Source organism: Streptomyces sp. NPDC102462 (assembly GCF_044765425.1).
Lineage (GTDB): Bacteria > Actinomycetota > Actinomycetes > Streptomycetales > Streptomycetaceae > Streptomyces.
Genome location: NZ_JBIWKB010000047.1, coordinates 1 through 57671, shown reverse-complemented (window position 1 = coordinate 57671; position 57671 = coordinate 1). Strand labels below are relative to the sequence as shown.

Annotated in this window: 41 protein-coding genes and 2 pseudogenes (1 of these 43 running past the window's edge); 28 read left to right on the top strand and 15 right to left on the bottom strand. The window is 69.9% G+C overall.

From position 1 onward, the window contains the following. From ACIRFL_RS31780 to ACIRFL_RS31765, 4 genes are all read left to right on the top strand, one after another. Positions 1–701: the end of a GNAT family N-acetyltransferase gene (locus ACIRFL_RS31780; RefSeq protein WP_404035154.1), read on the top strand. It extends 2191 nt beyond the left edge of the window; 701 of the gene's 2892 nt are visible here — the last part of the coding sequence; its start codon lies off the left edge, out of view; the stop codon is at positions 699–701. A gap of 281 nt (positions 702–982) precedes the next feature. Then, positions 983–1579: a DUF5998 family protein gene (locus tag ACIRFL_RS31775; RefSeq protein ID WP_404035151.1), complete on the top strand. Its 597-nt coding sequence runs from the start codon at positions 983–985 to the stop codon at positions 1577–1579. Next, a complete protein-coding gene (locus tag ACIRFL_RS31770; protein WP_404035148.1) occupies positions 1579–2775 on the top strand; it encodes an alkaline phosphatase family protein in 1197 nt (398 codons plus the stop codon). The genes ACIRFL_RS31775 and ACIRFL_RS31770 overlap by 1 nt, the downstream gene beginning before the upstream one ends. Positions 2776–2876: 101 nt before the next feature. Beyond that, positions 2877–3527 carry a thymidine kinase gene (locus tag ACIRFL_RS31765; RefSeq protein ID WP_404035145.1) on the top strand — a complete coding sequence of 217 codons (651 nt, stop codon included), beginning with the start codon at positions 2877–2879 and terminating at the stop codon, positions 3525–3527. A 231-nt stretch (positions 3528–3758) separates the two neighbouring features. Here ACIRFL_RS31765 and ACIRFL_RS31760 read toward each other — a convergent pair whose 3' ends face one another. Beyond that, entirely contained in the window at positions 3759–4559 is an 801-nt protein-coding gene (locus ACIRFL_RS31760) for a VOC family protein (RefSeq protein ID WP_404035142.1), read from the bottom strand. A 317-nt stretch (positions 4560–4876) separates the two neighbouring features. Between ACIRFL_RS31760 and ACIRFL_RS31755 the strand changes: the two genes are divergently transcribed. Further along, complete coding sequence (locus ACIRFL_RS31755; RefSeq protein WP_404035139.1) at positions 4877–5728, top strand: sulfurtransferase; 852 nt, start codon at positions 4877–4879, stop codon at positions 5726–5728. A gap of 75 nt (positions 5729–5803) precedes the next feature. Here the strand turns inward: ACIRFL_RS31755 and sepH are convergent, their stop codons facing one another. After that, positions 5804–6835: a septation protein SepH gene (gene sepH / locus ACIRFL_RS31750; RefSeq protein ID WP_404035136.1), complete on the bottom strand. Its 1032-nt coding sequence runs from the start codon at positions 6833–6835 to the stop codon at positions 5804–5806. A 472-nt stretch (positions 6836–7307) separates the two neighbouring features. Here sepH and ACIRFL_RS31745 point away from each other — a divergent pair, with 472 nt between their 5' ends. After that, on the top strand, positions 7308–8096 hold the full coding sequence (locus ACIRFL_RS31745) for a hypothetical protein (RefSeq protein ID WP_404035134.1): 789 nt from the start codon (positions 7308–7310) through the stop codon (positions 8094–8096). On the opposite strand, the gene ACIRFL_RS31740 is transcribed toward ACIRFL_RS31745, so the two are convergent. Both ACIRFL_RS31740 and ACIRFL_RS31735 read right to left on the bottom strand, forming a co-directional pair. Beyond that, complete coding sequence (locus ACIRFL_RS31740) at positions 8020–9339, bottom strand: D-arabinono-1,4-lactone oxidase (RefSeq protein ID WP_404035131.1); 1320 nt, start codon at positions 9337–9339, stop codon at positions 8020–8022. The genes ACIRFL_RS31745 and ACIRFL_RS31740 overlap by 77 nt on opposite strands. Further along, positions 9299–10537, bottom strand: coding sequence for an MFS transporter (locus ACIRFL_RS31735; protein WP_404035129.1), 1239 nt, complete (start codon positions 10535–10537; stop codon positions 9299–9301). The genes ACIRFL_RS31740 and ACIRFL_RS31735 overlap by 41 nt, the downstream gene beginning before the upstream one ends. Before the next feature lie 207 nt (positions 10538–10744). Between ACIRFL_RS31735 and ACIRFL_RS31730 the strand changes: the two genes are divergently transcribed. Together ACIRFL_RS31730 and ACIRFL_RS31725 are read left to right on the top strand one after the other, a co-directional pair. Next, a complete protein-coding gene (locus ACIRFL_RS31730) occupies positions 10745–11872 on the top strand; it encodes a ferrochelatase (protein WP_404035126.1) in 1128 nt (375 codons plus the stop codon). Continuing rightward, entirely contained in the window at positions 11869–12705 is an 837-nt protein-coding gene (locus ACIRFL_RS31725) for an inositol monophosphatase family protein (protein WP_404035123.1), read from the top strand. The genes ACIRFL_RS31730 and ACIRFL_RS31725 overlap by 4 nt, the downstream gene beginning before the upstream one ends. 173 nt (positions 12706–12878) lie before the next feature. On the opposite strand, the gene ACIRFL_RS31720 is transcribed toward ACIRFL_RS31725, so the two are convergent. Next, entirely contained in the window at positions 12879–13052 is a 174-nt protein-coding gene (locus tag ACIRFL_RS31720; protein ID WP_404035121.1) for a hypothetical protein, read from the bottom strand. Positions 13053–13466: 414 nt separating this feature from the next. Here ACIRFL_RS31720 and ACIRFL_RS31715 point away from each other — a divergent pair, with 414 nt between their 5' ends. The 4 genes from ACIRFL_RS31715 (at position 13467) to ACIRFL_RS31700 (ending at position 17100) form a co-directional block, all read left to right on the top strand. Beyond that, positions 13467–14120 (top strand): response regulator transcription factor, encoded by a 654-nt coding sequence (locus ACIRFL_RS31715; RefSeq protein ID WP_007387794.1) that lies wholly within the window; start codon positions 13467–13469, stop codon positions 14118–14120. 6 nt (positions 14121–14126) lie between these two features. Continuing rightward, positions 14127–15359, top strand: a complete 1233-nt coding sequence (locus ACIRFL_RS31710; protein ID WP_404035118.1) for a sensor histidine kinase — start codon at positions 14127–14129, stop codon at positions 15357–15359. 471 nt (positions 15360–15830) lie between these two features. After that, positions 15831–16127, top strand: a complete 297-nt coding sequence (locus ACIRFL_RS31705) for a DUF4193 domain-containing protein (protein ID WP_351348258.1) — start codon at positions 15831–15833, stop codon at positions 16125–16127. Positions 16128–16140: 13 nt separating this feature from the next. Next, a complete protein-coding gene (locus tag ACIRFL_RS31700) occupies positions 16141–17100 on the top strand; it encodes a hypothetical protein (RefSeq protein ID WP_404035114.1) in 960 nt (319 codons plus the stop codon). A 37-nt stretch (positions 17101–17137) separates the two neighbouring features. On the opposite strand, the gene ACIRFL_RS31695 is transcribed toward ACIRFL_RS31700, so the two are convergent. Continuing rightward, positions 17138–17605, bottom strand: coding sequence for a DUF3093 domain-containing protein (locus tag ACIRFL_RS31695; protein WP_404035112.1), 468 nt, complete (start codon positions 17603–17605; stop codon positions 17138–17140). A 656-nt stretch (positions 17606–18261) separates the two neighbouring features. Here ACIRFL_RS31695 and ACIRFL_RS31690 point away from each other — a divergent pair. The 9 genes from ACIRFL_RS31690 to ACIRFL_RS31650 all read left to right on the top strand — a co-directional run bounded on the left by ACIRFL_RS31690 (position 18262) and on the right by ACIRFL_RS31650 (position 26997). Next, positions 18262–18846: a PaaI family thioesterase gene (locus tag ACIRFL_RS31690; protein WP_404035109.1), complete on the top strand. Its 585-nt coding sequence runs from the start codon at positions 18262–18264 to the stop codon at positions 18844–18846. After that, positions 18843–19439, top strand: a complete 597-nt coding sequence (dut, locus tag ACIRFL_RS31685; protein WP_404035106.1) for a dUTP diphosphatase — start codon at positions 18843–18845, stop codon at positions 19437–19439. The genes ACIRFL_RS31690 and dut overlap by 4 nt, the downstream gene beginning before the upstream one ends. Before the next feature lies 1 nt (position 19440). After that, positions 19441–20205, top strand: a complete 765-nt coding sequence (locus ACIRFL_RS31680) for a DUF3710 domain-containing protein (RefSeq protein WP_404035103.1) — start codon at positions 19441–19443, stop codon at positions 20203–20205. Between the two features lie 200 nt (positions 20206–20405). Continuing rightward, complete coding sequence (locus tag ACIRFL_RS31675) at positions 20406–21584, top strand: alginate lyase family protein (RefSeq protein ID WP_404035100.1); 1179 nt, start codon at positions 20406–20408, stop codon at positions 21582–21584. 67 nt (positions 21585–21651) lie between these two features. Next, positions 21652–22347 (top strand): ABC transporter ATP-binding protein, encoded by a 696-nt coding sequence (locus ACIRFL_RS31670; RefSeq protein WP_404035097.1) that lies wholly within the window; start codon positions 21652–21654, stop codon positions 22345–22347. Positions 22348–22503: 156 nt separating this feature from the next. Next, positions 22504–25059: an ATP-binding protein gene (locus ACIRFL_RS31665; RefSeq protein ID WP_404035094.1), complete on the top strand. Its 2556-nt coding sequence runs from the start codon at positions 22504–22506 to the stop codon at positions 25057–25059. Further along, a complete protein-coding gene (locus ACIRFL_RS31660) occupies positions 25056–25742 on the top strand; it encodes a response regulator (protein ID WP_404035091.1) in 687 nt (228 codons plus the stop codon). Before ACIRFL_RS31665 ends, ACIRFL_RS31660 begins: the two co-directional genes overlap by 4 nt. 91 nt (positions 25743–25833) lie before the next feature. Beyond that, positions 25834–26232 (top strand): OB-fold nucleic acid binding domain-containing protein, encoded by a 399-nt coding sequence (locus ACIRFL_RS31655; protein WP_388713571.1) that lies wholly within the window; start codon positions 25834–25836, stop codon positions 26230–26232. 3 nt (positions 26233–26235) lie between these two features. Continuing rightward, positions 26236–26997, top strand: a complete 762-nt coding sequence (locus ACIRFL_RS31650) for a DUF3159 domain-containing protein (protein ID WP_404035088.1) — start codon at positions 26236–26238, stop codon at positions 26995–26997. Between the two features lie 332 nt (positions 26998–27329). On the opposite strand, the gene ACIRFL_RS31645 is transcribed toward ACIRFL_RS31650, so the two are convergent. Both ACIRFL_RS31645 and ACIRFL_RS31640 read right to left on the bottom strand, forming a co-directional pair. Further along, positions 27330–28001 (bottom strand): potassium channel family protein, encoded by a 672-nt coding sequence (locus ACIRFL_RS31645; protein ID WP_404035086.1) that lies wholly within the window; start codon positions 27999–28001, stop codon positions 27330–27332. After that, the gene (locus tag ACIRFL_RS31640) at positions 28001–28672 is read right to left on the bottom strand and encodes a potassium channel family protein (protein ID WP_388713562.1); all 672 of its coding nucleotides are present in this window, start codon (positions 28670–28672) and stop codon (positions 28001–28003) included. The genes ACIRFL_RS31645 and ACIRFL_RS31640 overlap by 1 nt, the downstream gene beginning before the upstream one ends. Before the next feature lie 386 nt (positions 28673–29058). On the opposite strand from ACIRFL_RS31640, the gene ACIRFL_RS31635 reads away from it, so the two are divergent. Together ACIRFL_RS31635 and ACIRFL_RS31630 are read left to right on the top strand one after the other, a co-directional pair. Beyond that, positions 29059–31107, top strand: coding sequence for an APC family permease (locus tag ACIRFL_RS31635; protein WP_404035084.1), 2049 nt, complete (start codon positions 29059–29061; stop codon positions 31105–31107). Between the two features lie 215 nt (positions 31108–31322). Then, on the top strand, positions 31323–32663 hold the full coding sequence (locus ACIRFL_RS31630) for a class I SAM-dependent RNA methyltransferase (protein WP_404035082.1): 1341 nt from the start codon (positions 31323–31325) through the stop codon (positions 32661–32663). Positions 32664–33327: 664 nt separating this feature from the next. Here ACIRFL_RS31630 and ACIRFL_RS31625 read toward each other — a convergent pair. Next, the gene (locus tag ACIRFL_RS31625; RefSeq protein WP_404035080.1) at positions 33328–36705 is read right to left on the bottom strand and encodes a type ISP restriction/modification enzyme; all 3378 of its coding nucleotides are present in this window, start codon (positions 36703–36705) and stop codon (positions 33328–33330) included. A 261-nt stretch (positions 36706–36966) separates the two neighbouring features. Between ACIRFL_RS31625 and ACIRFL_RS31620 the strand changes: the two are divergent. Further along, a pseudogene (locus tag ACIRFL_RS31620) lies at positions 36967–37164 on the top strand (VapC toxin family PIN domain ribonuclease); the annotation flags it as partial. 3 nt (positions 37165–37167) lie between these two features. On the opposite strand, the gene ACIRFL_RS31615 reads toward ACIRFL_RS31620, so the two are convergent. Further along, complete coding sequence (locus tag ACIRFL_RS31615; RefSeq protein WP_404035078.1) at positions 37168–38250, bottom strand: hypothetical protein; 1083 nt, start codon at positions 38248–38250, stop codon at positions 37168–37170. 621 nt (positions 38251–38871) lie between these two features. Next, complete coding sequence (locus tag ACIRFL_RS31610) at positions 38872–39456, bottom strand: hypothetical protein (RefSeq protein WP_404035076.1); 585 nt, start codon at positions 39454–39456, stop codon at positions 38872–38874. Between the two features lie 557 nt (positions 39457–40013). Between ACIRFL_RS31610 and ACIRFL_RS31605 the strand changes: the two genes are divergently transcribed. Next, a complete protein-coding gene (locus tag ACIRFL_RS31605; RefSeq protein WP_404035074.1) occupies positions 40014–42143 on the top strand; it encodes a hypothetical protein in 2130 nt (709 codons plus the stop codon). Positions 42144–42253: 110 nt separating this feature from the next. Here ACIRFL_RS31605 and ACIRFL_RS31600 read toward each other — a convergent pair whose 3' ends face one another. Continuing rightward, positions 42254–45442 carry a hypothetical protein gene (locus tag ACIRFL_RS31600; RefSeq protein ID WP_404035072.1) on the bottom strand — a complete coding sequence of 1063 codons (3189 nt, stop codon included), beginning with the start codon at positions 45440–45442 and terminating at the stop codon, positions 42254–42256. 446 nt (positions 45443–45888) lie between these two features. On the opposite strand from ACIRFL_RS31600, the gene ACIRFL_RS31595 reads away from it, so the two are divergent. Next, on the top strand, positions 45889–47349 hold the full coding sequence (locus ACIRFL_RS31595) for a hypothetical protein (RefSeq protein ID WP_404035070.1): 1461 nt from the start codon (positions 45889–45891) through the stop codon (positions 47347–47349). 408 nt (positions 47350–47757) lie between these two features. On the opposite strand, the gene ACIRFL_RS31590 is transcribed toward ACIRFL_RS31595, so the two are convergent. Both ACIRFL_RS31590 and ACIRFL_RS31585 read right to left on the bottom strand, forming a co-directional pair. Then, positions 47758–50973 (bottom strand): protein NO VEIN domain-containing protein, encoded by a 3216-nt coding sequence (locus ACIRFL_RS31590; RefSeq protein WP_404035068.1) that lies wholly within the window; start codon positions 50971–50973, stop codon positions 47758–47760. A gap of 504 nt (positions 50974–51477) precedes the next feature. Further along, positions 51478–53163 carry a sacsin N-terminal ATP-binding-like domain-containing protein gene (locus ACIRFL_RS31585; protein ID WP_404035066.1) on the bottom strand — a complete coding sequence of 562 codons (1686 nt, stop codon included), beginning with the start codon at positions 53161–53163 and terminating at the stop codon, positions 51478–51480. A gap of 308 nt (positions 53164–53471) precedes the next feature. Here ACIRFL_RS31585 and ACIRFL_RS31580 point away from each other — a divergent pair, with 308 nt between their 5' ends. Both ACIRFL_RS31580 and ACIRFL_RS31575 read left to right on the top strand, forming a co-directional pair. After that, a complete protein-coding gene (locus tag ACIRFL_RS31580) occupies positions 53472–55451 on the top strand; it encodes an ATP-dependent nuclease (protein ID WP_404035064.1) in 1980 nt (659 codons plus the stop codon). 5 nt (positions 55452–55456) lie between these two features. Then, the gene (locus ACIRFL_RS31575) at positions 55457–57217 is read left to right on the top strand and encodes a UvrD-helicase domain-containing protein (RefSeq protein WP_404035062.1); all 1761 of its coding nucleotides are present in this window, start codon (positions 55457–55459) and stop codon (positions 57215–57217) included. A gap of 274 nt (positions 57218–57491) precedes the next feature. On the opposite strand, the pseudogene ACIRFL_RS31570 reads toward ACIRFL_RS31575, so the two are convergent. Beyond that, positions 57492–57671 (bottom strand): annotated as a pseudogene (locus ACIRFL_RS31570) (DDE endonuclease); the annotation flags it as partial.

The window sequence follows — 57671 nt, the reverse complement described above, 5'->3', positions numbered from 1 at the left end:
TCACGCGCGGACAGGGCCGCACGCTCGGCAAGGAGCAGTCCTGCGAACTGCTCGGGCGGTACGGCATCCATGTGCGCCGCGCGCTTGCCGCCCCCACCCCCGACGCCGCCGCCGAGGCCGCCCGCTCCCTTGGCTACCCGGTCGCCCTCAAGGCGACCGCGCCGCATCTGCGGCACCGCGCCGATCTGGGCGGGGTACGCCTCGACCTGGCCGACGAGGAGCAACTGCGCCGCGCCTACGCCGAGTTGACCGAGCTGTTCGGAAAGCCCGCCGAACTGCGCCCGGTGGTACAGCCGATGGCACCCCGGGGCGTCGACACCGTCGTACGGGCCGTGATCGACCCGGCGGCCGGGGCCGTGCTCTCCTTCGGACTGGCCGGGGCCGCCTCGCAGTTGCTCGGTGACACGGCGCACCGGCTGATCCCGGTGACCGACCGGGACGCGACCTCGCTGGTGCGCGCCATCCGGACCGCACCGCTGCTGTTCGGCTGGCGCGGCTCCGCACCGGCCGACACGCCTGCGCTGGAGGAACTGCTGCTGCGCGTCTCCCGGCTGGTCGACGACCACCCCGAGGTGGTGGCGGTCACCCTGGAGCCGGTGGTCGTCGCCCCGCACGGGCTGAGCGTCCTCGACGCCACGGTGCGGCTCGCGCCCCCACCGGCCCGCGACGACCTCGGCCCCCGGACACTCCCCGCATACTGATCCCGCCCACACCCATCCCGACCAGGCCCGACCCCGTCCGGCCCGTGTCCGGACCCGCCTTGCCGACCCGGCCCACCCGCGCCCGGTCCCGCCCCGCCGGTTCGGCTCACGCGCGCCCGGAGCCGCCCTGGTGGACCGGCTTTCCCGTGCCCGGAGCCGCCCCGCAAGCTCGGCTTTTCCGTGTTCGGGACCGTTCTGGCGGGGCGGGCCTTTCGTGGCCGGGGCCGGCCGCCGGGGCGGTGCCGGCGACCGGGGCGGAGCCTGTGCGCCCACGGACTAGGATGGACGCCATGGCCAAGACCAGTACGACGACCCAGGGGCTGCGTGCGGCGATCGAGCGCAGCGGCTACTACCCGGCCCTCGTGGCCGAGGCGGTGGAGGCCGCCGTGGGCGGCGAGCCCATGCGGTCGTACCTGGTCCACCAGGAGACGACGTTCGACCAGAACGAGGTCCGCCGGCATGTGACCGTGCTCGTCCTCACCGGCACCCGCTTCATCGTCAGCCACACCGACGAGCAGGCCGACGACAGCACCTCCCCGACGCCGTACGCCACCACCTCCACGGAGTCCGTGAAGCTCGGCCGGATCTCGTCCGTGGTGGTCAGCCGCGTCGTCGCCAACCCGGAGCAGTACACGCCGGGCACGCCGCCCCGCGAGGTGGTGCTGACCATCGGCTGGGGCGCCGTCTCCCGGATCGACCTGGAGCCCGCCGCCTGCGGCGACCCGAACTGCGAGGCCGACCACGGCTATACGGGCAGCTCGACGGCGGACGACCTCAGCCTGCGCGTCAGCGAGGCCGGGGACGGCCCGGAGACGGTGCGCCAGGCGCTCGCCTTCGCCCAGGCCATCTCCGAGGCGACCGCGGACGTCGCGCGCTGATGGTGCAGACTGCCTGGGACCCGCACCCGGAACCGCTCGCCCTCGGCACCGCGCCGCCGCCCCAGTACGGCAGCGGCTCGCTCGCCGACCTGCTGCCCACCCTGGCCGCCGGGATGGCCGTGCCGGGCATGACCGCGGCGATCCCGGAGCTGACCGCCGCCGACCGCAACTGTGTCTTCCTGATCGACGGGCTCGGCTGGGAGCAGCTGGCCGCCCATCCCGCCGAGGCGCCCTTCCTGACCTCGCTGCTCGGCAGCTCACGCGGCGGCACCGGCCGCCCGATCACCAGCGGCTACCCGGCGACCACCGCGACCTCCCTCGCCTCCGTCGGCACCGGGCTGCCGCCGGGCGCGCACGGCCTGCCCGGCTACACCGTGCGCAACCCGGCCACCGGCGAGCTGATGAACCAGCTGCGCTGGCAGCCGTGGACCCCGCCGGCCGACTGGCAGCCGTACCCCACCGTCTTCCAGCTCGCCCACGACGCGGGCGTGCACGCGGCCCAGGTCTCCTCCCCGGCCTTCGAGAGCACCCCGCTCACCAAGGTCGCGCTCAGCGGCGGCACGTTCCACGGGCGGCTCAGCGGCGAGGACCGCGTGGACCTCGCGGCCGAGCAACTGGCCGCCGCCGACCGGGCCCTGGTGTACACGTACTACGCCGAACTGGACGGTGCGGGGCACCGCTACGGCGTCGCCTCCGACACCTGGCGCGGCCAGCTCATGTACGTCGACCGGCTCGCCCAGCGCCTCGCCGAGCAACTGCCGCCGCGCAGCGCGCTCTACGTCACCGCCGACCACGGCATGATCGACGTGCCCTTCGACGAAGAGCACCGCATCGACTTCGACGAGGACTGGGAGCTGCGGGCCGGCGTCGCCCTGCTGGGCGGCGAGGGACGCGCGCGGCACGTCTACGCGCTGCCGGGCGCCGAGAACGACGTCCTGACGTGCTGGCGCGAGGTGCTGGGGGAGCGGTTCTGGGTGGCCTCGCGGGACGAGGCGATCGCCGCGGGCTGGTTCGGGCCGCCCGGCGCGTGCGACGACCGGGTGTACGCGCGCCTGGGTGACGTGATGGCGGCGGCGCACGACGACGTGCTGATCATCGCCTCCGAGCGGGAGCCGAAGGAGTCGGCCATGGTCGGCAACCACGGTTCGATGACCCCTGCCGAGCAACTGGTCCCGCTGCTCGAAGTACGCTCCTGACGATCCGACCGCCCCCTGGCCCCACGCCGTCGCCCCCCGCTCGATTCAGCACCGTTCAGCCCCGCCCCGTGCCGCCCTCGTCGAAAGGTCCTCGACTTCCCATGCCCGAGCTGGTGTTCTTCTCCGGGACCATGGATTGCGGCAAGAGCACCTTGGCGCTCCAGATGGGCCACAATCGTTCGGCTCGGGGGCTCAAGGGTGTCATCTTCACGCGCGACGACCGGGCCGGTGAGGGGAAGCTGTCCTCGCGGCTGGGCCTGGTGACGGAGGCCGTCGAGGCGGCCGAGGGCATGGACATGTACGCCTACCTGGTCGACCAGTTGTCCCGGGGCGGCAAGGCCGATTACGTGATCGTGGACGAGGCGCAGTTCCTCGCGCCGGAGCAGATCGATCAGCTGGCCCGGGTCGTGGACGACCTCGGGCTCGACGTCTTCGCCTTCGGGATCACCACGGACTTCCGCACCAAGCTGTTCCCGGGTTCGCAGCGGCTGATCGAGCTGGCCGACCGGATCGAGACGCTTCAGGTCGAGGCGCTGTGCTGGTGCGGAGCCAGGGCGACGCACAACGCGCGCACGGTGGGCGGCGAGATGGTGGTCGAGGGCGCGCAGGTGGTCATCGGCGATGTGAACCGCCCCGAGGCGGAGATCGGGTACGAGGTCCTGTGCCGCCGTCATCACCTCCGCCGCATGACCGCGGCGACCGCCCGCGCCGGTGCGCTCTCTCCCGATGTCCTGCCCGTGACCTCGGCCTGACCGGGCGCGCCTGATGACCGAGGCGCTGTGCCGCGGTCACCGTCGGTGGCGGGCGACGAGCGCGACGGCGCGAGCGGCAGCCCTGACGCCGGGCGTGCTGCCGCGCCCACGGGCCTGACTCCGCCGGACGACGGGGGCGGGTGCGCTCCGGACGGCGGACCTCTCGGCAACGCACCGCAGCCGAGGGGCGCGTGCGCCGCGCATCAAGGGCGGCGCACCGCCTCCGGGAGGTCAGCGCGCGCTCTGGATCACCCAGAACCTGGCCCCTTCGGGGTCCGCCACGGCGGCCACCCGCCCGTGGTCGCTGTCGTGGGCCGGCGTGCGCACCTGGCCGCCGAGTTCGACGATCCGGCGCAACGTCGCGTCCGTGTCGGCCACTTCGAAGTACGTACGCCAGTGCGGGCCGCGGTCCCGTGGCAGCCCGTGCCCCATGCCGTGCACACCGGCCACCGGACGGCCGTCGACGTGCAGGGTGACGTAGTCGAGGCCGGAGGAGACGACCGGCTCCTGCCCGTAACCGAACACCGTCGTGTAGAACTTGACGACGCTCGCGGTCTCGAAGGTGACGAGTTCGCTCCAGGCAGGGGTGCCGGGCACTCCGGTGACGGCCGCACCGGGGTGGGCGCCGCCCTGCCAGATCCCGAACACGGCCCCCGACGGGTCGGAGGCGATCGCCATCCGCCCGGCGTCGGCGGCGTCCAGCGGGCCGACCCCCACCGTGCCGCCGCACAGCCGTACCGTTTCGGCAGTGCGGTCCGCGTCGTCGGAGGCGAGATAGGGGGTCCAGGCGACGGACAGCGGCCGGTCCGGCGGCAGCCGGCCGATCCCGGCCACCTCCCGCCCGTCGAGCAGGGCCCGCACATAGGGACCGAGCTGCTGCGGCCCGGGCCGGAACTCCCAGCCGAACAGCGCCCCGTAGAACTCCTCCGTCGCCGTCAGCGCGCGCACCATGAGACTCACCCAGCAGGGTGTGCCGGGCGTGCGCCGGCGCGTGCCGCCGTCGGGACCGGCCGATCCCCGTGACTCGGTCATCGTCACCCTCTCCCCGGCCCCTCGCGGTGGCCGTGTCGCTTCCGCTCCGCGGAACCGGTGCGCCGCGGCGGCGCGCACGCTCCGTGCCGCCGCTCGCACCCGTGGGGCGGCACGGAGCGTGCGCGCCGCGGGCCGGCGGCACGGCGCCGCGAGCTTGCCGGGTCCGCCGTGCCCCCTCCCGTTTCCCGGCGATCGCCGGTCGTCCCACCGCCGCACAGCAGGTGCCCCGTCCCGTACGTCACGTGACCGAGCCCGTCCGGCGGAGCAGAGTAGTCGGACCTGGACGACGCGGCCACCCCTGGCGTATGGATGGGGCCATGGAAGCCATCATCACCGCATCCCGACTCGCGCACGATCTGACCCGGGACGCCCCGCCCGTGCTGCTCGACGTCCGCTGGCAGTTGAGCGTGCCCGCGGCGAGCGGCGCACCGGCCTTCGACGGCCGGGCCGAGTACGCGGCCGGGCACATCCCGGGCGCGGTCTTCGTCGACCTCGACCGGGAACTGGCCGCGGCCCCCGGGGAGCGCGGCCGGCATCCGCTGCCCGACCTGGCCGAGTTCGGCGCCGCGATGCGCCGGGCGGGCGTGTCGGCGAACCGGCCGGTCGTCGTGTACGACGGCGGCCATGGCTGGGCGGCGGCCCGCGCGTGGTGGCTGCTGCGCTGGACGGGTCACCCGGACGTGAGAGTCCTGGACGGCGGGCTTGCCGCTTGGGAGGGCCCGCTGTCGACCGAGATCCCCGAGCCGGCCGAGGGCGACTTCCGGCCGGTGCCGCGGGAGACGGGACTGCTCGACGCGGCGGCGGCCGCCGCGCTGGCCCGCTCCGGGGTGCTGCTCGACGCCCGCGCGGGGGAGCGGTACCGGGGCGACGTGGAGCCGATCGACCCCGTCGGCGGGCACATCCCGGGTGCCGTGTCGGCGCCGACGAACGAGAACGTGGGCCTGGACGGGCGGTTCCTGTCCGCGGACGAGCTGAGGGCCCGGTTCGCCTCCCTCGGCGCCCTGGACGGCACGCAGGTCGGCGTGTACTGCGGCTCCGGTGTCTCGGCGGCCCACCAGGTGCTGGCCCTCGCGGTCGCGGGCATCCCGGCGGCGCTGTACGTGGGTTCGTGGTCCGAGTGGTCCGCTGATCCGTCCCGGCCCGTCGCCGTGGGGCCCGACCCGCAGTGACGCCCTGAAGAAGCCCGACAGCCCAGGGAGGGGGCCCGGAAGTCCGGGTCCCCTCCTCATGGGTCGTACGGCCTGTCAGTCCTGCTTCTTGCGGCGCGTGCCGAAGACGATCTCGTCCCAGCTGGGGACCGCCGCCCGGCGGCCCGGGCGGACCCCGTCGGCCTCGGCCTGGCGGTCGGTGGCCCCGATGAGACGGTCGCGGTGGCTGCCTACCGAACGCGGCATGAGCACGTCCGCGTAGGCGGAACCGGCCGAGGCCGCCGGGGCGGGAGGCTCCTCCGCGGCGGGATCGGCGACGGGCTCCTCCGCGGGCTCCGCGGGGCGTTCCGGCACCACCATGTCGCCACGGAAGCTCGGCACCGCCTCCAGCAGGCTGGTCAGCGAGTCGCGCTCGCCCGTGCTCTCCTCGGCGGGCTCGGACGCCTGCGCCGGCAGGCTCGGCCGCTCCCGGTCGAGGGAGCGGTCCAGCGGGCGGTCGCGGGGCAGGCGGGCGATGCGCGGCACGAACGGAAAGCTCGGCTCCGGTACGGCGAGATCGTCGGACTCGCCGATCAGCGAGCGCGCCTCGTCGTCGACGGCCTGGACGAGCCGCCGTGGCGGGTCGTACGTCCAGCTCGCCGAGTGCGGCTCGCCCGCCACCCGGTAGACCAGCAGAACCTCCCAGGTGCCGTCGTCGCGGCGCCACGAGTCCCACTGCACGGTGTCCTTCTCGGCGCCGCGCAGCAGCAGTCGCTCCTGGACTGCCTCGCCGAGCAGCGGGCCGGAGTTCTCGCCGGGGCGGCGGACCGGGGTCTTGCGGGCCCGCTCCGCCATGAAGGCGCGCTCCGCGAGTACGGGACCCTCGAACCGGCGTACGCGGTCGACGGGGATGCCGGCGAGCTGCGCGACCTCCTCCGCGGTCGCGCCTGCCCGTATACGCGCCTGGATGTCGCGGGGGCGGAGATGGCTCTCCACCTCGATCTCGATCTGGCCGAGGCGCGGACGGTCGCCGCGCACGGCGGCGCGCAGCCGTTCGTCGATCGGAAGCGTGTACTCCGTGGAGTCGGCAGCCTTGAGCACCAGCCGTGTGCCGTCATTGGAGACGGCCACGACACGCAGTTCGGGCATGGGAACCTCCCGGGTGGTGCCTGCCGACGTCACCTGCGTCGCTGCTTCCGCTAGTCGAGTGTGGCCTGCCCGGGTGCAGCCTGCCACAACCTTGCCGAGTTGCCCGGCGTGTCGGGCACAGGCCCTGGATCGCCGTTATGGCACGGTTACCTATTCGCAACGCTAAGTGACCAACTCCGTCACCCTGTGCAACTAGCCCCCCTCCCGGCGGTCCAACAGGGCCCCGGACACCCTGGCGGGAGGCCGGACCCAGGGCTCGCAACAGTACTCCATTTGGACCACGTGCGTGGATTGGCGCGCCGTCCAACTTCTGGCGAGGAGGGGTAACCGGTTACCCGCAACCCGGATTTCACGGGCCTGACCGTGGCGAACTTCACGCAATCCACAGAAACGGAACTATCGGTTTCTCCGGTACGTCACCTTCTCGTGCGGTCGGTCGATCACGTACGCGAAAGGCAGGAAGAGTCCGGTGATGCGCGAAAGGCCCGATACCGGCGGTGAGCCGAGCGGGCGGGACGAGGGCGGGGAACCCCGGCGCAGGCGCCTCGACCTGAGCGTCCCCCAGGTCGCGGGCAGCGCCGTGGCCGCCGTCGTGGCCGCCAAACTCGCCTCCTACTTCGGCGTCTACGGCACCATCCTCGGGGCCGGCGTCGTCAGCGTCGTGGCCACCTGCGGCGGCAGCCTCTTCCAGCACTTCTTCTCACGGACCGGGGAACAGATCCGCGGCGCGGCGGTCGCCGCCAGGCCCGCGGAGCAAGCCCCGCCCGCGCCCGGCGTGTTCACCGAGGGCACGGTCTACCGCGCGCGGATCCGCGGCCGGCGGCGCCCGGTGCTCGCCGCCGCCCTCGTGTTCGGACTCGCGCTGGCCGGCATCACGACGTACGAACTGGTCTCCGGCCAGACCTTCGGCGGCGGCACGGGCACGACGGTCAGCGACGCGGTCCGCGGCTCGACCTCGTCGAAGTCCCGTGGCGATGTCTCACCCTCGTCGCCTGCGGCGCCCGACTCGTCCGCCTCGCCGTCGTCGTCCTCGGCCGGCCACTCGGCGGGCACCGGGGGTTCGCCGGGGAGCGACGGCGCCACGGCCGGCGGCCCGACGCCCGCACCCAGCGGCTCCCCGCAGCGGCAGCAGGACGGCCGGACGGACCCGGCGCCGACGGCCACCCCCGCGCCCAGCGGCTCCGCTACGGCCCCAGCACCCTCCGCAAGTAGTCGTTCTGGAACCGCCGTTCCGGATCCAGCCGGTCCCGCAACGCCGTGAACTCACCGAAGCGCGGGTAGGCCCCGGCGAGGTGGGCGGCTTCCCGGGTGTGCACCTTGCCCCAGTGCGGACGGCCCTCGTGCGCGGTGAAGATCCGCTCAGCGGCGGTGAAGTACGCCTGGTACGGCGTGCCCCGGAACATGTGGACGGCGATGTACGCGCTGTCCCGGCCCGAGGCGGTGGACAGGGTGATGTCGTCGGCCGGCGCCGTGCGCACCTCGACCGGGAAGCTGACCCGAAGGCCCGAGCGGTCGACCATCGACTTCAGTTCGCGCAACGTGTCCACCAGGGCCACGCGCGGAACGGCGTACTCCATCTCCACGAAGCGCACCCGGCGCGGGGATGTGAAGACCTTGTAGGGGATGTCCGTGTAGACGCGCGCGGACAGCGCCCTGCTGGAGAGCCGGGCGATGGCCGGGACGGTCGCGGGCGCCGCCCGGCCGACCCACTGGGCCACCTGGAACACCCCGTTGGAGAGGAACTCGTCCTCGAACCAGCCCGCCACCTGCCCCACCGGCCGCTCCGGGCCCGCGCTGCGGTTGTTGCGCTTGGTGTTGGTGTTGCCGGTGTGCGGAAACCAGTAGAACTCGAAGTGCTCGTTCTCCGCCCAGAGTTGATCGAACTCGGCGAGCACCCGGTCGAGCGGCATCGGCTCCTCGCGGGCCGTCAACAGGAAGACCGGCTCCACGGCGAAGGTGATCGCGGTGACGACACCGAGGGCGCCCAGACCGATCCGGGCGGCCGCGAAGACCTCCGGGTTCTCCTTCTGCGAGCAGGAGAGCACCGATCCGTCCGCCGTGACCAGCTCAAGTCCCCTGATCTGGGCGGCTATGGAGGCCGAATCCCGGCCGGTGCCGTGGGTGCCGGTGCCGGTGGCCCCGGCGACGGTCTGCTCCATGATGTCGCCCATGTTGGTGAGCGACAGCCCCTCGCGCGCCAGAGCCATGTTGAGCCTCTTGAGCGGGGTGCCCGCCTCAACGGTGACGGTCATGGCTTCCCGGTCGATCCCGCGGATGCCGGTCAACAGTTGAGGGCGGATCAACACTCCGTCGGTGGCGGCAACCGCGGTGAAGGAGTGCCCGGTACCGACCGCCTTGACCCGCAGGCCGTCCTCGGCGGCCTGCCGCACCGCCGACGCCAGCTCGTCCACCGAGGCCGGCATCACCTCGCGCGCGGGACGCGCGACGACATTGCCTCCCCAGTTACGCCACGTGCCGTTCTTTCCGCTGGCTGTGCTGCTCAACGACGCCTCCCCGACCCGTGACCGGCCTGCAGAGCCGGCGGTACCCGAGGAAACCGACCACGACCGCGACGGCCCCGGACACGGCCGGAACCCCGTACCCGGCGCGCGCACCGGCCGTGTCGATCACCCAGCCGGCCACGGACGAGCCGAGCGCGACCCCGACCGCGAGGCCGGTGCTCACCCAGGTCATGCCCTCGGTGAGCTTCGCGCGAGGTACGTGCTCTTCGATGAGGGACATCGTCGTGATCATCGTCGGCGCGATGGACAGGCCCGCAACGAACAGCGCCACGGCCAGAAGCGGCAGGTTTCCGACCAGTAGGAGGGGGATCATACTCACGGCCATCGCGCACACGCCCAGCAGCCACCGGCGTTCCGCGGCCCCGGAGAAGCGCAGCAGGCCGAACACCACCCCGGCCGCGCAGGAGCCCGCCGCGTACAGCGCCAGGACCACGCTTGCGGCGCCCTTGTGGCCGCGCTCGTCGGCGAAGGCGACCGTGACCACGTCGACCGCCCCGAAGATCGCTCCCGTGGCGACGAACGTGGCCACCAGCACCTGGAGGCCGGGAGCGCGCAGTGCGCTGCCGCCGCCGTGGTGCTCGCGCGGGTGCGGCGTCGGCTCGGTGGCGCGCTGGGCGGTCAGCCAGAAGACGCCCACGGCCAGGAAGCAGGCGGCCAGCAGCGGCCCCGCCTCGGGGAACCAGGCGGTGGACAGGCCGATGGAGATGATCGGCCCGAAGATGAAGCAGACCTCGTCGATCACCGACTCGAACGAGTAGGCCGTGTGCAGCTGCGGGGTGCCCCGGTACAGGGCCGCCCACCGGGACCGGATCATCGCGCCCAGGCTGGGCACCGAGCCGATCCCGGCGGCGCACACGAACAGCACCCAGTCCGGCCACGAGAAGTACGCGGCGCACAGCAGCCCGGCGGACGCGGCGAGCGCGACCAGGGTCGCGGGGCGCAGCACCCTGCGCTGCCCGTACTGGTCGACCAGCCGGGAGATCTGCGGACCGAGCGCCGCGGCCGACAGCGCGATGGTGGCCGACAGCGCGCCCGCGAGTCCGTACCGCCCGGTCAGCTGGGAGACCATCGTGACCACGCCGATGCCCATCATCGACAGCGGCATCCGGCCGAGGAAGCCCGCGGCGGAGAACGCCTTGGTGCCGGGGGCGGCGAACAGGGCGCGGTAGGGGCTGGGCACAGGGGTCTCCGGAGTACGGTGCGGCAGGCGGCTCGGCCGACGGCGGGTACGGGACACGCGTCGGCTCGGTAAGGCGTGAAGAGAGCTGATACAGCTTACGAGTTAGGTCACCCTAATGCACCTGGAAATTCGCGGGAAATCCGCCCGGAACCGCACGCGTCACCCCGCCGTTTCCCGGCCGTCAGTGCCGGGTGGCAGGATCGGTACATGCCCGACGCGCTCGATGCCAGCCCCTACGACGCCCTGCTCCTGCTCTCCTTCGGCGGCCCCGAAGGCCCGGACGACGTGGTCCCGTTCCTGGAGAACGTGACACGGGGCCGCGGTATCCCCAAGGAACGCCTCAAGGAAGTCGGCCGACACTACTTCCTGTTCGGCGGGGTCAGCCCCATCAACGACCAGAACCGCGCCCTGCTCGCCGCCCTGCGCAAGGACTTCGCCGAGCACGGCCTCGACCTGCCGGTCTACTGGGGCAACCGCAACTGGTCGCCGTACCTGACGGACACCCTGCGCGAGCTGGTCGCCGACGGCCACCGCCGCGTCCTGGTCCTGGCCACCAGCGCCTACGCCTCCTACTCGGGTTGCAGGCAGTACCGCGAGAACCTGGCCGACGCGCTGGCTGCCCTCCGGGCGGACGGCCTCGACCTGCCGAGGATCGACAAGCTGCGGCACTACTTCAACCACCCCGGCTTCGTCGAGCCCATGATCGACGGCGTGCTGGACGCCCTCGCCGACCTCCCCGAGGACGTCCGCGACGGCGCCCACATCGCCTTCACCACCCACTCCATCCCGACCTCCGCCGCGGACACCTCGGGCCCCGAGGAGGCGCACGGCGAGGGCGGCGCCTACGTCGAGCAGCACCTGGACGTGGCCCAGCTGATCGCCGACGCCGTCCGGGAACGCACCGGCGTCGACCACCCGTGGCGGCTCGTCTACCAGTCCCGCTCCGGTGCCCCGCACATCCCGTGGCTCGAGCCCGACATCTGCGACCACCTGGAGGAGCGGCACGCCGCCGGGGTGCCCGCCGTCGTCATGGCCCCCATCGGCTTCGTCTCCGACCACATGGAGGTCCTCTACGACCTCGACACGGAGGCGAAGGCCAAGGCGGAGGAGCTGGGCCTGCCGGTGCGCCGGTCGGCCACGGTCGGCGCCGACCCGCGGTTCGCCGCCGCGATCCGCGAGCTGGTCCTGGAGCGCGCCGCCGCGCAGAGCGGGCGGGCCGTCACGCGCTGCGCCCTCGGCGCGCTCGGCGCGAGCCATGACCTCTGCCCGGTCGGCTGCTGCCCGGCCCGCGCCCCCAAGCCGGCCGCCGCGGGCGCCGACAGCCCCTACGCATGAGGAGCCCCGTGACCGAGACCCTGCACCCGGAGTATGCGGACCTGCTTGCACTCGCCCGGGAGGCCGCCCGTCGCGCGGGCGAGCTGCTGCGGGACGGCCGCCCGGCCGACCTCGCGGTGGCGCGGACCAAGTCAAGCCCGATCGACGTCGTCACCGAGATGGACATAGCGGCCGAGAAGCTGATCACCGGCCTGATCGCCGACCACCGCCCGGACGACGGCTTCCTGGGCGAGGAGGGCGCCTCCAGCGAGGGCACGAGCGGCATCCGCTGGGTGATCGACCCGCTCGACGGCACGGTGAACTACCTGTACGGGCTGCCGACCTGGTCCGTGTCCATCGCGGCCGAGCAGGACGGCGAGACCGTCGTCGCAGTGGTGGCCGCCCCGATGCGCGGAGAGACGTACCACGCGGTGCGCGGCGGCGGTGCCTGGGCCACCGGCGCCTGGGAGGGCGAGCGCGCGCTGTCCTGCCGCCCCTCTGCGCCCCTGGAGCAGGCCCTGGTGTCGACCGGCTTCAACTACGTGACGCAGGTCCGCACCCACCAGGCCGAGGTGGCCGCCCGGCTGATCCCGCTGCTGCGTGACATCCGGCGCGGCGGCTCGGCCGCGGTCGACCTGTGCGACCTGGCCGCGGGCCGCCTCGACGGCTACTACGAGCGCGGGCTGAACGCGTGGGACATGGCCGCGGGCGACCTGATCGCCCGGGAAGCGGGCGCCCTGACCGGAGGACGCCCCGGAGAGCGCCCCTCCGGCGACCTGACGGTCGCGGCCACCCCAGGCGTCTTCGAGCCCCTCCAACGCCTCCTGGAAGACTTCGGAGCCTGGCACGACTGACCCCACCAGGGGCGCGGGGAACTGCACGCCCAGCCCCCACGCACCCGACGGTGCGGGCCGTCCCGGTCCGACTGTTCCCCACCACCGGCTTCGCCGCCCCGTAGACGGCCGACCGGATACGACAGAACCCCGGCGCTGGATTCGCCGGGGTTCTGTCGCTGCGCTACGGGCTGTCAGACGCTGGTCGCGCCGACCTCCACACCGTGTTCGGCGGCGAGGCGCCGCAGGTCGTCGAGCTCGGCCTGCTCCACCTCTACGAGGAAGTCGTCGCCTTCGTCGCGAGCCCGGGACAGGTCGGACTCGGTCGCCTTTATGCGCTGCAGAAGTCCTGTGGTGAATGCGTCCATGCTGCGCCCCCTCGTCCTGGGTCGTGGGTCGGTGGCACGGGGGTGTGCCGTTCGGGAGGGGCGATCACGTCTCCTGCAGGTGCCCAGCGCTGCCCGTGCTGGGCGGCGACGGTGCCGGACACCCACGCCCGCTCTGCGGGAAGCGGACCGCGACGTACCACATGGTGGTACGGCACATGCAGAGCGTGATCGCGGGGTGTAAAGCCGTCCTCCCCCTGCTCCCCTCCGTGGAAACCTCAACCGCGGGAGAAAATCTGGCATTCCCGCTCCAGCACCCCGTTCCGTCCGGTCCGGGCACCCGTCTTACAGCCGACTTATGGCTGAAAAGGGCAGGATGGAGTCACACCCCATGAGGATTCCCACCCGTGCGCCCACGGTTGCGCTACGCGGGTGGACACAGGAAGGACATGCGACGTGCGCGTACTCGTCGTCGAGGACGAGCAACTGCTCGCGGATGCGGTGGCCACCGGGCTGCGCCGGGAGGCCATGGCCGTCGACGTCGTGTACGACGGTGCGGCAGCCCTGGAACGCATCGGCGTCAACGACTACGACGTGGTCGTCCTCGACCGCGACCTCCCGCTCGTGCACGGCGACGACGTCTGCCGCAGGATCGTCGAGCTGGGCATGCCCACGCGCGTGCTGATGCTCACCGCGTCCGGCGATGTCAGCGACCGTGTCGAGGGCCTGGAGATCGGCGCCGACGACTATCTGCCCAAGCCCTTCGCGTTCAGCGAGCTGATCGCACGCGTGCGTGCCCTCGGCCGGCGCACCAGCGTGCCGCTGCCGCCCGTCCTGGAGCGGGCCGGGATCAAGCTCGACCCGAACCGCCGCGAGGTCTTCCGGGACGGCAAGGAGGTCCAGCTCGCGCCGAAGGAGTTCGCCGTGCTGGAGGTCCTGATGCGCAGCGAGGGAGCCGTGGTCTCCGCGGAGCAGCTTCTGGAGAAGGCCTGGGACGAGAACACGGACCCCTTCACCAACGTCGTGCGGGTGACGGTCATGACCCTGCGCCGCAAGCTGGGCGAGCCGCCCGTCATCGTGACCGTCCCCGGCTCCGGCTATCGGATCTGATGCATCGTGGCGACGACACCCGCACACCCGCAGGCGCCTCCGAAGCCCACCTGGGATCCGCGCAGACCCCAGTCGCCGTACCCCTGGCTGCGCCCGACCATCCGGATACGCCTGACGCTGCTGTACGGCGGCATGTTCCTGATCGCCGGCATCCTGCTGCTGTCGATCATCTATCTGCTGGCCGCGCAGGCGATCAACACGGGCAACCAGCCCCTGTTCAAGATCGTCAGCTTCTCGGCGCTCAAGGTCTCCAGCGAGAACTGCCCGGCGATCAACACGACCGACTTCAACCAGGCGATCAGCCAGTGCGCCGACCACCAGCGCCAGGTCGCCCTGGACAATCTGCTCAGCCGCTCGCTGCTGGCCCTGCTGGGCCTCGCCGTGATCGCCTTCGCGTTCGGTTACGCGATGGCCGGCCGCGTGCTGTCGCCGCTCGGCCGGATCACCCGCACTGCGCGCGCGGTGGCGGGCTCGGACCTGTCACGGCGGATCGAGCTGGACGGCCCGGACGACGAGCTGAAGGAGCTGGCCGACACCTTCGACGAGATGCTGGAGCGATTGCAACGGGCGTTCACGGCCCAGCAGCGCTTCGTCGGGAACGCCTCGCACGAACTGCGCACCCCGCTCGCGATCAACCGCACGCTCCTGGAAGTGCAGTTGTCCGACCCCGGCGCGCCGGTGGAGCTGCAACAGCTGGGTAAGACGCTGCTGGCCACCAACGAGCGCAGCGAGCAGCTGGTGGAGGGACTGCTGCTGCTGGCCCGCAGCGACAACCAGATCGTCGAGCGCAAGCCCGTGGACCTCGCCGAGGTCGCCTCCCAGGCCATCGACCAGGTGCACGCGGAGGCGGAGGCCAAGGGCGTGCGGATCACGGGCGAGTGCGCGCCCGCGGTGGTCCAGGGCAACGGCGTCCTGCTGGAGCGGATCGCCCTGAACCTGGTGCAGAACGCCGTGCGGTACAACGTCCCCGAGGACGGCTGGGTCGAGGTCACCACCGACGTCCAGCACGGCCAGGCGGTGCTGTCCGTCTCCAACACCGGCCCGGTCGTGCCGGCGTACGAGATCGACAACCTCTTCGAGCCCTTCAGGAGGCTGCGTACGGAGCGCACGGGCAGCGACAAGGGGGTCGGCCTCGGCCTGTCCATCGTCCGGTCCGTGACGCGCGCGCACGGCGGTCACATCTCGGCCCAACCGCGTGAGGGAGGCGGGCTCGTGATGCGGGTCACTCTGCCGATGTGATGCGATCTCGTTGGGGATCCCGACGTGGATCATGTGGATCCCGACGTGGATCTCGGCCGCAGCGGAGACGATGGTGATCGAGGTGGCCGACACACCCGGGCTTGTTCGCTTTGCGCGGAATTTCCGGGTGGGTCGGCGGGGCTTCGCCTGTGTGATCGATCACATGGGCGGATTTCCAGCCATCTACGCTCCGTGATCACAAACCGAGGCGAAAAGCCGGAAAAGTCCTGGTTTTCAAGGGTCTTGATCACGGGAAGTACTCGGTGAGACGCCTTTGAGGTGCGGCATCCGGACCGTGTACGGTCCCCATCGCCATCCAAGCCGATCACTCTTGAGGAGTCCGGTTGGGTGTCGATTGAGTAACAGACCTTGATGTGAGGCAAAATCTCCGCCTCGGGTCGGGCACAAGTCCGGCCTCTCACGCGTTACGTGCGCTGGAGACACCGCAGACACCCAGAGGGGGAGAGCGACATGGCAACCGATTACGACACTCCACGCAAGACCGACGACGACGTCGACTCGGACAGCCTTGAAGAACTGAAGGCCCGGCGGAACGACAAGTCGACCGCCGCCGTCGACGTCGACGAGTTCGAGGCCGCGGAAGGGCTTGAGCTGCCCGGCGCCGACCTCTCGAACGAGGAACTGGCGGTCCGGGTGCTGCCCAAGCAGCAGGACGAGTTCACATGCATGAGCTGCTTCCTGGTGCACCACCGCAGCCAGCTGGCCCGCGAGAAGAACGGTCAGCCGATCTGCCGCGACTGCGACTGAGGGTGGGTCGGCCGTGACTGGCTCGACCCCTCCTCGGAAGCGCCGCTTCCCCCTGCGGGGAGCGGACCATGGGCCGCGGGACGGCTCGCACGGCGCGCGTGATGTCGAGCGGGGCTCACCCGGTGCGGGAGCCTCGCTCGAACCGGCGGCCGACCGGGGTGACCGCCCGGCGCCGACGGAGCGGCCCGCGACCGTCGCACCGACGGAGGCGGCCCCCGGTCGAACGCGGCGCAGAGCATGGGAAAGGACCGTGGTCGTCCGTGGCAGGGCCCGGGACCTGGCCCGGGACGGCGCCCGCAAGGGCGGCAGCCGTGCCAGGGCGGGCCTGGCGTACCTCGCCGACCGGATCATCGACATGGCCCCGCGGATCCCCGTGCGGGACCTCGCGACGCTGCGCCGGCAGTTCCCGGGCCTCGGGCCCGAGCAGATCGCGGACAAGCTCGTGGCGGGCGCGGCCCACGGGACCTCGACCATCGGCGCCGGGGTCGGTGCGGCGGCGATGCTCCCGGTGCCGCCCGCGATGCCGACCGAACTGGCCGCGGAGATCACCGGGGTCGCGGCGATCGAACTGAAGCTGATCGCCGAACTGCACGAGGTCTACGGCCTGCGGCCGCCGGGCGGCCTGATGGCCCGCAGCACCGCGTATCTGTCCTCCTGGTCGGGGGAGCGCGGGATCGACGTGATGAAGCCGTCGACGATCGACACGGCCCTCGGGGGCCACATGAAGCGTCAACTGCGCCAGCAGATCATGAAACGGATGGTGCGGAACCTGCCGAACCTGATGCCGTTCATGGTCGGGGCCGCCGTCGGGGCGGTCATGAACCGGCGGGACACCAAGAAGCTGGCCGCGCGGATCCGCGCCGATCTGCGCAAGATCCAGGTTCCCTGGGACGAACTGCCCGAGCTGCCCCCGCTGGAGCCTCCCGCCGAACCGCTGACACCGGGGGACATCACCGGCGAGCCGGGGCGCTGACGCGGCGCCCCTCCGGCCTGTCGCGCGCCCGGGACGATCAGGCCGCCGCGCGGCTGCGGGCCGCCTCGATCGCCGCCGCCAGCTGCTCCGGGGCACGGGTGGACAGGTACAGGTACGGGGTGGGGTCGGCCGGGTCGGTGACCTCGACGCGGAGCGCCTGCGGGATGTAGGCGCGCAGCAGGAGGAAGGCGCGGGTGTCGGCCTTGTAGGTGCGCCAGGCACGGGCCTCCTCCGGATCCAGGATCTCCGACGCGCCGAGCGCCGTGACCGGGATCTTCGCCTCGCCCGCGATCAGGTGGTCGCCCACGACGCGGATGCGCAGCGAGCCGTAGGCGCTGGCCACGACCGCGGCGGCGGCTGTGCCGCCGGCCAGCCCGCCCAGCATCGGCAGCGTGCCGAAGGGGAGCAGGATCAGGGCCAGCGAGACGCCGACCAGAAAGCTGATCAGCCACCACGACCGGGGGGCGGTGAGGCGTTCGTCGTACGGGGTGCCGGAGTCCTCCATGCCCCCAGCTTGGCACGCCCCCCACCCACCCCCCGAACCAGGGCACCCGCCTGCGTCCCCGGGCGCCGCGGCCCGGCGGGACGCCTCCGGGCGCGGCCGTGGTGCCATGTCGGACGGTGGGCGGGCGTGGTGGTCGGCTGCGACGGCCGGCCGACGCGGTGGTGTTGGCCGGGGCCTCCAGCCGGTCGGCGAGCCCCGCGCGGTGCCGTGTCGGTCGCCGGGCCTCCGGGATGCGGGGCACCCGCCTGTGCCCCTGGGGACGCGGCCCGGCGGGGCGCCCCTCGTCGGGGCAGGTCGCCGTGCCGTGTCGGATGGTGGGTCGGCGTGGTGGTCGGCTGCGACGGCCGGCCGACGCGGTGGTGTTGGCCGGGACCTTCAACCGGTGGGCGCCTCGCGCGGCGCCGTGTCGGCCGCCGGGGCTCCGGGGCCGGGGCTGGTCGGGGCCTTCAGCCGCTCGGCGAGCCCGCGCGCCACCGCGCCGGTCGTCGGGGCTCCGGGATGTGGGGCAGCCCCGGTCCCGTCGGTCCGTATGTGGTTGGTCTCGTTCAGCAGGTGCTGTGGGCCGTCGGCGAGGGCGACGTGACGGTCGCCTTCACCCTGCTGTGGCCGGACGGGGGGCGGGTGGCGCGGTGGGCGGGCGGGTAAGGTCTGCGGCTGTGAGTGGTAGTTCCGCGGCTCTTCAGCCCCCTGCCGACGCCGTGACGCCGGTGCGGCATCCCGATGCGCCCGCGCCCGGCGAATTGCTCGGTTCGCATTACGGACAGTGTTTCGGCTGTGGTCACGACCAGCCGCACGGGCTGCGCCTGGAGGCGCGGGCGGGCGAGGGCGTCACCCTGACCGCCGAGTTCACCGTGCAGCCCGCCCACCAGGGTGCCCCCGGCCTCGCGCACGGGGGTGTGCTGGCCACCGCCCTGGACGAGACGCTGGGCTCGCTGAACTGGCTGTTGCGGACGATCGCGGTGACGGTCCGGCTGGAGACCGACTTCGTGCGGCCGGTGCCGGTCGGCACGACGCTGCACCTGACCGCCGAGGTGACCGCGGTCGCCGGGCGGAAGATCTACTCCAGCGCGGTCGGCCGCATCGCAGGCCCCGACGGCCCCGTGGCCGTCCGTGCCGACGCGCTGTTCATCGAGGTCAAGGTCGACCACTTCGTCGACAACGGCCGCGAGGAGGAGATCCAGGCCGCCCTGAGCGACCCGGACCAGGTCCGGCGCGCCCGCGCCTTCGAGGTGAACCCGTGAGCGCCCCGCACCCCGAGCCCCCGGCGGGCTCCGTCGCCCCGGATCCGCGTGCCCCCGTCGACGTGCTGATCCGGCGCGTCGACCCCGACGTACCGCTTCCGGCGTACGCGCTTCCCGGTGACGCCGGGGCCGACCTGCGCACGACGCGGAGCTGCGAACTGAAGCCGGGCGAGCGGATCGTGCTGCCCACGGGAGTGTCGATCGCCCTGCCGGACGGGTACGCGGCCTTCGTGCACCCCCGATCCGGTCTGGCCGCCCGCTGCGGTGTCGCCCTCGTGAATGCCCCGGGGACGGTTGATGCCGGGTACCGTGGGGAGATCAAGGTGATCGTGGTGAATCTCGACCCGCGCGAGTCCGTGCGGTTCGAGCGCTTCGACCGGATTGCCCAACTGGTCGTCCAGCAGGTCGAGAGGGTCCGCTTCCAGGAGGTCGCGGAGCTTCCCGGCTCGGCGCGGGCCGAGGGGGGCTTCGGGTCCACCGGGGGCCATGCCGCGGTGGGCGGCGAGAGCGGCACAAGCGGTCAGGTCGCCGAGGGCGGCCAGGCGGGTGGGAATCGATACGCTTCGGTCGTATCCGACCGGGAAGGACAGTGACGTGTTCGGACGTCGCAAGAAGAAGGGTGCCGCCGAGGACGCGGCCGGCGAGGCCGAGCAGGTCGTCGACAGCGTCGACACCGAGGCGGACGAGGAAGAAGCAGGCGAGCCCAAGCGGGTGCGGCTCGAACCGGAGCCCCGCCCCGAAGGGCCGTGGGACGCCTCCGAGGTGCGTGACCCGGCCGAGGGCCGGGTGGATCTCGGCGGTCTGTTCGTGCGGGGCGTGGACGGCATGGAGCTGCGGGTCGAGGTCGCGGGCGACGCGATCGTCGCGGCGACCGTCGTGCTGCGCGACAGCGCGGTCCAGCTGCAGGCGTTCGCCGCGCCCAAGCGCGAGGGCATCTGGGGCGAGGTCCGCGAGGAGATCGCGACCGGCATCACGCAGCAGGGTGGCATCGTCGACGAGGTCGAGGGCCCCCTGGGCTGGGAACTGCGCGCCCAGGTGCCGGTGCAACTGCCGGACGGCACCGGCGGCTTCCAGGTCGTGCGGTTCATCGGTGTGGACGGCCCGCGGTGGTTCCTGCGCGGTGTGATCTCGGGCCAGGGCGCGGTGCAGCCGCAGGCCGCCGGGCTGCTTGAGCAGATCTTCCGGGACACGGTCGTGGTCCGCGGCGAGGGTCCGATGGCGCCCCGCGACCCGATCGTCCTGAAGCTGCCGAACGACGCCCAGATGGTCCCCGAGGGCGTTCAGCAGGAGGAGTCCTCGCGCTTCTCCGGCGGCATGGGCCAGCTGCAGCGCGGACCGGAGATCACCGAGGTTCGCTGAGCACTCCGCTGGACGCTCTGCCGGACATGCCGCGATGTGCCGTCGGCCGTTCGCGGCGAATGCGACAAGGGCCGCACCCCTGGGGTGCGGCCCCTTCTCGTGTGTGAACTCTTGACGGGGTTTTGGTCTGTACCTATGGTCCCGGCCAACGCCTCTGTTCATAAAGGCGCTCCGAGTTCACATACGAGAACGGAGTTGCTGTGCGTCGTACCCCCCTCCTCGCGGTCGTGACCGCCCTGGTCCTGGGCGTGTTAGCGGCCCCCGCCGCCCAGCGTGCCGACGCCGCCCCCACCGCCTTCGTCCACCCCGGAGTCACCGTCTCCCAGAGCCAGCTGGATTTCGCCCGCAGCAAGGTGCTGGCCGGCGCCCAGCCCTGGAAGGGCGCCTACGACCAGATGACGGCGAGCAAGTACGCCGACCTGAACCGCACGCCCAAACCCCGCGCCACCGTCGAGTGCGGCTCGTACTCCAACCCCAACTACGGCTGCACCGACGAACGCGAGGACGCGATAGCCGCGTACACGGACGCCCTCGCCTGGTACGTCACCCGGGACGCCCGCTACGCCCAGAAGGCCATCCAGATCATGGACGCCTGGTCGGCCACGATCACCAGCCACACCAACAGCAACGCGCCGCTGCAGACCGGCTGGGCCGGCTCGTCCTGGCCCAAGGCCGCCGAGATCATCAAGTACACGTACGGCGGCGGCTGGCCGAACTCCGGCCGCTTCGCGACCATGCTCCGCGACGTCTACCTCCCCGTCGTCATCAAGGGATCCAACTCCAACGGCAACTGGGAGCTGTCGATGACGGAGGCCGCCGTCGGCATCTCCGTCTTCCTGGAGGACAAGGCGTCGTACGACAGGGCCATGGCCACCTTCCGCACCCGCACGGCCGCGTACGTCTACCTGGCCTCCGACGGCGACCTGCCGAAGACCGTGCCCAGCCAGAACCTGAACACCCGGGACAAGATCGTCTCGTACTGGCAGGGGCAGTCCACCTTCGTCACCGGGCTCACCCAGGAGACCTGCCGGGACTTCACGCACACCGGATACGGCATCTCCGCGATCTCGCACATCGCCGAGACCAGCCGGATCCAGGGGCAGGACCTGTACGGCACCGACGTCGGCGAACGGCTGCGGCAGGCGCTGGGCTTCCAGTCGAAGTACCAGCTCGGCACGGCCGTACCCGACTGGCTGTGCGGCGGCTCCCTCGACCTGGGGCTCGGGCCCGTCACCGAGGTCGGCTACAACGCCCTGCACAACCGTCTCGGCATCGCCATGACCAACACCCAGACGCTCACCCAGAACAACCGGCCCGCCGGCAGCAACAACCTCTTCGTCGCCTGGGAGACGCTCACCCACGGTGACAACCCGAACTGACCCGGGCCCCTTGGACGGCCGGGCGTCGGCCAGCCATACTGGCGCCCGGTCCTAAGGGGGAGTGGCGATGAACGTTCAGGTGGTCACCGAGACGATGGTGCGCGTCGAGGACGTGCACCGGTCGTACGGGCACGGAGCCGCCGCCGTGCACGCCCTGCGCGGGGTCTCCTTCGAGATCCCGCGCGGCGAACTGGTCGCCCTCAAAGGGCGCTCGGGATCCGGCAAGACCACCCTGCTGAACGTCGTCGGCGGGCTCGACACGCCCGACCGGGGCCGGATCACCGTGGACGGGCGGGATCTCGCCGCACTGGACGAGAACGGGCTGCTTCAGCTGCGGCGCGACCGGATCGGCTTTGTCTTCCAGTCCTTCGGGCTCGTGCCGATCCTCTCCGCGGCGGAGAACGTCGGCGTACCGATGCGGCTGCGCCGGGCCGATCCGCGCGAGCGCGAGGAACGCGTCGAACTGCTGCTCTCCCTGGTCGGCCTCGCCGACCACGCCGCCCAGCGCCCCGGCGAGCTGTCCGGCGGCCAGCAGCAGCGCGTCGCCATCGCCCGCGCCCTCGCCAACCGGCCCGCGCTCCTCATCGCCGACGAGCCCACCGGGCAGCTGGACGCCGAGACCGGTCACGCCGTGATGGAACTGCTGCGGGCCGTCGTCCACAGCGAGCGGGTCACCGCACTGGTCGCCACCCACGACACCACCCTGCTGGACCTGGCCGACCGGGTGCTGGAACTGAACGACGGCAAGATCACCGAATCCTGACCCCGCCATCGACCGGACCAGGGGATCCGGGCTGGTGGTGGGTCATCAGGGTTGTGTCAAAGTTGCTCGTTGGCTGAATATGTGTCTCTTTTGTCGCGATTGTGGGCCGTAGGGTCGACGCTGCGTAGGCGGCAGTGACGGGAAGACAATAGGGCCATGGCACGTGGAAAGCTCCGGATCTACCTCGGTGCGGCACCGGGCGTGGGCAAGACCTACGCCATGCTGTCCGAGGCGCACCGGCGCGTGGAGCGGGGCACCGACTGCATCGTCGGGTTCGTGGAACACCACGACCGGCCGCGCACCGAGGTGATGCTGCACGGCCTGGAGCAGGTGCCGCGCCGGGAGCTGGAGTACCGCGGCGGGCGCTTCACCGAGATGGACGTGGACGCGGTCCTGGCCCGCGGCCCCCAGGTCGCCCTCGTGGACGAGCTGGCCCACACCAACATCCCCGGCTCGCGCAACACCAAGCGCTGGCAGGACGTGGAGGAGCTGCTGGCGGCCGGCATCGACGTGGTCTCCACGGTCAACATCCAGCACCTGGAGTCCCTGGGCGACGTGGTCGAGTCGATCACCGGCGTACGGCAGCAGGAGACCGTCCCGGACGAGGTGGTGCGCCGTGCCGACCAGATCGAACTGGTCGACATGTCGCCTCAGGCGCTGCGCCGGCGCATGGCGCACGGCAACGTCTACCAGCCCGACAAGGTGGACGCGGCCCTGTCCAACTACTTCAGGCCCGGGAACCTGACCGCCCTGCGGGAACTGGCGCTGCTGTGGGTGGCCGACCGGGTCGACGAGTACCTGAAGCAGTACCGCAGCGAGCACCGGGTCTCCGCGATCTGGGGCTCCCGCGAGCGGATCGTCGTGGGCCTGACCGGCGGCCCCGAGGGACGCACCCTGATCCGCCGGGCGGCGCGGCTCGCCGAGAAGGGCGCCGGCGGCGAGGTGCTGGCCGTCTACATAGCCCGCAGCGACGGCCTGTCCGCGGCCTCGCCGAAGGAACTGGCCGTCCAGCGCACCCTCGTCGAGGACCTGGGCGGCACCTTCCACCACGTCGTGGGCGACGACATACCCGCCGCGCTGCTGGACTTCGCGCGCGGCGTCAACGCCACCCAGATCGTCCTCGGCTCCTCGCGCCGCAAGAGCTGGCAGTACGTCTTCGGGCCCGGCGTCGGCGCCACCGTCGCCCGCGAGTCGGGCCCCGACCTCGACGTGCACATCGTCACCCACGAGGAGATCGCCAAGGGCCGCGGGCTGCCCGTGGCCCGGGGCGCCCGGCTCGGCCGGACCCGGATCGTCTCCGGCTGGATGGTCGGGCTGCTCGGTCCTGTCGCCATGGCGCTGTGCCTGAACGCCGTGGACCTCGGACTCGCCAACGACATGCTGCTGTTCCTGGCGCTGACGGTGGCGGCGGCCCTGCTCGGCGGGCTGCTGCCCGCCCTGGCCTCCGCGGCGTTCGGGTCGCTGCTGCTGAACTACTTCTACACACCCCCGCTGCACCGGCTGACCATCGCCGACCCCCACAACATCGTCGCCATCGCGATCTTCGTCGGGGTCGCGGTGTCCGTGGCCTCGGTGGTGGACCTGGCGGCCCGGCGCACCCACCAGGCGGCCCGGCTGCGCGCCGAGTCCGAGATCCTGTCGTTCCTCGCCGGCAACGTGCTGCGCGGCGAGACCGGCCTGGAGGAACTGCTGGAGCGGGTCCGGGAGACGTTCGGCATGGAGTCCGCCGCCCTGCTGGAGCGGGCGGGCGATGTCGAGCCGTGGACCTGCGCTGGCCGCGCCGGGTTCGGCCCGCCGCTCCAGCGGCCCGAGGACGCCGACGTCGACGTGCCGGTCGGCGACCACATGGCGCTCGCGCTGACCGGCCGCGTACTGCCCGCCGAGGACCGCCGGGTACTGGCCGCGTTCGCCGCGCAGGCCGCCGTGGTGCTGGACCGCCGGCGCCTCCAGGAAGAGGCCGACCGGGCCCGCACGCTGGCCGAGGGCAACCGGATCCGCACCGCGCTGCTGGCCGCGGTCAGCCACGATCTGCGCACCCCGCTGGCCGGGATCAAGGCCGCGGTCACCTCGCTCAGGTCCGACGACGTGGACTGGTCCGAACAGGACCGGGCGGAGCTGCTGGAAGGCATCGAGGAGGGCGCCGACCGGCTCGACCACCTGGTCGGCAACCTGCTCGACATGTCGCGGCTGCAGACCGGCACGGTCACCGCGATCATCCGCGAGGCCGACCTCGACGAGGTGGTCCCGATGGCGCTGGTCGGCGTCCCCGAGGACAGCGTGGAGCTGGACATCCGCGAGACCCTGCCGATGGTCGCCGTCGACCCCGGGCTCCTCGAACGGGCGATGGCCAACCTGGTGGAGAACGCCGTCAAGTACAGTCCGCCCGACCGGCGTGTCATGGTCGCCGCCAGTGCCATCGCCGACCGGGTGGAGGTGCGGGTCGTGGACCGCGGGCCGGGCATACCCGACGAGGCGAAGGACCGGATATTCGAGCCGTTCCAGCGCTACGGCGACGCCCCGCGCGGTGCCGGGGTGGGTCTCGGTCTCGCGGTCGCGCGCGGCTTCGCCGAGGCCATGGGCGGCACGCTGAACGCCGAGGACACGCCAGGGGGCGGCCTCACCATGGTCCTCAGCCTGCGGTCGTCAGGAGCGCGTCCCGAGCCCCTTCGCACCGGAGAGGGCGCAGCAGAACCGGAAAGGAAGGCCTCATGACCCGGGTGCTCGTGATCGACGACGAGCCGCAGATCGTGCGCGCCCTCGTGATCAACCTCAGGGCGCGCAAGTACGAGGTCGACGCGGCCGCCGACGGCAGGACCGCCCTCGAACTCGCCGCCTCACGCCACCCGGACGTGGTGGTCCTCGACCTGGGCCTGCCCGACATGGACGGCGTCGAGGTGATCAGGGGTCTGCGCGGCTGGACCCGGGTGCCGATCCTGGTCCTGTCGGCCCGGCACTCCTCGGACGAGAAGGTCGAGGCGCTGGACGCGGGCGCCGACGACTATGTGACCAAGCCGTTCGGCATGGACGAGCTGCTGGCCCGGCTGCGGGCCGCGGTGCGCCGGGCCGAGCCCGTCGGTCCCGGCGAGGACGACGTGACGACGGTGGAGACCGAGGGGTTCACCGTCGACCTGGCCGCGAAGAAGGTCAACCGGGGCGGCAGGGACGTACGGCTGACCCCCACGGAGTGGCATCTGCTGGAGGTGCTGGTCCGCAACACCGGGCGGCTGGTCAGCCAGAAGCAGCTGCTCCAGGAGGTGTGGGGCCCCTCGTACGGGACGGAGACCAACTATCTGCGCGTGTACATGGCGCAGCTGCGCAGGAAGCTGGAGGCGGATCCCTCGCACCCGAAGCACTTCATCACTGAACCGGGGATGGGCTACCGGTTCGAACGCTGACGCCCGCCGGAGCCGGTGGTGTCACGTTCGGCTCGTAAGGGGATCGGCCCAGCGGTACGTTGCCGTCGGTGGGCCCCGGTACGCTTCTGATATGAGTGCTGTTCCGCGTTCCGAGAAGCCGGTGGGCCGGTTCCGGCGCATGCTCGGCCGGCTCTCCTCGTCCCAGGAGGACCTGGAGTCGGAGGAGCTGCGGGAGGACACCGACACGGCCGGCTGTATACGGATCGGCGACTGCCAGGACCGGCAGATCGTCACGGTAACTGGTACCTTGCGCACGGTAACGCTGCGTCCGCGCGCCGGAGTCCCGGCTCTGGAGGCCGAGCTGTTCGACGGCTCCGCCGCGTTGGACGTGGTGTGGCTGGGCAGGCGTTCCATCGTGGGCATAGAACCAGGGCGCAAGCTGATCGCATCGGGCCGGATCTCGATGAGCCGGGGCCGCCGGGTGCTGTTCAACCCGAAGTACGAACTGAGACCCCTCGGACGGGAGTAGCCGGTGACGTCACTCGACAAGCCGACCGAAGACACCACTCAGCAGGACGACGCCCGGGCGGTGACCGAGGCCGCGCTCTTCGAGGCGTTCGGCGGTGTCAGGGGCATGGTCGAGACGGTCCTGCCCGGACTCCTGTTCGTCACGATCTACACGATCAACAAGGACCTGCACTGGTCGGCGATCGCCGCGCTGGCCGTGTCGCTGGTCCTGGTCGTGGTGCGGCTGGCCATGAAGGACACCGTCAAGCACGCCTTCAGCGGCGTCTTCGGTGTGGCCTTCGGCGTCGTGTTCGCGATGTTCACGGGCAACGCCAAGGACTTCTACCTCCCCGGCATGCTCTACACCCTGGGTCTGTCCCTGACGTACATCGTCACGACGCTCGCCGGGGTGCCCCTGATGGGGCTGATCCTCGGCCCGGTCTTCAAGGAGAACCTGTCCTGGCGCACCCGTAACCCCGGGCGCAAGAAGGCGTACGCCAAGGCCAGTTGGGCCTGGGGGCTGATCCTGCTCGGCAAGTGCATGATTCTCTTCCCGCTGTACTGGTGGGCGGACACCACCCAGCTCGGCTGGGTCCTGGTGACCTTGAAGATCCCGCCGTTCCTGCTCGCCGTCTGGCTCACCTGGGTCTTCCTCGCGAAGGCGCCCGCGCCGATCGACGTGTTCGCGGAGATGGAGGCCGAGGAGCGGGCCGAGGAGGAACGCAAGGCCGCGGCGGCCACGGAGCGCGACGAGTCGCCCGCCGGCCGGCACCGCCGCGAGGCATAGCCGCCGCCGACGGCGCGGCGAGGGTACGGCTGCGGTTCTCGGCGCGGCGAGCGTGTAGCCGCGGTCCCGATGGGGTGAGGTGCGGTCGAAGTCCTCGGGGTGGTCAGGGTGTGGCCCGAGCCTCCGACGTGATGAACGCTGGGGCGGAAGTCCTCGGCGTGGTGAGGGTGCGGTCGAAGTCCCCTACGCGGTGAGAGCGCGGCCTCCGAAATCCCCGTCCTGGCGAGGGCCCCCGAAATCCCCGATGTGGTGAGGGTGTGGCGCCGAAGTTCCCGGTGATTTAGGGGGCGCTCGGGATTAGCGGGCGCCCCCTGCTTCGTACTCGGGCGTGCTCAGTCGTCCTCGCGGCGTACCGACAGCAGGTCCTCCAACTGTTCCTCGCGGGCCTGGGCGGCTACGAAGAGCAGTTCGTCGCCCGGCTCCAGGGAGTCCTCCTTGGAGGGGGCCAGCACGCGGGTGCCGCGGATGATCGTGACCAGGGAGGTGTCCTCGGGCCACTCCACGTCCCCGACCTGGGTGCCGGCCAGCGCCGACTCCTCCGGCAGGGTCAGCTCGACCAGGTTCGCGTCGCCGTGGCTGAAGCGGAGCAGCCGCACCAGGTCACCGACGCTCACCGCCTCCTCGACCAGCGCGGACATCAGACGCGGGGTGGACACGGCGACGTCGACGCCCCAGGCCTCGTTGAACAGCCACTCGTTCTTCGGGTTGTTCACCCGGGCCACGACGCGCGGCACGCCGTACTCCGTCTTCGCCAGCAGGGACACGACCAGGTTGACCTTGTCGTCGCCCGTCGCGGCGATCACCACGTTGCAGCGCTGCAACGCGGCCTCGTCCAGGGACGTGATCTCACAGGCGTCGGCCAGCAGCCACTCCGCCTGCGGCACCCGCTCGACCGAGATCGCGGTCGGCGCCTTGTCGATCAGCAGGACCTCGTGGCCGTTCTCCAGCAGCTCGCCCGCGATCGAGCGGCCGACCGCGCCGGCACCGGCAATGGCGACCCTCATCAGTGACCGCCCTCCTCTTCGGGGCCCTCGGCGAACGCCGCCTCGACCTTGTCGACATCGTCCGTCCGCATCATCACGTGCACCAGGTCGCCCTCCTGCAACACCGTCTGCGAGGTGGGCAGGATCGCCTCACCGAGACGGGTCAGGAACGCCACACGGACCCCCGTCTCGTCCTGGAGCCTGCTGACCTTGTGCCCGACCCAGGCCGGGGAGGTGTGCACCTCGGCGAGCTGGACGCCACCGGTGGGGTCGCGCCACAGCGGTTCGGCGCCCGAGGGCAGCAGCCGGCGCAGCATCTGGTCGGCCGTCCAGCGGACCGTGGCCACGGTGGGAATGCCCAGGCGCTGGTAGACCTCGGCGCGGCGGGGGTCGTAGATACGGGCCGCGACGTTCTCCACGCCGAACATCTCACGGGCCACCCGCGCCGAGATGATGTTCGAGTTGTCGCCGCTGGACACGGCGGCGAAGGCGCCGGCGTCCTCGATGCCGGCCTCGCGGAGGGTGTCCTGGTCGAAGCCGACCCCGGTGACCCGGCGGCCGCCGAATCCCGGGCCCAGCCGGCGGAAGGCCGTGGGGTCCTGGTCGATCACCGCGACCGTGTGCCCCTGCTGCTCCAGGGTCTGGGCGAGGGCGGAGCCCACCCTGCCGCAGCCCATGATGACGATGTGCACGACCGTCCTTCCGATGTCCAGAAAAGTGACTGCCCGGCCCCGTCGGGGTCAGCCCCCTCAGGGTCTCAGACCGACGCTCAAGCTACACACGCGCCGTCCGGGGTGGGCACCCCCGTGCAACCGCCCGTGGTCAGCGGCGCGTGATGCTGCGCACGCTCAGCAGCGTCAGGAATCCGAGGCCGACGAGCGAGGCGGCGGCGCCGATCAGATGTGCGGTCGCGGGCATGGATCCTCCGGGGTGCGGCGACGGGCGGGTTTGCCATCTAGGCACGCGGAACGCGCCGCCCACGGAATCCGAAGTTCCCTGCGCCCCGGAGTTCACTCGTGAGGCAGATCCGGGACGGCAGGTGGGCGGCTGCCAGTTCGAACCCTTACGATCCTCTGTCGTGTCCAAACTGACCGACGTGCCCAAACGGATCCTGATCGGGCGCGCGCTGCGCAGCGACCGGCTGGGTGAAACGCTCCTGCCGAAGCGGGTCGCGCTGCCCGTCTTCGCCTCCGACCCGCTGTCCTCCGTCGCCTATGCGCCGGGGGAGGTCCTGCTGGTCCTGTCCATCGCGGGCGTGTCGGCCTACCACTTCAGCCCCTGGATCGCGCTCGCGGTCGTCGTGCTGATGTTCACGGTGGTCGCCTCCTACCGGCAGAACGTGCACGCCTACCCGAGTGGCGGCGGCGACTACGAGGTCGCCACCACCAACCTCGGACCCAAGGCGGGCCTCACGGTCGCCAGCGCGCTGCTCGTCGACTACGTCCTGACCGTCGCCGTGTCCATCTCCTCCGGCATCGAGAACCTCGGCTCCGCGATCCCCTTCGTGGTCGAGCACAAGGTGCTGTGCGCGGTCGCCGTGATCGTGCTGCTGACGCTGATGAACCTGCGCGGGGTGAAGGAGTCCGGCACGCTGTTCGCGATCCCGACGTACGTCTTCGTCGCGGGCGTCTTCATCATGATCGTGTGGGGCGCGTTCCGGGGCCTGGTCCTCGGGGACACGATGCGCGCGCCCACCGCCGACTACCACATCAAGGCCGAGCACCAGGGCCTCGCCGGCTTCGCGCTCGTCTTCCTGCTGCTGCGCGCCTTCTCGTCCGGCTGTGCCGCGCTGACCGGCGTCGAGGCCATCTCCAACGGCGTCCCGGCCTTCCGCAAGCCCAAGTCGAAGAACGCGGCGACCACGCTGGCCATGATGGGGCTGCTCGCCGTGACGATGTTCTGCGGCATCATCGCCCTCGCCATGACCACCAAGGTCCGCATGGCCGAGAACCCCGCCGCCGACCTGCTCCACGACGGCGTGGCGCTCGGCTCCGGCTATGTCCAGAACCCGGTGATCTCGCAGGTCGCCGAGGCGGTCTTCGGCAAGGGCAGCTTCCTGTTCGTCGTGCTGGCCGCGGCCACCGCGCTGGTGCTGTTCCTGGCCGCCAACACGGCCTACAACGGCTTCCCGCTGCTCGGCTCGATCCTCGCCCAGGACCGCTATCTGCCCCGCCAGCTGCACACCCGCGGCGACCGGCTGGCCTTCTCCAACGGCATCGTGCTGCTCGCGGGCGCCGCCGCCCTGCTGGTCGTCGTCTACGGAGCCGACTCGACCCGGCTGATCCAGCTGTACATCGTCGGCGTGTTCGTGTCCTTCACGCTCAGCCAGACCGGCATGGTCCGGCACTGGAACCGGCACCTCGCGGTGGAGCGGGACCCGGCCCGGCGCAGCCACATGGTCCGCTCCCGGGCGATCAACGCGTTCGGCGCCTTCTTCACCGGCCTGGTCCTGGTCGTCGTCCTCGTCACCAAGTTCACCCACGGCGCCTGGGTCGCCCTGCTCGGCATGGTGATCTTCTACGCGACGATGACCGCGATCCGTAAGCACTACGACCGCGTGGCCGAGGAGATCGCGGCCCCCGAGGGCCCGAGCGACGACAGCGTACGGCCGTCCCGGGTGCACTCGATCGTCCTGATCTCCAAGATCCACCGGCCCACGCTGCGCGCGCTGGCCTACGCCAGGCTGATGCGCTCGGACACCCTGGAGGCACTGACCGTCAACGTCGACCCGGCGGAGACGAAGGTGCTGCGCGAGGAGTGGGAACGGCGCGGCATCGACGTGCCGCTGAAGGTGCTCGACTCGCCCTACCGGGAGATCACCCGGCCGATCATCGAGTACGTCAAGAACCTGCGCAAGGAGTCGCCGCGCGACGCGATCTCGGTGATCATCCCCGAGTATGTGGTCGGCCACTGGTACGAGCACCTGCTGCACAACCAGAGCGCCCTGCGGCTCAAGGGGCGCCTGCTGTTCACGCCCGGTGTCATGGTGACCTCCGTCCCCTACCAGCTCCAGTCCTCCGAGGCGGCCAGGAACCGGGCCCGCAGACGGCAGGAGTGGCACGCACCCGGCGCGGTGCGGCGCGGCCCGGCGGAGCAACGCCCGAAGGAACCGAGCACCGGGAACTGAACGTGAGCCTCCGGCACGGGGCCGCGGGCTTGGGGACCCGGTGCTGGTGCCGGTGGCTGCTGGCTCGGGTGGCCGGTGCCGGTGCCGGTGCCGGTGGCTGTCGGCTCGGGTGGCCGGTGCCGGGGTTTGGGGCGTGGGGGAGCACGTAGACTGGTGGGCTGTCGTCGGCCACCGAGTGGCCGTTCCCCCTTCCCTCGATCTGGAGTCACCCCGCCATGCAGACAGAACCGAAGAAGTCGCAGGCGGGGTCCCTCGTGGGGGAGGAGTACGAGGTCGAGATCGGCCCCGTCGCACACGGCGGCCACTGCATCGCCCGTACCTCCGAGGGCCAGGTGCTGTTCGTCCGGCACGCGCTGCCCGGCGAGCGGGTGGTGGCCCGGGTCACCGAGGGCGAGGAGGGCGCCCGCTTCCTGCGCGCGGACGCGGTGCGGATCCTTGAGGCCGCCAAGGACCGCGTCGAGGCGCCCTGCCCCTACGCCGGGCCCGGCCGCTGCGGCGGCTGCGACTGGCAGCACGCCAAGCCGGGCGCCCAGCGACGCCTGAAGGGCGAGGTCGTCGCCGAGCAGCTGCGGCGCCTCGCGGGTCTCACCCCCGAGGAGGCCGGCTGGGACGGCACGGTGATGCCGGCCGAGGGCGACAAGCTCCCGGCGGGCGAGGTGCCCCGGTGGCGCACCCGCGTGCAGTACGCGGTCGACGCCGAGGGGCACGCGGGGCTGCGCAGGCACCGCTCGCACGAGGTGGAGCGGATCGACCACTGCATGATCGCGGCCGACGGCGTCGACGAACTCGGCGTAGAAAAGCGCGACTGGTCCGGCATGGCGTCCGTCGAGGCGATCGCGGCGACGGGCTCGGGGGACCGCCAGGTCATCCTCACGCCGCGTCCCGGCGCCCGGCTGCCCCTCGTGGAGCTGGACAGGCCGGTCTCGGTGCTCAGGGTCGACGAGAAGTCCGGCGGCGTGCACCGCGTCCACGGCCGCCCCTTCGTCCGCGAACGCGCGGACGGCCGCACCTACCGGGTGGGCAACGGCGGCTTCTGGCAGGTCCACCCGAAGGCCGCGGACACCCTCGTGACCGCGGTCATGCAGGGCCTGCTGCCGCGCAAGGGCGAGATGGCCCTCGACCTGTACTGCGGCGCCGGACTCTTCGCCGGCGCCCTCGCCGACCGGCTCGGCGAGAAGGGCGCGGTGCTCGGCATCGAGTCCGGCAAGCGGGCCGTCGAGGACGCCCGCCACAACCTCGCGGACTTCCCACGCGTACGCATCGAACAGGGCAAGGTCGAGTCCGTCCTGCCGCGCACGGGCATCACCGAGGTGGACCTCGTCGTCCTGGACCCGCCCCGCGCGGGCGCGGGCCGCACGACGGTGACCCACCTGGCCTCCCTCACCCCGCGCCGCATCGCCTACGTCGCCTGCGATCCGGCGGCCCTCGCCCGGGACCTGGGCTACTTCCGCGAGAACGGATACCGCATCCGGACACTCCGGGCATTCGACCTGTTCCCGATGACACATCACGTGGAGTGCGTGGCGATCCTTGAACCGGCCGCGAAGGGCTCCTGACCTGGGGTTTTGTGCGTGCGCATTATGTGCGTTGTGGGCGTTACGGGCGATATCTTGACGCTGAAATGACGCTCGTGACGCTCATTTGACGCTCGTTCTGATGGGGTGTCAGGTGTGCTGCGTCGCTGGTCAGCTGGCCTGATGGGGAAGTCCGCGAGGCAGGGGTGCCGGAGATTTCTGGTGTCAAAAAGTCATGCTCAGCCACATCGGCAGAGCGCCCAGCAGGTTTTTGGTCTGCTGGTGGTACACACTCACCGTCGCCTCTGACCTGCGACAAAGGTTGGAATCGTCTGCTGCTGAGCCGACTTGGTCCGCACCTGGTCCGGATCTTGGTCCGTGATCTGTGGTGTTGGCGTGCGAGTCCTGCGGTACGACATGGCACATGTCGTAGAAGCCGTCCACGGGCGTCCAGTTGGTCCAGGGCGAGCGCGTAAGTCCAGGTCAGAGTCTTGTGACGTGAGTGAGTCCGCGGGGTTGGTGACCCGCCCGTGATCGCTTGTGATCGCTCGTGACAGGTGAGGACCCCTGTCGGATCGCTCCGGCGGGGGTCCTGCGTAGACGGGGACCTGATACGACGACGCCCCGCTGGCTTGCTGCGGCGGGGCGTCGTCGTGGATATATTCCGTTGATGTTGCGGGCGTCAGGCACTCAGGCCGGGCGGGTGTCAGTCCGAGAAGTCGAGGCTCTCCTGACCAGGGCCGGGGGTGCGTCGAGACTTCCGCGGCGGTTTCGGTTCCTTGGTTGCGTAGGCAGGTACGGGCAGGATGCCCTCGCCCCGTAGGTCGTCGGTGCTGATGAGCGGGCCGCTGCTCACGGCGTCCAGCAGCCGGGCCTGTCGGGGTTCGAGGGTTACGAGGAGCCCGAGTGCGTTGATGAGGTCGAGCAGGTCAACGGTCCACCGGGCAGGCCAGGTCGGGGGCAGGATATCGTTCAACGGGGTCTGTCGTTCCACGTCTGGCTTGCGCTTGCGGAAGCTGAACCACTTGCGGATCACCTGAACCCCGCCGATCCGATAGTCCCAGACTTCCGGCGCCACTGGACGTATGCAGCCCGTGCCCACCGTGAGGGTTCGCGTGGACGCGTCGTAAGAGATTTCCGCAGGTAACCCGTCGTCCTCTCCGATCACGACGACGCATTCCGGTTGTTCCTCCGGGGGAAGCCTCGGGGACGAGCCAGGTGAACTGTCGAGGTGGGAGGCGAAGCGCTGGCCGTACGTGTGGATCCACACCGTGCGCCTGCCCACTTCCACGAGCTCCGCCCATAGAGCCGGGTCGCGTGTTATAGGGATACGGACACCGCGCTCGGAGAGGTTCGCGGCGAAGCGGCGGGTGTAGCCGCTGTGGCCGACTGTTCCCGCGATGTACGCGAAGAGGTCCTCGGCGGTGACCGTCACGCCGTGCGTCTTGGTGAGAAGACGCAGCAGGCCAGGGGCGACGTTTGGTTCAGCCTGGTGGGGGTGGCGGTAGAGAGGGGCGACGCGGCCGCCTTCGGTGCCTTTGAAGTGGTGCATGTCGGGCAGCAGGGCAGTGAAACTCACCGCCGGCCCCGGACGGCCTGATTCCGTGTGGAGTTCGGACAGATAGATCTGACGCTGGTCGTTGTGGGCGAACCACAAGGCCGGTCGCGGAAAGTCGATCACTCGCCTGTCCGCGATGATGTACTGCCTGTCGAAGGTCATCCGGCCGTAGGGAACGATGACCGGCACCGTCTCCTTCTCCTCAGCAAGGCTGTCCCTTGCCTGCTGGCCGGGCAGTGGTGGTTCCGGCTTGTCCGGACGGCGGTCTCTGGTGGTTTTCAGCAGTGCGGCCTTGTCCTCCGCTGGGGCTTGGACGAGCCTGCGCCAACGGCTCTCCAGGACGTCTCGGCAGGGTGAGACGGGCCAGTTGCGGTTGTTCTTGTTGCCGGAGCTCGTCCAGGGCAGTAGGGCGTCCACCGGTGGCATTGCCGACCACTCGGAGTCGGACGTGACGTGAAAAGGCGCGGTCCACTGTGTGGGGCATAGTTGCCAGGAGGTCCCGTCGCGATGGCCGTCGAGGCCAAGCCCTTCCAGCCAGTTGAACTTCTCCTCGCGTGTGCCCGCGGGGACGTCGAGTCGCCAGACCCGCGCCGGTGTACCCGCGTCCGGGGCGCCATGGCGGACGAAGACGGCGATGCAGATCTCCCGCTTGACATCCTGGAAGACACGGGTGCGCGTGTCGGAGTAGGCGCCCTCGGGGGAGAGACCGATGACCCAGCCCTCGTCGGCGACCTCGCGCAGGTAGTGGCGCATGCCGGCCGAGCCCGCGCTGTCCAGGTATCCGGAGTTGGTGATGAGGGCGACGATCCCGCTCGGGGCCTTCGGCGCTCCCGAGGCGGTCAACTGGTCGAAGACCTTCCAGGTGGACCACGCCCAGAAGTACACGTAGAGGTTGTCGAGGGCGTATCCGACGCGTCCGTTGTCCTCTGGGTGGAAGCGGGCGAGGATCGGGCCCTGGCCGTTCGGGTTGCCCTCGGTGACCCAGCGTCCGATGCCCGACTGTCTCGCACCCCGCAGGTAGGGCGGATTGCCGATGACCACCATGACCTTCTCGTCCGCCTTGATCTTGTTCGCCATTCGGCGGTGGCGGGCGATCGCCTCGTACATGAAGCCCAGGTGGTGCTCGACGGCGGGATCGTCGAGTGTGTCGGCCACCAGAAGCCTCGGCGGGCGGCGCGTGATGTCGGCGTCGTGGGACCGGAAGGCGTGGTGCACACGGAGTTCGGCGACGGCGTACGGCCCGGTCTGTTTCTCCAGCCCGACCAGTCGGCCCGAGAGTTCCCGGAGAAGCCCGGACTTGAGCGTCCTGCCGTATTTCAGTGACAGGGACTTGGCGACGTGGTCGATGATGTTGATGAGGAAGGTCCCGGTGCCCATGGCCGGATCGACGACGGTGACGTCCTCGCTTCCGTACCCGTCCTCCTGGCCGAGCCGGTCACGCAGCACCTCGTCGGTGAACCCGACCATGAAGCGGACGACTTCGCCGGCCGTGTAGTAAGTACCCGTCCGCCGTCGCAGTTCCGGGTCGTAGGCGCTCAGAAAGCCCTCGTACAGGTGGAGGTAGGCGTCTCCGGTCTCGTCCTTGAACATCTCGGGGTCGACGGCCGATAAGACGTCGATCAACGGGTCGATGATGCACCGCAGATCGTCGAGGGCGTCGTCCGTCAGCACCGCCAGCGCCTTGCCCATCAAGGAATGCCGCTTGCCCAGTCGGATCGCGACCTCGGGAAGCGTGAGCCTGCCCAGATCAATGTCCTCAAGGCGAGCCAGCAGCATGGCAAACGTCAGCGTCTGACTGTATTGGTCCGCGAACTCCTCCGGGCGAGCATCGGGAAAGAGCAGGTCCTTCCAGTTGTCGGCCAGGACCGAGAACGCAGCGTCAGCCTCCCCGTGCTCCTCGCGGGTGAGACGCTGGGTGACCTCGTCACGCAGCAGGGCGCAGATTCCCGCGATGCGCTTGACCAGTTCGTTGATGCTGTCGTGAACGATGGGCGCCGGCAGGAAGAAGTGTGTGAGGGCGCGCTCGAACCCGGTGTCCGCCACGACGAGTTGTCGGCTACCGGAATCAAGGTCTCCGACCAGGATTCCGGTCGGGCCGACCTGTACGCCGAAACGGTAGACCGCCCACTGGTATCCGTCGGTGTACAGCACATTGTGGAGTGCCTTGATCTTCTCCCACTGCTTGCGGTCGTGGCTCTTCACCGACCACTTCTCCGGGTCGGCCCCCGAGCCCGGCTGCTTCAGCTCGACGTGCCCTATGGTCCTGCCGCCGCAGGCGATGGCGAAGTCGGGCCGGATCCCGAGTTCCTTGATGCGACTCTGACCGTGGACGATGAGCTTGAGGCGTTGCCGCGAGGCCATGCCGCGCAGCAGATGCTCCACCGGCGCGGTCAGGCTGTCCTCCTTACTGCTGACCGCCCCTGCGGGACCTTGCAGCTTGGTCCTGACCTCCTCGCCGAACTGGGCGACGAGGTTCGCGACCGATCCGGTCGTGCCCTTTCTCGCCCAGACGTCCCCTCTTGCCATCGGCCCCCCAAGGTTGCACCCATGCCGACGATCAGACCCATACAGAATGCCCATGACATCCCAAGCAGCAAACACCAGTGGAAGTAGGTTGATTGGTGGTATGTCGCCAAAGACTCGCGTACGGAGGTGGGTTGGAGCGTGAGCCGGGAGTGCATCCCGGGCGTGCGTCAGCGTGCGGAGCGCAATCGGTGGACGGCACGGCGATCTTGCAGGCACGCTGGGGGCGATCGCGGGGAGCTGCGTGCGTCAAACGAAGCCATCATGGCTGCGGGGCTCCTGGTGATGTCCCCGTTGCTGCTCTCGGAGATCGACCGCGTGGCCACGCGCGAGCTCGGCCGTGAAGCGGCGCTCAGCGCGGTCGACGACATCCGACATTGGGTGCGACGAGGCCGTGTCGTTCTGTCCGAGATCACGGATGATCATCTGGGTGTCACCCAGTCGGTGCGCGCCCGCTATCGCGACTCAGGGGCCGTAGGGGCTCCAGTGCCCGAGAAAGGGCCTGAGGTCGTCGGCTCGTGGTTCGGGGATGTCGGGCAGTCGGGGTGGTGTGTGCAATGGGTCGAGGCGCTCGACGGTGGATGCTGCCCAGCTGATCCATGCTTCGGCTTCGGTTCTGGTCTGCCCCGGGGGCATGGCCTCGACTCGCGTGCGTACGGCGCTCAAGTACTCCGTGAGTCCGGTGGCGTGGCGCCATGCCGCTTCCTGCGCTTCAAAGTGTCTGAAGCGGTACGCCTCGGCGTACTGGATGCGGGCGTCTTGCATGGCGGCTTCCCAGCGGATGCGCTTTTGGCGTGCGGCTTCGATCTCGTCGAGACGTCTGCGTTCGGCGGCTTCGCCGCGGAGGGTGATCTCCTGTGCGATCTCGGCGAGCTGGTCTTCGAGGGGGTGGCCGGGGGCGTCGGACCATTCGCTTGCCCGGTGCGGTTGGCCGCCGCTGAGGACGAAGCGGAGGCGTTCGGATGGGGTGTAGTCGAAGCGGGGGATTCTGATCCAAGAGTGCTTCTTGGCGTCGGCGAGTTCCTTCTCGGTGGCGACGTGCTCGGTCCGGTCCTGTTCCTGGAGGACGAGGAACCCCACGGTCTGGCCCTGTGCGGTGATGGTGAAGTGGGGAGATGCTCTGCGGCGGCGATGAGACGGTGGCGCGAAGCCGGTCGCTCCCGCCGAACTGGAGTGTCCTTCGGCCTCGGCAGCGGTGATCAGCGCCTGGATGAGCCGGAGAGCACGTCCTTGGACGGGCCTGGTCAGGCCCAGCGGCTGCTGTTCGTTCTGCATGGCCCGGACCACGGTGTGCGGGCGGGTGAGCCGGGCGGGCACGGGGACGGGTTCGAGGACGGCAAGGCGCCAGGCGGGGATGTCGACGAGCTTGATCTCGTACCCGCCACGGCACCAACCCCCGTACAGCTCCTTCGTCTCCGGAATCCTTCCGGATCTGCGCGCCGCGGCGATCCGGGACGGCCACTTCTCGGAGTCCGGACCGCTGCCGGGCTTGACGATCTGGCCGCCTGCCTCCGCGAGCTCTTGCAGCAGCTGTTCCGTGAATGTCACGCGGCGCTGTGGAGGAGGGCTTGGTTTTCGCGCGGAGGCCGGAGTTTCCTGTGCTCGGGGGGACGGGGGTTGCGGAGCGGCGGCCTGGGTCTTCCGCGGGCGCGATCCAGGGGGAGGGTATGTGCCGTGCGCCAGGTAGTGCCGGCCGGCGCTTGTCAGGGCGACGTTCCATTGCCCACCCTTCCGGGAGACCAGGACCAGGCCGCGGTTCTGCAGTGCCTGACAGGTGGTCTTGTAGGAGCTGGTCTCCCAAACGCCGGCAGGGCACCCGTCTTCCACCCATTTCAGCACCGAGAGCTGTCGCTCATTGACCTGCCGTTCCAATGGCCCGCCTTCGACTCGAGGTTGACGTGCGACGGCGGCATGGTGTCAGTTCCGTTCGCCGGCGGCGGATGGCTCGAAACCATTTCGCTCGAACGAGCGAAGGCTGACGTGGACCGTGTCTAGGCGGCGATGGCGCGTATCGCCGACCGGTGCGCGGCCGGGTCTTCGCCGAAGGCAGCGATGAGCTGCCATCGTGCGGGCGAACTGGGTGTCCTTGCGGCGGCGATCTTCGCCGTTGCCGTCAGCTCGGCCTCCGTGAGCTGCTGGCGAGTCAGCCCGTGGCTGCGGTCGGGGCCTTCAGCCAGTGAGCTTCGTGCGCAAGCGTTCGTTCTCCTCCTCCAGGGTCTTAACGCGTCGTTCGAGGTCGGCTCGTGTCGGCTTCTTCGGGGGCGGCGGAGGTGTGGATTCTGTTGGTTCCGGTTGCTCGCCACGCAGTCCGATGGGTTCGAAGGCCACGATTGTTTGCCGGTCTTCCCCGCACTCAGAGCATCGCCTGCCGTATGACCCGGCGGAGAGGGGGTCGGTATACGTGTAGTGCGCCTCGGTCTCGATGATGTGGCCGCAGTACAACCGGACACGCCACCGCATGATCTCGTGGTCTGCCTTCTTGAAGGACTGCATCAGCTCCGCGACATTCTCGAACGCCTGGCGGCGACGCTCCGCCCTCGCCGGGTCTGCCCGGCATTTGGCGTTGTCCTCCTCGACCTGACGCCGAACCGACCCGCTGATCTCCTCGCTCTGCTTCTGACGGCGGTGGTCCCCGCGAGTGAGTTCATATTCTTCCAAGGGAACGCCACTGCTCCGGTATTCGACTTCGCGCATGAGGGCCAGCGTAGAAGCGGTGTCCGCGCGGCCGTGGAGAAGAATGGTCTTGTCAGCCAACTTGCGGATTCTGCCCATGAGTGACCGCCGGGGTGCGTACGGGACCAGGGGGCTGCCCTCCATAGAGTCATGGTTGGTTGATCGGATTCGCGGTCGTGCTGCTGTAAGCAACTGGAGGCGGCGTCACACAGACTTTCCGGATCCTGTTGGTGGCATGGATGCCAGCCCGAAGGCGTCGGACTGGGACAGCCAGCGCTACCGGCTGCCGGGTTCGCGGCGAAGGTCTCGGCCCGGGAGACCCGGTACGCCGGTGTCGAGTTCTGGGACGGACAGGCCCTGCGCCGGGTCGTCTGACCGGTGCGCGGTCGGGACTCGGAACCCATCGGCCCCATGGTTTCCTGCGCACCACAGCTGAGTACCGCGACTCATGCCCCGGCCGCGCCGTGCCCCGACGATGTTTTCTATGACACGACTGCGCACTCGGCTCACCGGGCTGCCGAAAGCTGTCACCGAGATGATCGTGGTCCTCGTCCGACGCCGGGAAGATCAACGGGCCGTCGGGTAGGTCGCCTTTAGGGCGCGGCCGTTGTCAGAGGGGGTGGCTACTGTACCGCCGCATGCCGAAGAAGAGGAAGAAGAAGCCGTCGTCGCGGGCCCGGCGTACCGGCGAGGTTGCCCCGCACGAGCAACTGCCCTCCGTGATCAAGCTCGGTGGCCCGCGGGTGCCGTCGCGCGGGTGGACCTTTCAGGCGTTGATCGACGCGGGGCGGGAGTCCGGCCAGCCGCTCTTGGAGTTCACGGCGCAGCCTCCCGACGGGTACTCGTCCGATTTCGTCCCGCAGGTTGATTCCCCTCGGGCGCCGCTCCAGGCGGGGTGGTACCTGCGGTCCGACCTGGCTGTTCCGGTCTATGTGTGGGTGTTTTCCGAGGGTCAACTCGCCGATGATCCAGGTGCGTTGGATCTGCGGCGACGAGGGTTTGCCTTCCATGTGGCGCACTCGGTGTGTACGCATGGAGGAAGTGACAGCGCCTATGCCAGCGCGGAGGACTTGGAGGCGTGGATTCCGATTGTGGCGCCGGACCCGAGCGTCGTGGACGCCGACAGGTATGGCCACGCGCCCGTTTATCGCACGCCTGCGGTACGGCGCCTGCCTTCGGGATCTCCCCGCACGGTGGGGGTGCTGGATGTGGACTATGCGCGGGTAGCGGGCCGGAGTCTGCCCGAGCGCTGGGATATCGACGTCGTCGGCTTTTTGGTGATGGAACGACAGGACGCCACCGACATGCCGGGACAGGAATACTGGCGGCAAGTAGCCTTTCACACGTTCCGAGATCAGAATCTGTCGGACTTCCGTGCCGTGGCCGGAGACGTCGACCTGATCATCGGCCACAATCTCTTCGACGGCGACTACCGATGCCTGCGGACCTACGGCGACGTGGTGGACGTCGGCGTGTTGGCCGCGAAGACGGTGGACACGCTGTATGCCGCCCGTCATTTGGCCGGCGGCGGCGCATCTCGTGCGGCGCGTCTGGACCTCACCACCTTGGCGGGCGCCCAGGGACTGCGGGAACGGGCGAAGACAGCGTCCCGGACCGAGGCCCACCGCGGCATCCGCGCCATCCATGACGCGGAGGAGCGCTGGTTCTTCCAGCCCATCTCTGATGACTGCGAACTGATGCTGGAGCTGTGGCTCGAACTGGTCACCAGCCGGCGCCTGCGCAGCGTCCTCCCGTCGGGTGAAGCGGTGGAGTACCCGGTCGGCGAGGACGGTCTGCGGCTGCTGCTGGAGCCGCAACTCGCCCCGGACACCTTCACGAACCTGCTGACGACGAAAGGCACCGTCTACCCGCTGCAGGGCGCAGCTCGCAATGAGAGCGTGGCCCGGATCCACCGCGAGATCGAACAACAGCGGACCGACGGCACGCTGGCCAATCGCCACCCCGCCGCCGCGCACCGCCAGCGCTGTATGGCACCCAGCGACACGGGGGGACGGCAGTGCGACCAGCTCATCAAGGCGACGCAGACGTATTGCCGTGCCCATCGCACCAAGCGGCGCTGCCGAGGGAATCCGGCCCTCAACGACGCCTGCACCGCCATCGCCCACGGCGATCTGACGCATTGCCGCTGGCACCGTATGACCGCGCTCTACGTGCCACAAGGGCAGCGAATCGTCGAGGACTTCACCCTCACTCTGCCGCTTCGCGGCTGGGAGCGGGGCAGCGACTGGGGATACGACACGGGGACGCGTTCGTTCTTCGCGAGGCTGTACCGCAACGAGGCCGACTCGTCCGACTCACCGACCGTATGGCTTTCGGGCACTGATCCCGACCTTGGCAACGTGGTCGCGCTCACGGACGCCGTGCAGAAAGCGACCGGGGCGTCCCGGCAGGACGTCGTGGCAGCCCTGACAGCGGATCGAAGGTCACCCCGAGAACGCGCCGTGATCACCCAGGACTGGGAACCGGCCGGGTGCGACAGTCCCTGCCCGTGCGGCACTGCGGACTGTGGCCACGGCGCACCGTGCCCGAACGACGAGTGCAGCGGTCACGACGTCCATACGATGCGCAACCCTCGCACCGAAGCGGACGTGACAGCGTGGCAGGACCATTTCGACTGCTGCGAGGGCTGCTCCGGCAGCTTCCTGGACATCTCACTCCCGGAGCGCCCCTGGGGCGAGATGCACGACGACGGCACCGTGACCGTGTACGCCGGGGTGCGCCACTACGAGCTCGGTGTCTACCCGTAGCCGCGTGCAGTCGTGGCGGACCAGTGCAGCGAGCCGGGGCCGGCGGGTGTCCGCGACCGAGCTGAACGGCGGGCCGGAGGGCCCGGACGCCGTTCGCTGAGTGCGGCAGGTCAGCGGTGGCGCCAGGTTTGGCGCAGGCGCAGGACTTCGGCGGCCCAGTGGGCGGGAAGGTCTGGTTCGGGTATGCGTTCGCGGCCGAGGCTGAAGCGGACGTGGCGGTAGAGCCAGTGCAGCGAGGCGTCCGAGCTCGCGACGAGTGTGGACAGCAGCGGTTCACCGACCGGTGTCTCCCGGTCGACTGCGACCAGGAGTTCACCTTGGTCGTCCGAGTGCAGGTGCGGCAGCCCGCCCGCCATCCGCAGCCGCAGGTCACCCCACGTCAGAAGTGAGCCGCCGCTGCGCGCCGCGTCCTTGAGGACGTCCCGGGCGCTGGCGGCCAGCTTGTCGATGGTCTCGATCGGCAGACGGTCCGGGGGAGACGGTGCGGTGGCCTTGGGACCGGGGACGGCCTTGACCGGGTCCGCCGAGCGGGGTGCGGCACGACGCGGCGCGCTCGAGGTGCGGGCCTTGAGCTGGCGCTTCCACCGCTTGACCTGAACCTCTTCGAGCACCGGTAGGCGCCGGTCCAACTGGCGGCGCAGCCAGCTGATCTCGTCGAGGAATGCGGCGAGTTGCTCGGTGGCCAGGCCCTTGTCGGCACGGCCGAGTTCGGCGAGGACTTGACGGATACGGCGCAGGATCGGGTCCGTGTTCGGATCCTGTTCCTGGCACCACGCCTTCACCTCGCGCATCAACGGCGTGTAGGCGGCGCGGTCTTCGGGCGACAGACGCCGGCCGTAGATGGGTCCGGCCAAGTGGCGCGCGGTCTGGACCGCAGCCAGGTCGCCGGCCTCCTGCGCGGTACGGATCTCCTTCACGAGCCAGGCGAACTCCGCTCGGGCTTCTACTGAAGCGGCAGATCCGGAAGGCGGCGCGTCGCTGGGTGACGGGTGGGTCGCCGGCAGAGGGGCTCCGCCGTCTGGAGTCACCGATTCGCCGTTGACCTGGTCTTCCAGGCGGGAGAGAGCAGTGTGGAGGTCCTGCGGCAGGGGGCCGGGGCAGCGTCGTTTGAGAATCTTCGAGTGGGCCAGGGCACTGCGCAGGGCGAGAGGCGTGGGGGCGGGGTCGGCCGTCGCGAGGTCGGCGAACAAGGTGCGCAGCGCCGCGTGGGCGGCTGCTGCTTCACGGCTGTTGATCCAGGTCTGCAGGTCGGTGCGGAGCAGTAGGAGGTTCTGCCGTGGCTCACCGGACAGGCGATCCGTGGCGATCCGTGAGACCTCCTTGCGGATCCGTCTGGCCTCGTTCAGGTCGTCGGCATCACGGGCCTGCTTGAACAGCTGCGTGAGACGGGCAATGTCTGCCGTTGCCTGTGCCTGGAACGTACGCTTGTCCTTCCCCGGCGAGACGGGGCTCTTCGCGGCGACGGGCGGGACGGCGGGCATGCTCTTCTTCGGGGGAGCAGACGTCGGCAGAGGGTGGCCAATGAGGCGGGCGAGATCGTCCAGGAGCCGCTCGCACTCGCGTAGCCACGCGCGCAGTTCCTGCCTGCGCTCCCAGACACTCTCGTAGAGCCGTTGGTGCTGTTCGACGTCCTTGACCGTGGTGGCCAGGCGGGCGGCGCGGCGGCCGGTGGCGCGGGGCAACGTGGCACGGCCCACGGCCAACTGGGCCTTGAGGAGGCTCAGTTGTTCCTGGGCGCCCCGCGCTTCCGCGGGGCGGGGCGCCTCCGCAATGGCAGCCGATGCCGGTGGGGGAGGAGTGCGGTGGCCGTACGCCGTATGCGCAGCGCGGATCTGCTCGTCGCTCCACCGGTACAGCGCGGACTCCGAGGCCGGGGCGGTGACTTGGAGCAGGCGCAGCGCGGTGGCGAGATAGGGCAGGGGACGGCCGGAGGGCGCGCGGACCAGGACGCACAACAGCGACCGGTTCCCATCTTGCGGCTTGTCGACCTCCACGAGGAGGTCCCGGCGCTTGGGATCAGGCAGGTGCGCGAGATCCAGGCCGACCCGCTCGGCCAGCTGATGCCACGTGGTGGTGGCCCCCTCCCGCGCTACGTCTTCGAGAGCCCGCCGTAACAGTGTGGCGGTGCGGCTGCTCTGGGACTGCACCGGAACGGTGGGGGCCGGAGCGTTCCGCGTGGCGGGCTTCGGCGTGGGCAGGGGCTCGTCCAGGGCGACAGGGGGACGCCACAGGCCGGTACGTTCCGCGTCCAGGCCCTTGAGCTGGATGAGGCTGTCCGCGCGCACCGCCCAGCGGGTGTTCTCACCCGGCCGGTCGGCTTCGGTGACCAGCAGGCGCACCGCTCCCGCCAGCCGGTACACGTACTGCTCGGTGGGTCGAGGTGTGTCGTGGGGCAAGGAGAGCTGGGCCCTGAGGATCCGGTGTCCGGCCGGTTTGATGAAGCCGGACATCAGGTACCGGCCGCCCTCCACGAGGGGCGAGTCGGTGTCCGGCCGCGCCTCGCCGTCGATCGCGAAGACGATCTCGGCGCCGCGCAGCGGCAGGCTGCCGGCCACAGCGTCGTAGCGCGCGGCGCCCTCGCGGATCAGCCCGCGGTTACGCAGTTCGTCGAGGTCGGGGGTGATGAGGCCGTCGCCGGTCATCCGGCACCGCTCGAGCGGGGACCAGGCGACGGGGCGGTTCTCGGTGACGGTGCCGATCAGAACCCGACGGCTGTTGCCGTCGGTTTCGCACCGCACCCGCAGGGCATAGCCGTAGCGGGCCGTCATATCCCGGGTGATGGCGCTCTCCAGCCCGAAGACCCACTCGACATGCCCTTCCTTGGCGGCCAGGCTGTCCGCCGTTCCACGCCAACTGCGGTAGTCGTTGGGCCGCAGCTCGAAGCGCAAGCGTTGATTAGTGGCACGCAGCACGAAGTCCACGGCATCCCCGGGCCCGTGCCCGAGGCTGCACAACTCGGCCTGCGCCGCGTGCCCCTGGCTCGCCAGCCACTGCGTCACGTGCGCCTTGACGAACAGGTGATCTGCACTGTCGACGCCGTTGGCCGTGCGATGACAAGCCGCCCGGCTTCCGTCGCGGTCCGGGAAATGGGAGAAGTGACAGACCTTCGTTTCGTAGCGCTTGGTCATTAGCCGCTCGCCGCAGCCACCGAGCAGCGTCCCGCACCAGAAGTCGTCCTTGCCGAACTGGCGGCGGAACTCATCCAGATTGTGCGGCTCCTCGGGCAGGATGACCGGCTGGTCCGAATCCCGGCCTCCCATGACCGCCGTCTGGACGAGACGGAAGTCGATCTGCGCCACCAGCAGTTCCTCCGAAAACAGTCAGAACCCACCCACCCAAGGAGACACACACCCGGCGCGGACACCGCGCCCCGGAGCACCCCTTGCGCCTGCGCAGTCACACACGTCCCGACGGTGCAACGACATCTTGGGCCGCCCGATGAGATTATCCGTCGCAAGAGGAGCACAGCCATATCCATGCAGCAAGGAACAGCGATGATCGGCGTACTCGCAGCCCCCATGGCGTAGGAAGCAACCAGCTACAGGCAGTCAGCCCGCCGACCGTGTCGTCGACCCCGAACGTCTGGAGAGTGTGTTCGTGATCCGGCGCGCGCCCGCGTAGCCGACTGAGGGTTTTCGAGCGGGAACTCCTTTTGGTTCGGCTACTCATCAGCTGATCTCAGGCGGGCTGCCTGATGAGCCGGCCGTACGCTGACCGGGTGTCAACAGGGTGCTAGCCTGCGGCGATGAGCAGCTCAACCACCGGCCTGGTGCCGGTGCACATTGGCCAGCCTGAGCCCGGCTCCGAAGAAGAGCAAGGGCTGCTGCTCCGCAGGGAGCGAGCTCTGAACCGGATGGGCCCGCCAGAGCCGCTGCGTGTCCCCGGCGACGTGCCCTGGCAGCAGCACGGCCTCGTGCCGCGATGGTGGGGCATGGAGAGCAGCGACTGTCCGGCGGCCGTGGAGCCGGGCTTCTTCTCCGGGCAGGGCCGTGAGGAGTTCCAGCGCTTCCTCGGCGGTGCACGGCAGCGCGGCGAGGTCGCTCTGATCTTCGCCGCCATCGGCCACGCCGAAGGGGACCGTCCCCGTAACGTGTTCTCGTCGGTGGACGCCTCCGTGCACCTCGGTGACCAGTCCACCAGCGCCGGTGGTCGGCGCCTGCCCAAGGGGATGCGGCCCGCGATCGCGCCGGGTCTGAAGGGCGCCGACCGTGATCTGGCGATCCGGCTGCTGACCCGCCCCGAGGGTGCGCCGTGGTGGAGCCTGGAGTTGTACGGCTCTCAGTCGTACAACGGCGACGGTTCCGGCAGGGTGAACCATCCCCCTGCGGGCGAGCTGCATCCCATCCTCGTCGACTCGCTCGGGGAACCGGTGGTCGCCGCTTGGACGTCGCCGGAGGGCGACCAGCGGTGGTACCTGATCCCCGATGCCACTCGCTGGGAGAGCGTCCTGGGCTGGCTGGTGCACCGGGCACTGCCGGAGTACGTGCCCGCAGCGTTGCGCCGGGCCCGGTCACCGTTCTTCATCGACCCCGATCTGCAGACCGTCGGTGAGCAGAGCGCTCGCGACGCGCTGGAGGACCTGAAGGCGCGGTACGCGGTCGAGAAGCAGCGCCTGGAGGATGAACTGCGACAGGCCAAGGAGACTGCGGAGCCGGTGCGGTACGGGCTGCTGTACGGCAGCGGAACCGACCTGGTCCATGCGGTCGCGCGGGTGCTGACCGCGGCGGGAATGCACACCGTGGACCTGGACGAGGAGCTCGGCGGGACGAAGTCAGCCGACCTGCTCGTCGGCGCCGACGGTATGGCATCGCGCCTGGTCGAGGTCAAGGGCGCATCCGGTCCCGCACAGGAGCATCTCGTCGGGCATCTCCAGCGGCATCTGGAGACCTGGCCGCAGCTGCGGCCCGACGAACCGGTCTCCGACGGCGTACTGATCGTCAACCACCAGCACAAGCTGCACCCGTCGGAGCGGGCGGCGGCGGTGTACGCGCGGCCCGAGTTCGTCGCCTCGCTCGACTCACTACCGGTGACGGTCATCAGCACGGTGGAGCTGTTCAACTGGTGGCGCGCCGCCGACTGGACGGCGATCCGCACGGCCATGCTGGGAGACACGGCCGCGACCGCACAGTCGGCGACGCCAGTGAACCCGCCGCAACCGCCAGCCGCTCAGCGGCGCCGGTGGTGGAGCGGCGGACGGCACCAGTAGCGGCAGGTTGTAACGACCGTCCACGGGCGTCCAGCTATTCCATCGCGGGCATGAAACAGCAGGTCAGGGCCTTCTCGTTCGGGAGGGTCCGCCCAGTTCGTGACAGGTGGTGTGATAGCTGGTGATATGGCGAATCCCCGTCGGGAACCATCCCGACGGGGATTCTGCACGGAGCGGGCTCCGACGGAGTGCGGCGTCCACCCAGCCCGAACCTACGGTTGTTCGCTCCAGCTCGCGGAACTTCTTTGCCTGAGCAACGAACTGGACGAGTCGCTCGACAGAATCCGCGCGGCGATCGCCTGTGCGACGGCCCTCTTAACGTCGATACGAGTCTGCACGGTGACACCCTCGGTTGCGTCGTGGCTCAGGCCCCGTTGTAGGACGTGTACGCCATCGGGACCGTGGGGCTCAAAGCCGGTACGAGAAGCGCAGCGCGCCGCCTTCCTCCCGGTAGCGTCCGCGTCCGCGTTTTCCGTAGGGGTTGGGGAGCATGTGGATGTCCATCCGGCCCGGGGCAAGGGCGTGGGTGACCATGAGGAGGCGCCAGCGGTCGTTGCCCGCGTGTTGCTGCGCCGCGCGTACCTCGCTTTCTCCCAGCTCGAAGCGCCCGCCGTCGCCCTGGGTCGCCTTTACTTCGTACATGTAGGGCCGCCGACCGGAGCCGATCCGGAAGTCGTAGCCGAGGCCGTCGTCGCCGGGCGGGCCGGGGAAAGCCTTGCGGCGGTTCGTCGACACCCAGCTGGTCGCGTCCATGCTGTCGGGGTAGTGCGCGCATAGCCAGTGGTAGGCATACCACTCACCTAGGTACCCGATGGCTTCCCGCTGAGCCGTGGTCAGTGCGCTGTCCGCGCTGCCGCCGTATCGCCCGCTGCGCGGACGACCGGTGGAGGATGCCCGCCGGGCGCCGGTCAGCGTCTGGGGATCGGTGAAGCGGAGCGGCCCGGCGGCGACTCCCGGTATGGCCCCGTTCTCTAGGACGCGCTGGAGTTCGCGGGTCAGAGTGGTGAAGTCGCCGTCATACACGTCGAAGGCTCGGCCGCCGACGGAGATCGACCGCCGTCGATGCTCCTGTTCCCGGCGAGCGTGTTCGGCCGCGTTGCGTACCCGGTCCAGGTCGGTCTCGGTCAACCCGTGCTGGTCGAGATCCGTTGTGGGAGGCATCCCGGCGGGCCACTGACCGAGGACGGCCAGCCAGGCGACGACATCGGCGGCAGCCAGCGGGCGGAAGTCCAGTGCGCCCGCTGCTTCCAGCCTTGCCATGATCTCGGTGGCGGGCTCGGCGCCGGCCAGTGCCGGTGGCCGTGGGCGCCCGGCGGCCTTGACCAGGATCGCGAGTTCGGCGGCCAGGTCGGTGATCGTACGGAGGTTCGTGCTGCGGACTTGGTCGAGGGCGGGCAGGCGTTCACCCGCGCGGGGCGCCGGGCGGCCCAGCTCTCGTGTCAGCTCCTCCTCGACGTGCAGCTCCAGGCGCCCGGTGTCGGCCGCATCCACGGTGCAGGACCACGACGCGGGTACGCTGATCCACTTCAGGGTGGTCAGCAACGGCCAGTGGGGCATCGGGCGCCGGGCGTCGAAATCGTTCAGTGCCGCCCAGCGCAGCCGGTTCACGAGATCCTTCCTGTGGAGGTCCAGGTAGGTGTGGAGCGCCTCCTGGTGCTCGTCCGCGTGGCTGATCGGTTCCATGGGCGGTGTCATGGAGCGCAGGGTGTCGTTCAGCTCGGCGAAGCCGATGCCCAGAGCGTGCCGCAGCTCGTCCGTGCTGCGGGCCGCACGAGCTTGGGCTATGAACTCCGAGGCTGCAAGCGGGAGTTGAGCGGCATGTTTCTCTAGGCCGACCTGGAGCTCTCGCGTGTCGGCCGGTGGCGGCACGAGCAGAGTGTCAGCTGTCGTCGTGCCGAGAAGGTGGACGAGGAAGGGGCGGCAGCGCTCCACAACAACGCCGATGGCCCCGTCGATGCGTCGGCTCGTCTCCTCGATCTGGTGGACGGTGACTTCCAGGGCATCTGCGAGCTCATCCTTGCCGGGGTCGGTGAGGTTGGCGTGTCGGGCGGCGAGGACGTGGGTGGCCAGGCGGAGCCGGATGCCGAACTCCCGCCTTTTCAACAACTCGGCCGTTGCCTCCACCATGCGGGTCGTCTCGTGCCAGCTCGGTTCGGACTCCGGGGCGAGGAGAAGAGGGTGCTTCGGATCCGGCAGCGGCAGCACTCCGCCGAGACGGGCCGGCAAGGTCACGGGCTGGCCGTCCAGCTCGATTTTCCACGAGCGGTAGCGGTGCAGGCGCACGCTCTTCACCGCAGAGGTCAGCTCGCTCAGTTCCGCCTCACTCGCCCGGGGGCCGCGGGCCAGGTGATCGGCGAGGACACCCACCGCCAGGGCGAGCCAGGGCAGTTGATCGACCAGTGGCTCTCCCATGGTGATGGGGTCTACCTGCTGGCCGTCCACGGTCACGGTGAACGTCACGTCGTCGGTGTGACGGACAGTCTCGGGATGGCCAGGTGACAGCAGTCCGGCAGCCTTCGCCGCGACACCGGGAACGACGAGCAAGGGGCACGCCATTTCGCGTACCAGCAGCGCGGTCAGGCCATCGCGCTGGTCACTGATGTAGAGCACGGTCCGCCCGTCGTCCAGGGCGGACAACGGCATGCCGATGAGCTGTTCCCCGGACTCGACGAGCAGAGTCGTGTCGCTGGGCAGTGCCGGGCGTGGCTGCTGTACCAGGTGCTTCCAGGCGCGTTCGTTGGCGCGTTGCGCGGCAGGCCGGTCCTCGGCCCCCAGCGCGCCCTCCGACGCGAGCAGACCCAGCGCGGCAAGGGCGCGAGCGCTGTCGCGGGGGTCGTCCCAGGTCGGCATCCTCATCTCACGCAGCCGGTCACGGGCCTTGTCCCGCTCTAGCAGATGGCGCGCTCGGTGGTCGACGGTTGGCGCATAGGCGGGCTCCTCCTCCAGCCCGGGCGGGCAGAGCCACACGTCGGCCGGCCGTACGAATCTGACGGCGCGGTCACGCCCCCGCACCGGAAGCCATGGCAGCTCCCGAACGAAGGCGGCGAGAGGGGTCAGCGCCCGTTCCCTGTCCGTGCTTCGGCTCCCCGCACTCGTCCAGGTGCTGGTGAAATACATGTCTTCCCAGTGCGCCAGGCCATGCAGAACCAGGCGCGCGTAGGCCAGCCGGGCACTGTGGCCGAGCCGTTCGACGACGTCCTGACCGGGAAGCTGATAGGCGGGGGAACCTCGGTAGGACGTCCGAGGGTAGGAAGCATTGGACCAAGGGCGGTCGATATGCGGTTCCCACTGCTCCCGCACCGTCAAGCCCACCTTGGCCATGCGGACCAACCCCCGGGTGGTGAGCTCCTGGCCGTCCGCCCACCTTTGGGCATCCGGGGAGGAAACTGGCACGAGTCCGTCGGCCACCCCTGACTCCGTCAGGAATGCCCGCCACTCGTCCGCGGTATCGCCCCGCTTCACGAACTCATCCGGCGCGGCGATGAGGTGTTCAGCGATCACCTTGAGGCTCTTTGACACATCGTGCCCAGCAGCGACCACCGTTGCCAGGTCCTCGCCGACGGAGCCACGGCCCCAGCCCTTGCCGAACACTCCGTCGCTCGCCTTGATCAGCCTGCCGTCCACGGACGGTACGTACAGCCCCAGCGACGAGGCAGTCGTGCCGCCCAACGAACGCCGCGGCTGCCACAGCCGGAAGACGAACCGCAGGGTCTGCTGCCGGAGCCGGTGGTCGGTGCTCGCACCGAGCGCCTGCCGGACGTGGTCCAGCAGGCCCCTCATGTCGAACGGCCGGACAAGCCCCGCGTCCTCGAGGAACGTGCGGGCCGGTAGCCTCCGCCCACGCTTGCTGTGGTCGTTCCAGACCAGCCCGGGATGCAGGGAGAAGAGCCGCTTGCCGAGCAGGGCAGGGACGGAGGGTGCCTCTGCGAGGTTCATGTCCGCGCGCACCGGTTGGAAGAATGCCTCGCGCCGGGCTCCCCGACCACTCACCTTGCGCGGTGAACCTGCCCTGGCCGCAGGGTGGTTGGCGTGGCGCAGCGTTCCGTCCTCCGCAAGCAGCAACTTCCTGCCGCGCAGGACGTGCCCGTCGTCTTGGAAGAGCACGGTCAGATCCTCGTACAGCTCGCTCTACTGGTCGAGGACCGCGGCGGGACGGGGCGCGGAACGGGGACGGGGTGCGGCAGGAGATGAACGAGCGGGGTGGGAGGTCGGACGGGGGAGGGTTGCGACGATCCGCTCCACATGCCCGGCGAGTGTCTCCCGGTCCGGCTCCAATGGGCACGCGAGGGATTTGCACGTAGCCGCCAGCCGATGCAGGCGTTCGCCGCCCACGGCCGGGTCCGCCACCACGACTCCTGCCGCGTGGGCGCGGTGTGCTGTGAGGACGGTCAGCTCGGGGTCAGGCCAGAGGAGCGCACTCCGGGGTGACGCCCAGGCCGCCTCCCGCTCGGCGTCATCGGCGGCGAGAACAGGAACGAGTGGCACGTCGGCGAGATCGCTGCTGTGTACTCGCCGGGCTGCCGCGCGCAGCAGCCCGGCTGAGCCTTTGCCGCCCTCCCAGCTCACGAGATCCACGGCCAGCCGCCCCAATTCGGCCTGCGGCACCGCGCGCAACATCGCCGCAGCCGCGAGGCAGGTCTCTGCGACGGCGTCGAACAGCAGCGTATTGAGCGGGTGTTCAGAGGGCAGGCCGGTGCGGTCGATCTTGGTGAAGAACGGAGCGTTCACGTGACCGGGGAACGGCGCCGTCAGATCCTCGCCCATCGGCAAGAAGGTATAGATCTGCCCCCGTCGCGGCCGTCGCACGGCGGGCAGCGGAACGGCAATCTCCACTGCGGCGGACGAAGTCCACCGCTGCCAGGTGTCGTCGAGGAGTCCGAAGCTCACGGCCTCGTCGAGCGCGCTGTTCAGGCGCTCCTTCTCCACTCTGCCCCGGGCCACGAGAAACGTTCCAGACGGCCCCAGATCCACGGTCGCGAAGGAGACGGGAAACTGCGCTCCCGCCGCGCCCGCCATGGCGAACCGCTCCTCGGAACGGGTCAGTTCCCACAGCTCAGCGCCCTCGCCACCGGTTGCCCGTCGCTCCAGCGTCAGGCTCGCGAGTCGGTCGAGGAACAGCATCACGGGCGCCTTCGCCTCCGCGAGCTCGCGAAGCCGCAGCCGGACCTCGGCCCGGGCCGCCTCATTCAGCAGAGGCAGTCGCACAACAGTCACATGCCCCTCGGCGGCGAGCTCCCGACAGATCGCCGGTACCTCGCTCAGCGGCAAGGGCACCTGAAGCGGCGGAAACTCAGCGGCCACCTCGTGGGCGTTCGGTTCATCGCCCAAGAACGCCTCCACATCGCCCCTGCGCGCGAACCGGAAGCAATAGCCGTCCAGTTCAGAACCGCTGGGGCCATCAGGATCCGCGCTAAAGATCTCGGGTGCCTCGCTGATCAGCAGGACGCTTCGGAACCCGACGCCCTTGTTCCCGATCCCTTCCCCAACCGCCTTGGAGCTCTGCGCCAGCTCGCAGACCCTCTCGACGTTCCTCCACGTAAAGGGCGCGCCGCCATTGGCGACGTACAACGTCCCCCACTCGCCCTCTTCCTCATCCAGCAGCACATGCACCCGGCCGTCGCAACGGCCCCTTGGGTGTGCGTCATAACCGTTCTGCAGCAGCTCGAAGAGCGAACGCCCGGCGTACTCCCGCGCACTCGTGTAGGACACGGCATTCACCTGCCGTGCCAGGCGCTGCACCTGCTCCGACCGCGCCCCCTCCAATACGGATCGCCCGAACCTGCGTAGCTGCTCCGCACGGTCGACACCTGCCATGGGTCCCCTCCCAACTCACCGTGTGGGGACGCTATCTCGTGCCACTGACATTCATGGGCCTGCCGGAAACGCCCCTGCGCCGCCCGAGTGCGGGGCGGCGCAGGGGCCCTGGCGAGGGTGTGCAGGATGGCCTGTCGCGACCAGCCTGGGAGCAACGCAACGTGACCGAAGCCACTCTGAGTTACCGGCCGGTTCGCCTGATGGACTTGTGGATCGTGTGTCAAGGTGCGTAAGGGCTGCTCTATGTGACGCATGGTGCAGGTGGCCGATTTTGCAGAATGGCTTCATGGATTAGCGGGGGCGCGTTAGTGAGCCAGGACAAGCCGAAAGCCGGAATGTACCTGCGGCAGCTCGGTGTCAAGAACTTCCGGTCGTGCTATGACCTCGAGATCGATTTTCAACCCGGCATCACGCTGCTCGTTGGCGAGAATAATTCCGGTAAGTCCAACGTGATCGAAGCGCTGAGGCTGGCCACGACTCCCTTGAACCGTCGTTCGACGCGTTGGTTCGATGAGGTCGACCTGTCCCACGGACGCGAAGGCCAGGAGGCTCAGTTCCGTGCGATGTACGACGGACTGACGGCCGCCCAGCGGGCCCACTACATCGCCGCGCTCGACGTGGGATCAAACCAGGCCGCCTACACGACGACGTACAAGCGGGATGAGGTCCGGCAGCAAATGCGTCCGACCGTGACTGTGGGTCCGGTGGATGGGCCAGACGCTGAACCCGACAAGCGCGACCAGATCGCGCACGTCTACCTGGCACCGCTGCGGGATGCGCAGCGCGAGCTGGACTCCTCGGACGGGAATCGGCTGCTGAGGATCATCCGCTACCTCACCGAGGAAGACGAACAGGAAGCGTTTCGCGCGCAGGCCAACGACTCGTTCACGCAGCTCAAGGAACATCCCGTCCTGACCTCCACGACCAAGGAGATACAGGGCCACCTGCGCGAGCTGACCGACTCCGTCCGCGGACAGACGGTCGAGGTCACCTTCGCCGAGTACGAACTGCATGGCCTGGCGCGCAGCTTGCGAGTGAAGATGGCCGAGGCCGGCATCCCGCCGGCCGACCTCACCGAGTCGGGTCTGGGCTACGCCAACTTGCTGTTCATCGCGACCGTCATCTTGGAACTGCGCAATGCCCAGCACATGGAGCTGACGCTTTTCCTCGTCGAGGAGCCCGAGGCCCACCTCCACCCGCAGCTTCAGGCAGTCCTCTTGGACTACCTGCAGGAACAGGCCGAGGCTTCCCTCAAGGACGACACGCAGGGCCCGGCCGGCCGCATCCAGGTCATCGCTAGCACACACTCGCCCAACCTGGCCAGCAGCGTCGGAATCGAGAACGTCGTCGCGCTGCGCACACGGGTGGACCAGGAGACTGTCCAGGACGGCCAGGGTCAGGACAAGGACGTGCTGCGCCGGAAGACCCAGGCACTCCCGCTGGCCAAGATCGAGCTTTCTGAGGCCGAGCGGCGGAAGATCAACCAGTACCTGGACGCCACCCGGGCCGGCTTGCTCTTCGCCCGTAGGGTCATCCTCGTCGAAGGGATCGCCGAGGCCGTCCTGCTGCCGGTGCTCGCCCGTCACTGCGTCTTCGGCGGCGAGGACCAGGCCAAGCAGCGCCGGGACTTCCACGGCGTCACGATCATCAACGTCGGCAGCGTCGACTTCGCCCCCTACATCACGCTGCTGCTGTCGCAGGTCAACGGGTGCCGGCTCCTGGACAAACTGACCGTCATCACCGACGGCGACCCGGACATCCCCAAGGAGAAGAAGACCGAGGAAGGGGAGAGCGAGGACGGCCAGGGCGAGGTCCAGGAACCGGCAGCCGCTGCCCCGACCGGGAACGATCCTGAAGCGGACGCTGAAACCGACGAGGACGAGCCGGACGACCACGATGACGACACCGCGGTGAACAACCGCAAGGACCGGCTGACAGTCCACGCCGAGTCGATCGGGGCCAAGGACCACCTGCACGTGGCCGAGGCTCCCCACACCCTGGAAGCCGACCTCCTGACGCCCGAGGCCAACGAGCCCGTACTCAAAGCCGCCTTCTTGAAGCAGAAGACGCGCTCCAAGAAGAAGTGGCAGGAGATCCTCGACAATGAACGGGGGCGGGCTTGGGGGTTCTACCTCAAACTCCGCAAGCACAAGAAGTTCATCGGCAAGGGAGAGTTCGCGCACGACGTGGCCTTGGCGATCGAGAACGGGAAGACCTTCGAAGCCCCGCAGTACCTCGCCGACGCCATCCGCGGCGTCCTGGCGGACACCTCGGGTGAGGCACGTTGAACGAGGTGAAGCTCACCGACGGCCAGCAGGCCCTCGTCGACGCCACAGACAGCCTGTTCGCGGCAGCCTGCCCTGGGGCCGGTAAGACCCGGGCCATGGTCGCCCGCTTCCTCAAGCGGACCGCCGAGGAACCCCGACGCGGGATCGCCCTGATCTCCTTCACCAACGCCGCGGTGGACGAGGTCCGACACAGGTGTGGCAGCCAAACGGAGGCCCTGCGGACACCCCATTTCGTCGGCACGTTCGACACGTTCATCCACCGTTTCATCGTCACCCCTCTGTACGTGAAGGCGTACAACCGGAAGCCCAACTACGTACAGTCCTGGCAGGACGTGACCAGTACGAGCTTTCGCCTCGTCCCTGATCTAGGGAGGGCCAAAGACCTGGAATTCCGCTGGTTCGACTTCGAACCGGACGGGCGCGCCTATCTGGACGTGAGCCGGGTGCCGAAGACGTTCGGCGATGCCGCGGTGCACCATCAGTTGGCTCAGCGCAAACACGAGGCGGAAGCCAAGGCGTCGCACATCTTTGGCCAACTACTCAAGGTCGGGACCATCACCTGCGAGGCTGCCCGTCTGCTGGCCGCGTTCTGGCTCAACAGCTCCGAGGAGCGGGCGATCCTTGAAGGGCTGCTGCGGGCTCGTTTCGCCGAGGTCATAGTGGACGAAGCGCAGGACTGTGGCCGGGAAGAGCTCGACATCCTCCACTTCCTTCAAGACAGCGGCGTCCGCGTGGTCATGGTGGGAGACCTCGACCAATCGATCTACGAGTTCCGCAACGCGACTCCCGCCGCAGTCCAGGAGTTTGCCGCCGGCGTCCCTGCCCAACTCGTACTCGACGACAACTGGCGCAGCTCTCCGGCCATTTGTGCCTTCAACAGCGCACTGAGGTCCGGGCAACTGGTGGAGACGGCTCGCGGCGAGAACTCCGTCGTCCAGACCCCTGTCCACCTGATCGAGTTTTCGGCTCTCGACCAGATCGTGCCCGCGGCGCTGGAAGTCGCTGAGCGATACAAGCTCGCAGCAGACGATCTCGTCGTCCTGTCCCACGCCGAAGCTCACGGTATGAAGGCGGTCGGCGTCGCCGGCCTGGAAGCCGCTGGGAGCAACCGCGTGCTGGCCATCGCCAACGCCGGATCTACGCTCCGGTCGCGGGAGACGGACCCGAAGGCCCGCCGGAAGGCCGTCGAACAGGTACAGCGAGCCATCCTGGCAACGCTCACCGTCGGGCGTGACACACAGCATCACAGCTTCACCGCGGTCTGCGAGGAGATCAGCGTCGACCCTCGGTGGCTGGAGAGCTTCGCAGTACGGATGGCCTTGGGGCTCGACGCTCAAGGCAAGACCCGGCTCGACTTCGCTGCCGAGGTGCGTGAGTTCTTGAAAACAGCCAGCTGGGGAGACGGGCCAGCCCCGGCCTCCAGCGATCTGGGCAAGCTGTTCAAAGCACCACCGGAGGCCGCTTGGGCTGGCGTCTCCAGCTTCGGCAACAGCCCGTCCATCCGCTACTCCACTGTCCACGGTGTTAAGGGCATGGAATTCCCCGGAGTCGTACTTGTCCTTCCGGACAGGCTGCGGGTAGACCCGGTGACTGGGCGGACGGTCTTGGACGACTGGGAAGGCGCCCACAACACCGAGGCCCGGCGTGTCCTCTACGTGGCTGGCTCCCGAGCGCAGGAACTGCTCGTGTGCGCCCTGCATCGTAAGCACACGAGTCGAGTTGCGGCGCTACTCGATGTCAAGGGCGTTCCCTACAGCACGGCGTAGAGCGGCCCACACCAAGGGCGTTCGGTTTCAGACATCACTGAGGCGACGGACCGGCTCGCCTTGGGAACACTCACTAGTCACGGGGCCAGGGGCATAGGCCATCGAGGGCGTGGACACGTTGGGTCAGGGGAGCATGCTGTGCCTGGTGTCGACGGTGTTGTATTCCGGTTCCCCGCTTTCCAGGACTCGGAGCAGTGATGCGGTGACAATCCGGGTGGCACGGCCGATCCGGAGCACGCGGCAGGGAAACTCGCCGCGGCGGACGAGGTCGTACTCAGGTTGAACTCGCGGAGTCCGGCGGTCTGATCGCGCCGTCGTCCATGGTCAGACCGGTGGGCGGGAGGCAGCCGTCGACCAGGTGAGGCCGGTACTGGATCTTCTTCAGTTTCCGCTTGATCACGCGTGTGAGGTGCGTGAGGTCGGCGGCGGCGAAGTCGGCCAGGTGTCGCTTGAG

What these genes read in the sequence shown, in the direction of transcription:
- ACIRFL_RS31720 (WP_404035121.1), bottom strand. Translation starts at nt 13,052, where the DNA reads ATGGACGCATTCACCACAGGACTTCTGCAGCGCATAAAGGCGACCGAG.
- ACIRFL_RS31695 (WP_404035112.1), bottom strand. Translation starts at nt 17,605, where the DNA reads ATGGAGGACTCCGGCACCCCGTACGACGAACGCCTCACCGCCCCCCGG.
- ACIRFL_RS31660 (WP_404035091.1), top strand. Translation starts at nt 25,056, where the DNA reads ATGACCCGGGTGCTCGTGATCGACGACGAGCCGCAGATCGTGCGCGCC.
- ACIRFL_RS31630 (WP_404035082.1), top strand. Translation starts at nt 31,323, where the DNA reads ATGCAGACAGAACCGAAGAAGTCGCAGGCGGGGTCCCTCGTGGGGGAG.
- sepH (WP_404035136.1), bottom strand. Translation starts at nt 6,835, where the DNA reads ATGCCCGAACTGCGTGTCGTGGCCGTCTCCAATGACGGCACACGGCTG.
- ACIRFL_RS31755 (WP_404035139.1), top strand. Translation starts at nt 4,877, where the DNA reads ATGGAAGCCATCATCACCGCATCCCGACTCGCGCACGATCTGACCCGG.
- ACIRFL_RS31765 (WP_404035145.1), top strand. Translation starts at nt 2,877, where the DNA reads ATGCCCGAGCTGGTGTTCTTCTCCGGGACCATGGATTGCGGCAAGAGC.
- ACIRFL_RS31730 (WP_404035126.1), top strand. Translation starts at nt 10,745, where the DNA reads ATGCCCGACGCGCTCGATGCCAGCCCCTACGACGCCCTGCTCCTGCTC.
- ACIRFL_RS31775 (WP_404035151.1), top strand. Translation starts at nt 983, where the DNA reads ATGGACGCCATGGCCAAGACCAGTACGACGACCCAGGGGCTGCGTGCG.
- ACIRFL_RS31645 (WP_404035086.1), bottom strand. Translation starts at nt 28,001, where the DNA reads ATGAGGGTCGCCATTGCCGGTGCCGGCGCGGTCGGCCGCTCGATCGCG.
- ACIRFL_RS31745 (WP_404035134.1), top strand. Translation starts at nt 7,308, where the DNA reads ATGCGCGAAAGGCCCGATACCGGCGGTGAGCCGAGCGGGCGGGACGAG.
- ACIRFL_RS31655 (WP_388713571.1), top strand. Translation starts at nt 25,834, where the DNA reads ATGAGTGCTGTTCCGCGTTCCGAGAAGCCGGTGGGCCGGTTCCGGCGC.
- ACIRFL_RS31670 (WP_404035097.1), top strand. Translation starts at nt 21,652, where the DNA reads ATGAACGTTCAGGTGGTCACCGAGACGATGGTGCGCGTCGAGGACGTG.
- ACIRFL_RS31665 (WP_404035094.1), top strand. Translation starts at nt 22,504, where the DNA reads ATGGCACGTGGAAAGCTCCGGATCTACCTCGGTGCGGCACCGGGCGTG.
- ACIRFL_RS31705 (WP_351348258.1), top strand. Translation starts at nt 15,831, where the DNA reads ATGGCAACCGATTACGACACTCCACGCAAGACCGACGACGACGTCGAC.
- ACIRFL_RS31770 (WP_404035148.1), top strand. Translation starts at nt 1,579, where the DNA reads ATGGTGCAGACTGCCTGGGACCCGCACCCGGAACCGCTCGCCCTCGGC.
- ACIRFL_RS31585 (WP_404035066.1), bottom strand. Translation starts at nt 53,163, where the DNA reads ATGGCAGGTGTCGACCGTGCGGAGCAGCTACGCAGGTTCGGGCGATCC.
- ACIRFL_RS31605 (WP_404035074.1), top strand. Translation starts at nt 40,014, where the DNA reads ATGCCGAAGAAGAGGAAGAAGAAGCCGTCGTCGCGGGCCCGGCGTACC.
- ACIRFL_RS31595 (WP_404035070.1), top strand. Translation starts at nt 45,889, where the DNA reads ATGAGCAGCTCAACCACCGGCCTGGTGCCGGTGCACATTGGCCAGCCT.
- ACIRFL_RS31725 (WP_404035123.1), top strand. Translation starts at nt 11,869, where the DNA reads ATGAGGAGCCCCGTGACCGAGACCCTGCACCCGGAGTATGCGGACCTG.
- ACIRFL_RS31760 (WP_404035142.1), bottom strand. Translation starts at nt 4,559, where the DNA reads ATGACCGAGTCACGGGGATCGGCCGGTCCCGACGGCGGCACGCGCCGG.
- ACIRFL_RS31625 (WP_404035080.1), bottom strand. Translation starts at nt 36,705, where the DNA reads ATGGCAAGAGGGGACGTCTGGGCGAGAAAGGGCACGACCGGATCGGTC.